Annotated in this window: 54 protein-coding genes, 2 pseudogenes and 1 riboswitch (1 of these 57 running past the window's edge); of the genes and pseudogenes, 24 read left to right on the top strand and 32 right to left on the bottom strand. The window is 72.8% G+C overall.

The window, feature by feature from the left end; all coding sequences use genetic code 11:
- Positions 1-590, bottom strand: partial view of a sensor histidine kinase gene (locus FGF04_RS03265; protein ID WP_149509674.1) — the 5' portion only. Its footprint begins 565 nt before the window's first position; only the first 590 of its 1,155 coding nucleotides appear in the window; the start codon lies at positions 588-590; its stop codon lies beyond the left edge, outside the window.
- A 108-nt stretch (positions 591-698) separates the two neighbouring features.
- Between FGF04_RS03265 and FGF04_RS03260 the strand changes: the two genes are divergently transcribed.
- The 3 genes from FGF04_RS03260 (at position 699) to FGF04_RS03250 (ending at position 2,917) form a co-directional block, all read left to right on the top strand.
- Positions 699-1,679: an ABC transporter ATP-binding protein gene (locus FGF04_RS03260; protein ID WP_149509673.1), complete on the top strand. Its 981-nt coding sequence runs from the start codon at positions 699-701 to the stop codon at positions 1,677-1,679.
- A gap of 2 nt (positions 1,680-1,681) precedes the next feature.
- The gene (locus tag FGF04_RS03255) at positions 1,682-2,407 is read left to right on the top strand and encodes an ABC transporter permease (protein ID WP_149509672.1); all 726 of its coding nucleotides are present in this window, start codon (positions 1,682-1,684) and stop codon (positions 2,405-2,407) included.
- A gap of 63 nt (positions 2,408-2,470) precedes the next feature.
- Positions 2,471-2,917 carry a hypothetical protein gene (locus FGF04_RS03250; RefSeq protein WP_149509671.1) on the top strand — a complete coding sequence of 149 codons (447 nt, stop codon included), beginning with the start codon at positions 2,471-2,473 and terminating at the stop codon, positions 2,915-2,917.
- 36 nt (positions 2,918-2,953) lie between these two features.
- On the opposite strand, the gene mug is transcribed toward FGF04_RS03250, so the two are convergent.
- The 9 genes from mug to FGF04_RS03205 all read right to left on the bottom strand — a co-directional run bounded on the left by mug (position 2,954) and on the right by FGF04_RS03205 (position 13,227).
- Positions 2,954-3,523: a G/U mismatch-specific DNA glycosylase gene (gene mug / locus FGF04_RS03245; RefSeq protein WP_149509710.1), complete on the bottom strand. Its 570-nt coding sequence runs from the start codon at positions 3,521-3,523 to the stop codon at positions 2,954-2,956.
- Entirely contained in the window at positions 3,520-4,959 is a 1,440-nt protein-coding gene (purB, locus tag FGF04_RS03240; protein WP_149509670.1) for an adenylosuccinate lyase, read from the bottom strand. The genes mug and purB overlap by 4 nt, the downstream gene beginning before the upstream one ends.
- Positions 4,960-5,051: 92 nt before the next feature.
- On the bottom strand, positions 5,052-5,843 hold the full coding sequence (locus FGF04_RS03235) for an SGNH/GDSL hydrolase family protein (RefSeq protein WP_149509669.1): 792 nt from the start codon (positions 5,841-5,843) through the stop codon (positions 5,052-5,054).
- A gap of 100 nt (positions 5,844-5,943) precedes the next feature.
- Positions 5,944-6,957, bottom strand: a complete 1,014-nt coding sequence (locus FGF04_RS03230) for a hemolysin family protein (RefSeq protein ID WP_149509668.1) — start codon at positions 6,955-6,957, stop codon at positions 5,944-5,946.
- Positions 6,954-8,312, bottom strand: a complete 1,359-nt coding sequence (locus FGF04_RS03225) for a hemolysin family protein (RefSeq protein ID WP_149509667.1) — start codon at positions 8,310-8,312, stop codon at positions 6,954-6,956. Before FGF04_RS03225 ends, FGF04_RS03230 begins: the two co-directional genes overlap by 4 nt.
- Positions 8,313-8,444: 132 nt before the next feature.
- Positions 8,445-8,876, bottom strand: coding sequence for a GNAT family N-acetyltransferase (locus FGF04_RS03220; RefSeq protein ID WP_149509666.1), 432 nt, complete (start codon positions 8,874-8,876; stop codon positions 8,445-8,447).
- Positions 8,877-8,988: 112 nt separating this feature from the next.
- On the bottom strand, positions 8,989-11,559 hold the full coding sequence (locus FGF04_RS03215; protein ID WP_149509665.1) for an ABC transporter permease: 2,571 nt from the start codon (positions 11,557-11,559) through the stop codon (positions 8,989-8,991).
- Positions 11,560-11,750: 191 nt separating this feature from the next.
- Positions 11,751-12,842, bottom strand: coding sequence for a Gfo/Idh/MocA family protein (locus FGF04_RS03210; RefSeq protein WP_149509664.1), 1,092 nt, complete (start codon positions 12,840-12,842; stop codon positions 11,751-11,753).
- A complete protein-coding gene (locus tag FGF04_RS03205) occupies positions 12,835-13,227 on the bottom strand; it encodes an ester cyclase (RefSeq protein WP_149509663.1) in 393 nt (130 codons plus the stop codon). The genes FGF04_RS03210 and FGF04_RS03205 overlap by 8 nt, the downstream gene beginning before the upstream one ends.
- A 261-nt stretch (positions 13,228-13,488) precedes the next feature.
- Here FGF04_RS03205 and FGF04_RS03200 point away from each other — a divergent pair, with 261 nt between their 5' ends.
- The gene (locus FGF04_RS03200; protein ID WP_149509662.1) at positions 13,489-14,460 is read left to right on the top strand and encodes an aldo/keto reductase; all 972 of its coding nucleotides are present in this window, start codon (positions 13,489-13,491) and stop codon (positions 14,458-14,460) included.
- A 135-nt stretch (positions 14,461-14,595) separates the two neighbouring features.
- Here FGF04_RS03200 and bioD read toward each other — a convergent pair whose 3' ends face one another.
- The 4 genes from bioD to FGF04_RS03180 form a co-directional block, all read right to left on the bottom strand.
- Positions 14,596-15,306 carry a dethiobiotin synthase gene (gene bioD / locus FGF04_RS03195; protein WP_149509661.1) on the bottom strand — a complete coding sequence of 237 codons (711 nt, stop codon included), beginning with the start codon at positions 15,304-15,306 and terminating at the stop codon, positions 14,596-14,598.
- A 1-nt stretch (position 15,307) separates the two neighbouring features.
- Entirely contained in the window at positions 15,308-16,618 is a 1,311-nt protein-coding gene (locus FGF04_RS03190) for an adenosylmethionine--8-amino-7-oxononanoate transaminase (RefSeq protein ID WP_149509660.1), read from the bottom strand.
- Entirely contained in the window at positions 16,611-17,843 is a 1,233-nt protein-coding gene (bioB, locus tag FGF04_RS03185; RefSeq protein WP_149509659.1) for a biotin synthase BioB, read from the bottom strand. Before bioB ends, FGF04_RS03190 begins: the two co-directional genes overlap by 8 nt.
- Before the next feature lie 468 nt (positions 17,844-18,311).
- The gene (locus FGF04_RS03180) at positions 18,312-19,025 is read right to left on the bottom strand and encodes a TetR/AcrR family transcriptional regulator (protein WP_235882160.1); all 714 of its coding nucleotides are present in this window, start codon (positions 19,023-19,025) and stop codon (positions 18,312-18,314) included.
- Positions 19,026-19,126: 101 nt separating this feature from the next.
- Between FGF04_RS03180 and FGF04_RS03175 the strand changes: the two genes are divergently transcribed.
- The gene (locus FGF04_RS03175) at positions 19,127-19,609 is read left to right on the top strand and encodes an SRPBCC family protein (protein WP_149509658.1); all 483 of its coding nucleotides are present in this window, start codon (positions 19,127-19,129) and stop codon (positions 19,607-19,609) included.
- Between the two features lie 141 nt (positions 19,610-19,750).
- Positions 19,751-20,884: an 8-amino-7-oxononanoate synthase gene (locus FGF04_RS03170; RefSeq protein WP_149509657.1), complete on the top strand. Its 1,134-nt coding sequence runs from the start codon at positions 19,751-19,753 to the stop codon at positions 20,882-20,884.
- On the opposite strand, the gene FGF04_RS03165 is transcribed toward FGF04_RS03170, so the two are convergent.
- Together FGF04_RS03165 and FGF04_RS03160 are read right to left on the bottom strand one after the other, a co-directional pair.
- Entirely contained in the window at positions 20,868-21,092 is a 225-nt protein-coding gene (locus FGF04_RS03165) for a DUF397 domain-containing protein (RefSeq protein ID WP_149509656.1), read from the bottom strand. The genes FGF04_RS03170 and FGF04_RS03165 overlap by 17 nt on opposite strands.
- Before the next feature lie 10 nt (positions 21,093-21,102).
- Positions 21,103-21,972 (bottom strand): helix-turn-helix domain-containing protein, encoded by an 870-nt coding sequence (locus FGF04_RS03160; protein WP_149509655.1) that lies wholly within the window; start codon positions 21,970-21,972, stop codon positions 21,103-21,105.
- Between the two features lie 259 nt (positions 21,973-22,231).
- On the opposite strand from FGF04_RS03160, the gene FGF04_RS03155 reads away from it, so the two are divergent.
- Positions 22,232-22,675 carry an ATP-binding protein gene (locus FGF04_RS03155; RefSeq protein WP_149509654.1) on the top strand — a complete coding sequence of 148 codons (444 nt, stop codon included), beginning with the start codon at positions 22,232-22,234 and terminating at the stop codon, positions 22,673-22,675.
- A 17-nt stretch (positions 22,676-22,692) separates the two neighbouring features.
- On the opposite strand, the gene FGF04_RS03150 is transcribed toward FGF04_RS03155, so the two are convergent.
- The 3 genes from FGF04_RS03150 to FGF04_RS03140 form a co-directional block, all read right to left on the bottom strand.
- The gene (locus FGF04_RS03150) at positions 22,693-23,304 is read right to left on the bottom strand and encodes a DUF6328 family protein (RefSeq protein ID WP_223146338.1); all 612 of its coding nucleotides are present in this window, start codon (positions 23,302-23,304) and stop codon (positions 22,693-22,695) included.
- 98 nt (positions 23,305-23,402) lie between these two features.
- A complete protein-coding gene (locus FGF04_RS03145) occupies positions 23,403-23,876 on the bottom strand; it encodes a C40 family peptidase (protein WP_149509653.1) in 474 nt (157 codons plus the stop codon).
- 3 nt (positions 23,877-23,879) lie between these two features.
- A riboswitch (cyclic di-AMP (ydaO/yuaA leader) is annotated at positions 23,880-24,035 on the bottom strand.
- Between the two features lie 502 nt (positions 24,036-24,537).
- Positions 24,538-25,548 (bottom strand): ABC transporter permease, encoded by a 1,011-nt coding sequence (locus FGF04_RS03140; protein WP_149509652.1) that lies wholly within the window; start codon positions 25,546-25,548, stop codon positions 24,538-24,540.
- Positions 25,549-25,682: 134 nt separating this feature from the next.
- On the opposite strand from FGF04_RS03140, the gene FGF04_RS03135 reads away from it, so the two are divergent.
- The 8 genes and pseudogenes from FGF04_RS03135 (at position 25,683) to FGF04_RS03100 (ending at position 32,698) form a co-directional block, all read left to right on the top strand.
- Positions 25,683-26,315 carry a TetR/AcrR family transcriptional regulator gene (locus FGF04_RS03135; protein ID WP_149509651.1) on the top strand — a complete coding sequence of 211 codons (633 nt, stop codon included), beginning with the start codon at positions 25,683-25,685 and terminating at the stop codon, positions 26,313-26,315.
- A gap of 271 nt (positions 26,316-26,586) precedes the next feature.
- Positions 26,587-26,889, top strand: coding sequence for an urease subunit gamma (locus tag FGF04_RS03130; RefSeq protein ID WP_149509650.1), 303 nt, complete (start codon positions 26,587-26,589; stop codon positions 26,887-26,889).
- Between the two features lie 17 nt (positions 26,890-26,906).
- Positions 26,907-27,218, top strand: coding sequence for an urease subunit beta (locus tag FGF04_RS03125; protein WP_149509649.1), 312 nt, complete (start codon positions 26,907-26,909; stop codon positions 27,216-27,218).
- Positions 27,211-28,932 carry an urease subunit alpha gene (locus FGF04_RS03120; protein WP_149509648.1) on the top strand — a complete coding sequence of 574 codons (1,722 nt, stop codon included), beginning with the start codon at positions 27,211-27,213 and terminating at the stop codon, positions 28,930-28,932. Before FGF04_RS03125 ends, FGF04_RS03120 begins: the two co-directional genes overlap by 8 nt.
- 72 nt (positions 28,933-29,004) lie before the next feature.
- Positions 29,005-29,463, top strand: a pseudogene (locus FGF04_RS03115) (urease accessory protein UreF); the annotation flags it as partial.
- Positions 29,464-29,568: 105 nt separating this feature from the next.
- Positions 29,569-30,171 (top strand): annotated as a pseudogene (gene ureG / locus FGF04_RS03110) (urease accessory protein UreG); the annotation flags it as partial.
- The gene (locus FGF04_RS03105) at positions 30,159-30,941 is read left to right on the top strand and encodes an urease accessory protein UreD (RefSeq protein WP_149509647.1); all 783 of its coding nucleotides are present in this window, start codon (positions 30,159-30,161) and stop codon (positions 30,939-30,941) included. The pseudogene ureG and the gene FGF04_RS03105, both read left to right, overlap by 13 nt.
- Positions 30,942-31,120: 179 nt before the next feature.
- Entirely contained in the window at positions 31,121-32,698 is a 1,578-nt protein-coding gene (locus FGF04_RS03100; protein ID WP_149509646.1) for an alpha/beta hydrolase, read from the top strand.
- A 76-nt stretch (positions 32,699-32,774) separates the two neighbouring features.
- On the opposite strand, the gene FGF04_RS03095 is transcribed toward FGF04_RS03100, so the two are convergent.
- From FGF04_RS03095 to FGF04_RS03085, 3 genes are all read right to left on the bottom strand, one after another.
- Complete coding sequence (locus FGF04_RS03095; RefSeq protein ID WP_188113946.1) at positions 32,775-33,797, bottom strand: NAD-dependent epimerase/dehydratase family protein; 1,023 nt, start codon at positions 33,795-33,797, stop codon at positions 32,775-32,777.
- A gap of 96 nt (positions 33,798-33,893) precedes the next feature.
- A complete protein-coding gene (locus tag FGF04_RS03090; RefSeq protein WP_149509644.1) occupies positions 33,894-34,625 on the bottom strand; it encodes a lysophospholipid acyltransferase family protein in 732 nt (243 codons plus the stop codon).
- 199 nt (positions 34,626-34,824) lie between these two features.
- Positions 34,825-35,946 carry an FUSC family protein gene (locus tag FGF04_RS03085; RefSeq protein WP_235882159.1) on the bottom strand — a complete coding sequence of 374 codons (1,122 nt, stop codon included), beginning with the start codon at positions 35,944-35,946 and terminating at the stop codon, positions 34,825-34,827.
- 175 nt (positions 35,947-36,121) lie between these two features.
- Between FGF04_RS03085 and FGF04_RS03080 the strand changes: the two genes are divergently transcribed.
- The 4 genes from FGF04_RS03080 to FGF04_RS03065 all read left to right on the top strand — a co-directional run bounded on the left by FGF04_RS03080 (position 36,122) and on the right by FGF04_RS03065 (position 40,235).
- On the top strand, positions 36,122-37,306 hold the full coding sequence (locus tag FGF04_RS03080) for an alcohol dehydrogenase catalytic domain-containing protein (RefSeq protein WP_149509643.1): 1,185 nt from the start codon (positions 36,122-36,124) through the stop codon (positions 37,304-37,306).
- 107 nt (positions 37,307-37,413) lie between these two features.
- Complete coding sequence (locus tag FGF04_RS03075) at positions 37,414-37,581, top strand: hypothetical protein (protein WP_188113944.1); 168 nt, start codon at positions 37,414-37,416, stop codon at positions 37,579-37,581.
- A gap of 37 nt (positions 37,582-37,618) precedes the next feature.
- Positions 37,619-37,810, top strand: a complete 192-nt coding sequence (locus FGF04_RS03070; RefSeq protein ID WP_149509641.1) for a hypothetical protein — start codon at positions 37,619-37,621, stop codon at positions 37,808-37,810.
- Between the two features lie 154 nt (positions 37,811-37,964).
- Complete coding sequence (locus FGF04_RS03065; RefSeq protein WP_149509640.1) at positions 37,965-40,235, top strand: catalase; 2,271 nt, start codon at positions 37,965-37,967, stop codon at positions 40,233-40,235.
- A gap of 110 nt (positions 40,236-40,345) precedes the next feature.
- Here the strand turns inward: FGF04_RS03065 and rocD are convergent, their stop codons facing one another.
- The 3 genes from rocD to FGF04_RS03050 all read right to left on the bottom strand — a co-directional run bounded on the left by rocD (position 40,346) and on the right by FGF04_RS03050 (position 43,053).
- Positions 40,346-41,581: an ornithine--oxo-acid transaminase gene (gene rocD / locus FGF04_RS03060; RefSeq protein WP_149509639.1), complete on the bottom strand. Its 1,236-nt coding sequence runs from the start codon at positions 41,579-41,581 to the stop codon at positions 40,346-40,348.
- On the bottom strand, positions 41,578-42,393 hold the full coding sequence (gene ddaH, locus FGF04_RS03055) for a dimethylargininase (protein ID WP_408055582.1): 816 nt from the start codon (positions 42,391-42,393) through the stop codon (positions 41,578-41,580). The genes rocD and ddaH overlap by 4 nt, the downstream gene beginning before the upstream one ends.
- 171 nt (positions 42,394-42,564) lie before the next feature.
- Positions 42,565-43,053, bottom strand: coding sequence for an Lrp/AsnC family transcriptional regulator (locus tag FGF04_RS03050; RefSeq protein WP_149509637.1), 489 nt, complete (start codon positions 43,051-43,053; stop codon positions 42,565-42,567).
- Positions 43,054-43,141: 88 nt separating this feature from the next.
- On the opposite strand from FGF04_RS03050, the gene FGF04_RS03045 reads away from it, so the two are divergent.
- From FGF04_RS03045 to FGF04_RS03030, 4 genes are read left to right on the top strand one after another with little or no spacing between them, the layout of a single operon-like run.
- Positions 43,142-43,897, top strand: coding sequence for a LytR/AlgR family response regulator transcription factor (locus tag FGF04_RS03045; RefSeq protein ID WP_149509636.1), 756 nt, complete (start codon positions 43,142-43,144; stop codon positions 43,895-43,897).
- Positions 43,898-43,908: 11 nt separating this feature from the next.
- Positions 43,909-44,283 carry a hypothetical protein gene (locus tag FGF04_RS03040; RefSeq protein ID WP_149509635.1) on the top strand — a complete coding sequence of 125 codons (375 nt, stop codon included), beginning with the start codon at positions 43,909-43,911 and terminating at the stop codon, positions 44,281-44,283.
- 4 nt (positions 44,284-44,287) lie between these two features.
- Complete coding sequence (locus FGF04_RS03035) at positions 44,288-46,015, top strand: sodium/solute symporter (protein ID WP_149509634.1); 1,728 nt, start codon at positions 44,288-44,290, stop codon at positions 46,013-46,015.
- Positions 46,012-47,247, top strand: coding sequence for a sensor histidine kinase (locus FGF04_RS03030; protein ID WP_149509633.1), 1,236 nt, complete (start codon positions 46,012-46,014; stop codon positions 47,245-47,247). The genes FGF04_RS03035 and FGF04_RS03030 overlap by 4 nt, the downstream gene beginning before the upstream one ends.
- Here FGF04_RS03030 and FGF04_RS03025 read toward each other — a convergent pair.
- The 7 genes from FGF04_RS03025 to FGF04_RS02995 form a co-directional block, all read right to left on the bottom strand.
- Positions 47,213-47,371 carry a hypothetical protein gene (locus FGF04_RS03025; RefSeq protein WP_107018800.1) on the bottom strand — a complete coding sequence of 53 codons (159 nt, stop codon included), beginning with the start codon at positions 47,369-47,371 and terminating at the stop codon, positions 47,213-47,215. The two genes, FGF04_RS03030 and FGF04_RS03025, sit on opposite strands and share 35 nt — an antisense overlap.
- Before the next feature lie 13 nt (positions 47,372-47,384).
- The gene (locus tag FGF04_RS03020; protein WP_149509632.1) at positions 47,385-49,346 is read right to left on the bottom strand and encodes a serine/threonine-protein kinase; all 1,962 of its coding nucleotides are present in this window, start codon (positions 49,344-49,346) and stop codon (positions 47,385-47,387) included.
- 33 nt (positions 49,347-49,379) lie between these two features.
- Positions 49,380-50,768 carry a PASTA domain-containing protein gene (locus FGF04_RS03015; RefSeq protein ID WP_235882158.1) on the bottom strand — a complete coding sequence of 463 codons (1,389 nt, stop codon included), beginning with the start codon at positions 50,766-50,768 and terminating at the stop codon, positions 49,380-49,382.
- A gap of 178 nt (positions 50,769-50,946) precedes the next feature.
- Positions 50,947-51,897 (bottom strand): cytochrome c oxidase assembly protein, encoded by a 951-nt coding sequence (locus FGF04_RS03010; RefSeq protein WP_149509630.1) that lies wholly within the window; start codon positions 51,895-51,897, stop codon positions 50,947-50,949.
- Between the two features lie 188 nt (positions 51,898-52,085).
- Complete coding sequence (locus FGF04_RS03005) at positions 52,086-53,111, bottom strand: 6-phosphofructokinase (RefSeq protein ID WP_149509629.1); 1,026 nt, start codon at positions 53,109-53,111, stop codon at positions 52,086-52,088.
- 166 nt (positions 53,112-53,277) lie between these two features.
- A complete protein-coding gene (locus FGF04_RS03000) occupies positions 53,278-54,006 on the bottom strand; it encodes a type 1 glutamine amidotransferase (RefSeq protein WP_149509628.1) in 729 nt (242 codons plus the stop codon).
- A gap of 19 nt (positions 54,007-54,025) precedes the next feature.
- The gene (locus tag FGF04_RS02995; RefSeq protein ID WP_149509627.1) at positions 54,026-55,264 is read right to left on the bottom strand and encodes a MurT ligase domain-containing protein; all 1,239 of its coding nucleotides are present in this window, start codon (positions 55,262-55,264) and stop codon (positions 54,026-54,028) included.
- 143 nt (positions 55,265-55,407) lie between these two features.
- Between FGF04_RS02995 and FGF04_RS02990 the strand changes: the two genes are divergently transcribed.
- A partial coding sequence (locus FGF04_RS02990; protein ID WP_188113943.1) for a peptide deformylase occupies positions 55,408-55,682 on the top strand: 275 nt, incomplete at its 3' end.

Genomic DNA, 55,682 nt, shown 5'->3' with positions numbered 1-55,682 from the left:
CGGGCGATGCGGGTGCGCTCCAGGAGCTGCTCGGTACGCTCCTCCAGCGCGGCGAGCCGCTCGGCCGCGGACGGCCCCAGCAGGCGCGGTGCGAGGGCCGTGACCAGCGCGCCGAGACCGACCACCGCCCCGTAGAAGGCGATCAGTGGCAGCGGCGCGAGCAGGGCGTACGCCCAGTGCGGGTGGGAGACCGGCAGGAACGGATTACCGTCCGGCACGTGACCGGTCGAGAGCCGGATCAGGTCCACGGTGGTCAGGGGGAGCCAGACGGTGACCGCGGAAGCCGCCCAGCCGAACACCATGCGCGCTTCCAGCCACAGCATGGTCCGCCAACGGTCCCGCCAGGTGGCCGACGGGGCGAGGGAGATCGCGGGGTCCTGTGCGTCCCGCGTCAGCATGAACCGGGCCTGCAGACCTTCGCCGCGCCGCACGGCAGGCACCAGCCCCAGAGGAAGCACCATCAGCGCGGTCGCCCACGGCATGGCGGGGACGACGAGGATCCACACGCTGGTGGCCAGCATGGGAACCCACAGGTGGACGAAGCGGGTGTACGTCGTCCCGCGGGTCAGCGGACGCAGCAGGCGGGCCATCGCGTCATCGTGCCAGCCCGCACCGGCGGCGGGCCTCCCCCGGGCGGGGGAGACGCCCTCCCCGGCCGGGGGAGGCGCGGGACCCCGTGGGACGGCGAGCCTTGGGCCATGACCAGCATCGATGTCCAGGACCTCACCAAGGAGTACGGCGCCACCCGCGCCGTGGACCGGCTGACCTTCCGTGTCGAGCCGGGCCGGGTCACCGGCTTCCTCGGCCCCAACGGCGCCGGCAAGTCCACCACCATGCGGCTCGTGCTCGGGCTGGACCGGCCCACGTCCGGCTCCGCCACCCTCGGCGGACGCGCCTACGTGACGCTGGAGGAGCCGCTGCGCCACGTGGGCGCCCTCCTCGACGCGGGGGCCGCCCACGGCTCGCGCACCGCGCGGGACCACCTCCGGGTGCTCGCGGCGAGCAACCGCCTCCCCGGACGCCGGGTGGACGAGGTCCTGGAGGAGGTGGGCCTCGCCCCGGTCGCCCGCCGCCGCGTGCGGACGTACTCCCTGGGGATGCGCCAGCGCCTGGGCATCGCGGCGGCGCTGCTGGGCGATCCCCGGGTGGTGCTGCTCGACGAGCCGTCCAACGGGCTCGACCCCGAAGGCATCGTCTGGATCAGGGAGTTGCTGCGCCGCCTCGCCCGCGAGGGCCGCACCGTGCTCGTCTCCAGCCATCTCATGAACGAGACCGCGTCGTTCGCCGACCACCTCGTCGTCCTCGGCCGCGGCCGGCTGCTCGCCGACATGCCGATGCGGGACTTCATCCACGCGCGCGTGGAGCCCTCGGTGCGGGTGCGCACCACCGACGGGGCCGTCCTGCGCGACCTGCTCGCCCGGCACGGGTACGACGCCGTCGAGCGCGAGGACCGGGACGACGGGGGCGGGGACGGGGACGGCAGTGGTGGGCGGTGGATCGTGCGCCACGCGCGCGTGGCGGACATCGGCCGCCTCGTCTCGGGCGCCGGCCTGCCCGTCCTCGAACTGGCGGCGCTGGACGGCACGCTGGAGCAGGCCTACCTCGATCTGACGGCCGCGGAGACCGAGTTCGCCGCCCGGCCCGCGTCCCCGTCCCCGATCCGGCCGCAGGAGGTCTGACCATGGCGTTCGCATCCGTACTCCACTCGGAATGGCTCAAGGTCCGTACCCTGCGCCCGCTCGTGGCGGGGCTCGTCCTCGTCGTCGTGGTCACCGCGGTCTTCTCGGCTCTGGCCGGGCTCGACGACTCCGGGGACGCGGACTTCGACCCGCTGTTCTCGGCCTTCTTCGGCGTCGCCTTCGGGCAGGTCGCGGCCGTCACCTTCGGCGCGCAGGCCGTGTCGGCCGAGTTCCGGGGCGGCGCCCTGCGCGCCTCGCTGGCCGCGGTGCCCCGCCGCGGCCGGTGGTTCGCGGCGAAGGCGGTGGCCGTCGGGGTGCCCGCCCTGGCCGTCGGCCTGCTCGCCGGCTGCGCGAGCCTGGCCGCGGGCACGGCCGCGCTCGGCGACCGGGCGGACGGGATCGGCCGGGCCGAAGGGCTGTGCGCGGTCGTGGCCTGCGGCGTCTACCTGGCCCTGATGGCGCTCCTCGCGGCCGGGCTGACCGCGCTGCTGCGCAGCGGCGTCGCCACGCTGGGCATCCTCGTGCCCTTCCTCCTGCTGGTCTCCTTCGTGGTCGGGGACATGTCCGGGAACGCCGCCGACCTCCTGCCGGACCGCGCCGGGCAGGTGGCGCTGCACGGGACGCGGGACGGCCTGCTCGGACCGTGGAGCGGGCTCGCGGTGACGGCCGCGTGGACGGCGGCCGCCCTCCTGGCCGGAACGTGGAGCATCCGCCGCCGCGACGCCTGAACCCGTCGCCGCGGTCGTCTGACGGGCCGCCAAATGTCGGCGCAGGCCGCTTTACTGGACGTCATGACCACTGAGCGACACCTCGCCACGATCGACGAGCTGTGCGTGCGCGACTTCCCCGCGGCGCACGGCTGGTCGGACGTCGGCGCGGGGGGACCCGGCTACCACCTGGTGGTGCTGGAGACGACGCGCGGGTTCGGCACGGGCGACCGGTCCGGCCGGGCGGAGATCGCCGACCGGTTCACGGCTTACCGGCAGGATGTCGCGCGGCGGCTGGACGAGCGGTGGGGCGAGGCGCAGCCGAAGAGCCTGGACGGCGTCTTCCTGCGCTCCGAGGACCCCGACGAGGGCATACCGAAGCCGTGGGCCTACCTCAGCGCCTACGTGCGGTACGTGGACCTGTGGGAGGCCGACGGCAGCGGACGCTGGGTCGCCGTGGGCGTCTCGGAACCGGGGGAGGGCCATGAGTTCCAGCTGTTCGCGCTGGTCACGGAGCTGGCCCCGCCGTGACGGACCGCTGCGAAGCGTTGGTCCGGGTCCGGCGGGTCAGTCCCGCGCGGACTCCGGCGGATCCGCCGACGCGGCCTCGCGCAGCCGCCCGAACTCCTCCGCCATCGTCGCCGCCGTCCAGTGCGCGTTCAGGCCGCTGGGGTTGGGCAGCACCCACACCCGCGTCGAGCCGAACGTCCGCTCCTGCGGGCCGATCACGGCCTTGCGGTCGTCGAAGGCCGCCCTGTAAGCGGTCACACCGACCACCGCGAGCCACCGCGGCCGCAGCCGCTCCACCTTGGCCGCCAGCAGCCGGCCGCCCTCCCGGTACTCCTCCGCGCTGATCTCGTCGGCCCGGGCGCTCGCCCGCGCCACCACGTTGGTGATGCCGAGCCCGTACGAGAGCAGCTCGCCCTGCTCCGAGGGCTTCAGCTGCCGCGGGGTGAAGCCGGACAGGTGCAGGACCGGCCAGAAGCGGTTGCCGGGCCGGGCGAAGTGGTGGCCCGTCGCGGCCGTCGTCAGGCCGGGGTTGATGCCGCAGAACAGCACCCGGAGACCGTCCGCGACCAGGTCCGGCACGAGCCGGTCGCGGGCGGCCTCCAGCTCGGCCTGCGTGAGCCGCGTCAGAGGATCGCCCCCGGCGTGTAGCCCGCGGCCTCGGGGTGCTGCTTCACGATCTCCTCGACGCGGGCGACCACCGCGGCCACCTGGTCGGCGGCGGCCCCGGTGAAGGACAGCTTGTCGGCCATCAGCGCGTCGAGCTGCGCGCGGTCGAGCGGGATGCGCTCGTCCGCGGCGAGCGTGTCCAGCAGCTCGTTGCGCTCGGTTCCCTGCTCGCGCATGGCGAGGGCGGCGGCGACGGCGTTCTCCTTGATCGCCTCGTGCGCGACCTCGCGGCCGACGCCCGCGCGCACCGCGCCCATCAGGACCTTCGTCGTCGCGAGGAACGGCAGGTAGCGGTCCAGCTCGCGGGCGACGACGGCCGGGAAGGCGCCGAACTCGTCGAGGACGGTGAGGAAGGTCTCCAGCAGGCCGTCGAGGGCGAAGAAGGCGTCCGGCAGCGCGACCCGGCGCACCACCGAGCAGGACACGTCGCCCTCGTTCCACTGGTCGCCCGCCAGCTCGCCCGTCATCGAGGCGTAGCCGCGCAGGATCACCATCAGGCCGTTGACGCGCTCGCAGGAGCGGGTGTTCATCTTGTGCGGCATCGCCGAGGAGCCGACCTGGCCCGGCTTGAAGCCCTCGGTCACCAGCTCGTGCCCGGCCATCAGCCGGATGGTCTTGGCGGTGGAGGAGGGGGCGGCGGCCAGCTGCACCAGTGCGGTGACGACCTCGTAGTCCAGCGAGCGCGGGTAGACCTGGCCCACCGAGGTGAACGCCTGCGAGAAGCCGAGGTGCCCGGCGATCCGCCGCTCCAGGTCGGCGAGCTTCGACGCGTCCCCGCCCAGCAGGTCGAGCATGTCCTGCGCGGTGCCCACCGGGCCCTTGATGCCGCGCAGCGGGTAGCGGCCGAGCAGCTCCTCGACCCGGCCGTACGCCACGAGCAGCTCGTCGGCGGCGGTCGCGAACCGCTTGCCGAGGGTGGTCGCCTGCGCCGCCACGTTGTGCGAGCGGCCCGCCATGACCAGCTCGCCGTACTCGCCCGCGAGCCTGCCCAGCCGCGCGAGGACGGCGACCGCGCGGTCGCGCACCAGCTCCAGGGAGAGCCGGATCTGCAACTGCTCCACGTTCTCGGTGAGGTCGCGGGAGGTCATGCCCTTGTGGACGTGCTCGTGCCCGGCGAGGTCGTTGAACTCCTCGATCCGCGCCTTCACGTCGTGCCGCGTGACCTTCTCGCGTTCCGCGATGGAGGCCAGGTCGACCTGGTCGAGGACCCGCTCGTAGTCGGCGAGGGCGGCGTCCGGCACCTCGATCCCGAGGTCCTTCTGGGCCCGCAGCACGGCGAGCCACAGCTGGCGCTCCAGCTTCACCTTCTGCTCGGGGGACCACAGGGTGGCGAGCTCGGCCGAGGCGTAGCGGCCGGCGAGGACGTTGGGGATACGGGGCTTTGCGGGCGCAGTCACGTGTACGGATTCTACTGGCGGTTCCTGCAGGCCCGCGCCACGGGCCCGTTCGTCGGAACCTACGAGCGGGCCGGGTGACCTAGCCCACGGAGCTATCCCACGGAGCCCCGGTACTCCTCGTACGGCAGCAGCTGGGGGCGCTTGGGCGGGCGGCCGTCGCCGGAGGAGCGGCCGGTCAGCCGGCGGCCGATCCACGGCAGCAGGTACTGGCGGGCGAAGCGCGCGTCCGCGGCCCGGCGGGCGACCCAGCGCGGCGGGGCGGACGGCGGCATCGGGGTGTGCCACTCGGCGTCCTCCGCCGCGTGCCCGAGGGTCTGCCAGACCGCCTCGGCGACCCGGCGGTGCCCCTCGGCCGTCAGGTGCAGCCGGTCCACGTCCCACATGCGGGGGTCGCTCAGGGACCGGGCCCCGTAGAGGTCGACCACGAGCGCGCCGTGCCGGGCCGCGAGGTCGTCGATGCAGGCGAACAGCTCCTCCATGCGCGGGCGGAAGCGCTCCAGGACCGGTCCCTGGCGGCCGGGGCTGCGCATCAGGACGAGCTGCTTGCAGGCCGGCGCCAGGCGCTCCACGGCCTCCTCCAGGAGCCCGCGCACGCGCACCATGTCGACCTTGGGCCGCAGGGTGTCGTTGAGCCCGCCGACCAGCGTGATCACGTCGGGCTGCATCGCCACCGCGACGTCCACCTGCTCGGCGACGATCTGCCCGATGAGCTTGCCGCGCACCGCGAGGTTGGCGTAGCGGAAGCCGGGGGTCTGCGCGGCCATCCGGGCCGCGAGGAGGTCCGCCCAGCCCCGGTACGTACCGTCGGGCAGGAGGTCCGACATGCCCTCGGTGAAGGAGTCGCCGACCGCGACAAGGCTGGTGAAGGTGGCATTCGTCTGCATGGCGTCAGAGATGATAGCGCGTGCACATACCCACCGGTCTGCCGCCCGTTCCGCCGCCCGGCCGGACCCGGCGGACCGCCGGGTCCGGCCGGGCACGGCCTCACGCGGGCTGGCCGAACAGCTCCCTCAGGACGTCCTCCATCGTCACCAGCCCGGCCAGCCGCCCGTCCGCGCCGAGCACCGCCGCCAGGTGCGTACGGCTGCGCCGCATGGCGGTCAGGACGTCGTCGAGCGGTGTGCTCTCCCGGATGCGGGCGATGGGCCGCATGTCCCGCACCTGGAACGGCAGGTCGCGCGGCGTCGCGTCCAGGGCGTCCTTGACGTGCAGGTAGCCGACGATGCGCAGGCCGTCGTCCACGACGGGGAAGCGGGAGAAGCCCGACTCGGCGGACAGCGCCTCCAGTTGCTCGGGGGTGACGCCCACGCGCGCGTACACGACGCGTTCCAGCGGCAGCACCACGTCCCGCACCGGGCGGCGGCCCAGTTCGAGTGCGTCGTGCAGCCGCTCCTGCGCGCGGTCGTCGATGAGCCCCGCCTCGCCGGAGTCCTTCACCAGCCGGGCCAGCTCCGTGTCGGAGAAGGCCGCGGACACCTCGTCCCGCGCCTCGACGCGCAGCAGCTTCAGCAGCCCGTTGGCGAACGCGTTGACGGTGAAGATCACCGGCCGCAGCGCACGCGACAGGGCGACCAGCGGCGGGCCGAGCAGCAGGGCCGTCCGCACGGGTTCCGCGAGCGCGATGTTCTTCGGCACCATCTCGCCGAGCAGCATGTGCAGGTACGTGGCCGCGCTGAGCGCGATCACGAACGAGATCGCGTGCCCGGTGCCGGACGACAGCCCCACCGCGTGGAACACCGGCTCCAGCAGGTGCGCGATCGCGGGTTCGGCGACCACGCCGAGGACCAGCGTGCACAGCGTGATGCCGAGCTGCGCGGCCGCCATCAGCGCCGACACGTGCTCCAGCCCCCACACCACACCGCGCGCCCGCCGGTCGCCCGCCTCCGCGTACGGCTCGATCTGGCTGCGGCGCACCGAGATCAGCGCGAACTCGGCCGCCACGAAGAACGCGTTCACGACCAGGGTCGCCAGCCCGATCAGCAGTTGCACGGCGGTCATCGCCCCCGCCCCCCTTCGGCTCCGGCCTCTTCCCCGGTGACGGCCTCCTCGGGGGCCGGCCGGTGCAGCAGCACCCGTGCGGCCCGCCGTCCCGAGGCGTCCAGCACGTCCAGCCGCCACCCGGCGACCTCGACCGTGTCCCCCTTCGCGGGGATCCGCCCGAGCTCCGTCGCGACGAGGCCCGCGAGCGTCTCGTACGGCCCGTCGGGCGCCCGCAGCCCGATGCGGGCCAGCCGGTCGATGCGGACGGAACCCTCGGCCGAGTACAGGGCGCGGCCCTCGGCGTCGGTGCCGGCCGGGGCCAGGTCGGGCGTCTCGTGCGGGTCGTGCTCGTCGCGCACCTCGCCGACGACCTCCTCGACGATGTCCTCCAGGGTGGCGACCCCGGCGGTGCCGCCGTACTCGTCGATCACGACGGCCATCGTCCGCCTGCTGGACAGCCGGTCCAGCAGCCGGTCGACGGTGAGCGTCTCCGGTACGAGCAGGGGTTCGCGCATCACCTGCGCCACGGCCGTACGGGCCCTGCGGTCGGCCGGCACCCTGATGACGTCCTTGATGTGCGCGATCCCGACGACCGAGTCGAGGGTGCCGCGGTGGACGGGGAACCGGGACAGGCCCGTCGCGCGCGTCGCGTTCGCCACGTCCTCGCAGGTCGCCTGGGTGTCCAGGGAGACGACCTGGACCCGGGGCGTCATCACGTTCTCCGCGGTGAGGTCGGCGAGGTTCAGGGTGCGCACGAACAGCTCGGCGGTGTCCGCCTCCAGGGCGCCCAGCTTCGCGGAGTGGCGGGCCAGCGCGACCAGTTCCTGCGGGCCGCGCGCGGAGGCCAGCTCCTCGGCGGGCTCGACGCCGAACCGGCGCACCACCCGGTTGGCGGTGTTGTTGAGGTGGGAGATGAACGGCCGGAACACCGCGCTGAACCAGCGCTGCGGTGTCGCCACCCGCTTCGCCACGGCGAGCGGCGAGGAGATCGCCCAGTTCTTGGGCACCAGCTCGCCGACCACCATCAGGAAGACCGTCGACAGGGCCGTACCGATCACCAGGGAGACCGACGAGGTCGCCGACTCCGGCAGGCCGGCCGCCTCCAGGGGGCCGGCGATGAGCGCGGCGACGGACGGTTCGGCGAGCATGCCGACCACCAGGTTGGTGACGGTGATGCCGAGCTGGGCGCCGGAGAGCTGGAAGGTGAGGTTGCGTACGGCTCTGAGGGCGCCCGCCGCGCCGACCTCGCCGCGCTCGACGGCCCGCTCCAGCTGGCTGCGCTCGACCGTGGTCAGCGAGAACTCGGCCGCGACGAAGGCGCCGCAGGCCAGCGAGAGCAGCACCGCCAGGGCGAGGAGGAGCACTTCGGTCATCGGGTCACCTCCGTTCCATGATCGGGCAGGTACGGGGGATGCGCGCGGTGGTCGCAGGACTCGTCCATGGGCGGGCGCTCACACCTCTCCCTTCTCCGCGGGGGCGGGTCGGCCGGTGACGCCCGGCCGAGGTCACCCGGTCAGCGGCTTGATCCAGCGCCGCCAGTCTTCCTGGGGCGCGTACCCCGCCGCGCGCCAGGCATGGTGGGCCGTTTCGTTGCGGCTCAGCACCATCGCGTCGACGCGGCGTCCGCCGAGCCGGACGAACCGGTCCTCCGCGGCGGCCAGGAGCGCCGTGCCGACGCCCTGTCTGCGGTGCGCCGGGTGCACCGCGAGCCGGTACAGGTGGCAGCGCCAGCCGTCGAAGCCGGCGACGACCGTGCCGACCAGTTCGCCGTCCCGCTCGGCGAGGAGCAGCGCCTCGGGGTCGCGCTCGACCAGCCGCTCCACACCGTCCCGGTCGTCGCTGATGCTGGTGCCCTCGGCGGCGGCCCGCCAGAAGGCGAGGACGGCGTCGAGGTCGCGGGGCAGAGCGGTCCGTATCCGAAGACGAAGATCAGTCATGCCGGGATCCCATCACGCCCCCTGCCCGGGGCCACCGAATTCCAGCATCCGGACACACCGGTCCGGTCCCCGGCGGCCCCGCGCGTTCGCGCTCGTGTCCCGGCCGGTGAGGTCACTCGTGTGCGATGGCCGCCAGCACGTTCATCCGTGACGCCCGCAGGGCCGGCAGGAGCGCCGCCACGATGCCCACGACCGCCGAACCCACGACGACCGCGACCAGGGTGGTCCACGGGACGGCGAACGCCTTCATGCCCTGCAGGGCCAGCACCTGCTGTACGCACACGCCCCACACCAGCCCCAGCACCAGCCCCAGGACCGCGCCGAACACGGCGATCACCACCGACTCCAGCCGGATCATCCGCCGCAGCTGCCGCCGCGCCAGCCCGATCGCGCGCAGCAGCCCGATCTCGCGGGTGCGCTCCACGACCGACAGGGCGAGCGTGTTGACCACGCCGAGGACCGCGATGACGATGGCGAGCCCCAGCAGGGCGTACACCAGGTAGAGCAGCACCGCGATCTGGTCGTGGATCAGCTTCTTGTAGTCGGCCAGGTCGCGCACCTGCACCTGCGGGTACGGATCGAGGGTCCTGTCGAGGTTCGAGCGCAGCGCGGCGTCGGACGTGCCGGGCGCCGCGTTCACGTACAGCGCGGAGTCCTGGCCGCCGGGCACGTACTTCGCCACCGTCTCGAAGCCGAGGAAGAGCCCGCCCTGCGTCCCGAAGCCCTCGGCGGCGTCCTGGTCGGTCAGCGCGGCCACCTTCAGCTCGGTCCTGCGCCCGGCGGGGAACTCGACGGGGACCGTACTGCCGAGGCGCACGCCGTGGTCCTCGGCGAAACCGGCGTCCATGCCGATGTTCCCGTCCGCGAGCGCGGCGTCCGTGTCCCCCTCGGCGTAGGTGATCCGGGCGACGTCGTCGAGGTCCGGGCCGTACCCCGCGGCGGTCGTCTCGACCCGGTCCCCGTCCGGCAGCCGTACGGCGACCGGCGCGAACCGCTGCCGCACCACGAGCCCCGCGCCGTCCGTGCCCTCCACCTTCTCGGTGATCTCCTGCGGGAACGGCATGAAGTTGGCGTTCTGCACCACGAAGTCGGCGCCCAGCGTCTTGTCGATCTGCTGGTCGAAGGACTTGGTCATGGACGCGCTCGCCACGGACATCCCGCCGACCAGGGCGAGCCCCACCATCAGGGCCGCCGCGGTGGCGCCCGTGCGGCGCGGGTTGCGCAGCGCGTTGCGCTGGCTCATCCGGCCGACCGACCCGAACACGGCGGGGAAGAACCCGCCGAGGACCCGGATCACCGGCCGCACCAGCAGCGGTCCCGCGATCACCGTCGCGAGGAGGGTCAGCACGACCCCGAGTGCCAGCAGGGACGCGGCGGACGAGGTCCGCGTCGCCGTCGCGCAGCCCACGAGCGCGGCCGCGCCCAGCGCCCCGACGACGGACCCCACGACGGCCCGGGTCCGCAACGGCCGCCCCACACCGGCGATCTCGGCGTCCGACAGCGCCGCCATCGGCGACACCGTGGCGGCGCGGCGGGCCGGCAGGTACGCCGCGACGAAGGTGACGCCGACCCCGACGACGTACGACGCCACGGGCGTCCCCCACCCGATGACCATCTCGGTGGTCTTCAGGTTCATGCCGAACACACCCATGAGCTCGATGAGCCCGATCGCGAGCCCCGTGCCCGCGGCCAGGCCGAGCGTCGAGCCCACCAGGCCCAGCAGGGTCGCCTCGGTGAGCACGGACCGGCGCACCTGCCTGCGGTCGGCGCCGAGCGCGCGCAGCAGCCCGAGCTCGCGCGTGCGCTGGGCGATCAGCATCGAGAAGGTGTTGACGATCAGGAAGACCCCGACGAGCACCGCGATCCCGGCGAAGCCCAGCATCACGTACTTGATCACGTCGAGGAACCCGCCGAGTTCGGACGAGGCCGTCTCGGCCTGCTCGCCGGCCGTCTCCAGCTCGTACCTGCCCGGGCCGACCTCGGCGGCGATGCGCTCCTTGAGCTGCTCGTCGCTCACCCCGCGGGCGGCGTCCATCTGGATGCTGGTGGCCACCCCCGGCCTGCCCAGCAGTTTCTCCGCCGCGACGGCCGGGTCGAGGAAGACGAGCGCGGCGCCCGGGTTGGTGGTCCTGAACGTCGCGATGCCGACGACCTCCACCCGGAACGACCCGGGCTGCGCGACGACGGTCAGCGGGTCGCCGATGTCCACGTGCTTCTTGTCGGCGGTGTCCGCGTCGATCAGCGCCTCGCCGGGCCCGCGCGGGGCGTGCCCGGAGGTCAGCCGCACGGGGCTGCGTTCGGTGACGAACCAGTCGCCCGCGATGGTGGGCGCGCCCGTGGTCGGGCCCACCGACTCGTTGTCGCGGTCGACGACGGTGACGTTCTCGACGGAGATGTCCGGCCGCGCCAGGGCGACCCCGTCGATCCCGGCGATGCGCCGCACGAGGCTCGTGGGCACCGTCTCGACGGCCCCGGAGGGGATCTGGTCCTCCAGGTCGTCCTTCTTCGGGCTCAGGGTCACGTCGGCCGACGTGGACGCGAAGAGCCGGTCGAAGGTACGGCTGACGGTGTCCGAGAAGATCAGGCTGCCCGCGACGAACGCCACGGACAGGACGACGGCCAGCGCCGAGAGCAGCAGCCGGCCCTTGTGGGCGAGGAAACTCCGGAGTGTCGCCTTCAGCACGACTGCCTGCCTCAGTMCCGGTGGACTGAGCGGGGCGGGGTCGTTCGCCGGCCGCGGGACGGTGGGGGCTGATCGCGGAGCTCCCCGCGGCCCTTGAGAACTCCGGCGCCGGGCCCGGCATCCTGGGCGAGAGTGGTATCCGGACCGGCTGCACGAGGTCCTGCCGGCCGAACCGCGTGGTGCGAACGCCTTCAGAGGGTTGTTCGTCGGCCGGTGGCGGCGGACCGTGCGATCGCGTCGAGGAGCCGGTGGCGCCTGACGGCGTGGGTGAAGTCCGGGGCGACGGCCGTTCCGTGGACGAGGTCGTCCCGGATCGCGGCGTAGGCGTGCGCCAGCGTGTGGATCAGTGTTCCGGCCAGGGCGGGGTAGTCGTCGTAGCCGCCGGGCGGCGTGATCTCCGTGGGCCGGCCGCCGCCGCGTGTGCCCCGCACCGTGACCGGACCGAGGTGCGGGAATTCGGCGCCGGTGACCTCAAGTCTTCCCTCCGTGCCGTCGACCAGCAGGGAGAATCCCGCTCCCGATGCCGCGCCTCCGCGGTGGTGGACGGACAGGACCGCCCCGCCCGCCAGGGTGCCCGAGATCGCGATCTGGTCCTCGGCCGTCATCGCAACGACCTGCCCGGTGCGCCCGAGGGGAACATGGCGGCGCCGGGTCGCGGTCGTGGCGACCACGTCCTGAAGCTCGCCGACGACCATCGACACCAGGTCGATCGCGTGCCCGAACGCGATGGTCAGCATCGTGGCCCCGAGCGTGCGGTCGAGCGTGTAGACCATGTCCGGGGAGACCGGAGTGCCCCATTCGGTCGAGGACGCCACGACGGTGGCGGAGAGCACCTCTCCCACGTATCCCCCGGACACGAGGTCGGTCAGCCATCGGAAAGTGGGCGAGGAGCGTCCCTGAAGGCCGACGAAGGTACGCGTCGTCCCGGCGGCCCGCTCCATCTCCTCGGCCTCGCGCAGGTCGACGGCGAGCGGCCACTCGGAGAGCACCGGCACGCCCGCCTTCAGGACAGGCACCACGAGTTCACGGTGCCGGGGCACTTTGACGGCGACGACGACAAGGTCGACGTCCTCGTCGGCGGCGAGCTGTTCGACCGACGTGTACGCGGGGACGCCGTACGCCGCCCCCGCGGCCCGGGCCGAGGCTTCGGAGCTCCCCGCCAGCGCGCGGAGCTCGATCCCGTCGACGGCGTCCAGTGCGGGCAGGTGCGCCCCGGCCGCCCAGCCTCCCGTGGCGCTCAGGCCGACGATGCCGACGCCGATCGGCTCACGGAGGTCAGGCACCGAGCTGCCGCCTCAGGGTCTCGGCGTCGTGCAGGGCCGTCATGTGCACGAACCGCCCGTCCCGCACCTGGTAGACGGCGTACTCGACGATCTCGAACGAGGCGCCGGTGGGAGCTACGCTGAGCCACTCCTTCGCCGGCGTGCCCGTGTTGGTCAGGCGGGCGGCCAGGCGGTCACCGTCGACCGCGATGTCCAGGGGCTCCCAGTGGAAGTCCGGGACCGCGTCGATGACGCCGTTCAGCACGGCGACGACCTGGTCCCGGGTGCCCGGCTCGCCGTTCAGGGTGGTCTCGTCGGCGATGAACTCGTCCATGCGGTGGATCTCGTGCGCGTTGAGCGCCGCGATGTAGCGCAGGTAGAACGCGCGCAGGTCGGTGGCGGACATGGTCTCCTTCTTCGGCCCCCGGAGCGGAGGGCACGCTCGGTGTGCGCGACAGCCCTGGACGGTTCGGTCGCGGTGAGCGCCGGCAGGGAGGGAACCCCCGATCGGCATTTCAGTACCGAACGGTACCGAATTTTTGCCGCACTGTCATGGCCCTCACGCGAGGAGGCGTCCCGGGCGAACGCAGTTCAGTACCGACCGGTCTTGATGTGTTAGCGTTCTGCACCGACCGGTACTTAATTATTGGGAAGGGAAGTCCGCGCCATGAGAACCGTCTCGCTCGGCAGCCTCAAGGTCTCGCGCATCGGCCTCGGAGCCATGGGGATGTCGGCGTTCTACACCGGCGCCGGCCAGTACGACGACGAGTCGATCCGCACCATCCACCGCGCTCTGGACCTCGGGGTCACCCATGTCGACACCGCCGAGGGGTACGGCCCCTTCGTCAACGAGGAGCTGGTCGGCCGGGCCCTGCGGGGGCGCCGCGACGAGGTCGTGCTGGCGACCAAGTTCGGGCTGATCTCCCACACCGGTGGCACGGCTCCGGACAGCACCCCGGCCAACGTCCGCCTGGCCGTGGAGGGATCACTGAAGCGCCTCGGTACCGACTACATCGACCTCTACTACCAGCACCGGGTGGACCCCGGCACGCCCATCGAGGAGACCGTCGGCACGCTCGCCGAACTGGTGGCCGAAGGCAAGATCCGCCACATCGGCCTGTCGGAGGCCGGCCCCGCCACGATCCGCCGCGCGCACGCCGTGCATCCGGTCGCCGCGGTCCAGTCCGAATACTCCCTGTGGACCCGCGACCCGGAGGCCGGGATCCTGCCCGTCCTGCGCGAACTGGGGATCGGCTTCGTGCCGTACTCCCCGCTCGGCCGCGGCTTCCTGACCGGCGACATCCGCTCGTTGGACGATCTCGGCACCGACGACTGGCGTCGCACCAACCACCGCTTCGCCGACGGCAACCTGGAACGCAACCTGCGCATCGTCGACGAGGTCCGGGCCGTAGCCGCCGAGATCGACGCCACGCCCGCACAGGTCGCCCTGGCCTGGCTGCTCGCTCAAGGTGACGACATCGCGCCCATCCCCGGCACCAAGCGGGTCGCCCGGCTGGAGGAGAACGCCGCCGCCGACGGCGTCGAACTCACCGCCGGCCACGTCGCCCGCCTGGACGACCTGCCCCCGGCCTCCGGCGAGCGCTACGACGCGGACAACATGGCCGCCATCGACCGCTGATCGAGAACGTATGAGGGCGCGGCGACCGAGCCGGCTTCGGACCAGGGCCCGGAGAACGGGCGCGGTGGCCGTGGCCGGCACGGCGGTCACCGGCGGATCCGTTCTCCGGGGCGCGGTTCCCGTGCGCCGGTCCCGTCACTGCCTGGCCGTGAATGCCTTCGCGTCCCAGGTCCCGCCCAGGGACGGCGCCAGCCAACCGGCCGCCGCGGTACGGAAGTCCGTCGGCCGCAGGCCGCCCGCGCCCGCGGGGAGTGCGCCCAGCAGCGGTGCCTGCGCCACCGCCGGGAGGTCCACCAGGTTGCAGCGGGAGGCCAGGTCCGGGGCGTCCGGCCAGCTGCCGACGACGACGCCGAGCAGGTCGAGCCGGCGCGAGCGCAGCTCACGGGCGGTGAGTTCCGTGGTGTTGAGGGTGCCCAGGCCCGCGGAGGCGACCAGGAGCACCGGCGCGTCCAGCAGGCGGGCCGCGTCCGCGAGGGTGTCGCCCTCGTCGGTGAGGCGCACGAGCAGGCCGCCCGCACCCTCCACCAGGACCAGGTCGTGGTCGACGGCCAGTTTGGCCGCCGCCTCCGCCACCTCCCTGGGCCGCACCGGCGCGAGGCCGGAGCGCCGGGCCGCCGTGGCGGGGGCCAACGGCTCCGGGTAGCGGGCGAGTTCGACGGCCGTGACCACCCCCGCGAGCCGTGCCGCCTCGTCGGCGTCCCCGCGCTCGCCGGGCACCAGGCCCGTCTGCGCGGGCTTGAGCACGGCCACCGACCGCCCGCCCGCGAGGGCCGCCGCGGCGACGGCGGCCGTGGTGACGGTCTTGCCCACCTCCGTGCCGGTCCCCGTGATCACCAGTACCGTCATCTCAGCCCTCCCGGGCGGCCGCGCACACGGCCGCCGTGATCCGCGCCAGGTCGGCGTCCCCGGTGACGTACGGCGGCATCGTGTACACGAGGTCCCGGAACGGCCGCAGCCACACGCCCTCGCGCACCGCCGCCCGGGTCGCCGCCGCCATGTCGATTCCGTAGTCCAGCTGCACCACCCCGACGGCCCCGAGCACGCGCACGTCCCGCACGCCCGGCAGGTCCGCGGCCGGCGCCAGTCCGTCCCGCAGGCCCTCCTCGATGCGCTTGACCTCCGTCCGCCAGTCCTGGTCCAGCAGGAGGTCGATCGAGGCGCAGGCCACGGCGGCGGCCAGTGGGTTGCCCATGAAGGTCGGGCCGTGGGCCAGGACCGGCACCTCGCCCTGCGAGATGCCCTCCGCGACCCGCGCGGTGCACAGCGTCGCGGCCATCGTCAGGTACCCGCCGGTCAGCGCCTTGCCCACGCACATCACGTCCGGTGTGACACCGGCGTGCTCCGCCGCGAACAGCGCCCCGGTCCGCCCGAAGCCCGTCGCGATCTCGTCGAACACGAGCAGCACGTCATGGGCGTCGCACGCCTCGCGCAGCACCCGCAGGTACGCGGGGGAGTGGAACCGCATCCCGCCCGCGCCCTGCACCACCGGCTCCACGATCACCGCGGCCAGCTCGTCCGCGTGCCGCTCCACCAGCGTCCGCAGGTGCTCCGCGTACGACTCCTCGTACGCGACGGGGGGCGCGTCGGCGAAGACCTGGCGCTGGAGCACGCCCTGCCACAGCTCGTGCATCCCGCCCTCGGGGTCGCACACCGACATCGGCTGCCAGGTGTCGCCGTGGTAGCCGCCGCGCCAGGTCAGCAGGCGCTGCTTGCCGGGACGGCCGAGCGAACGCCAGTGCTGGAGGCACATCTTGACCGCGACCTCGACGGACACCGACCCGGAGTCGGCGAGGAAGACGTGCTCAAGACCCTCGGGCGACATGTCGACAAGGCGCTTCGCCAGGCGTACAGCCGGCTCGTGCGTCAGTCCGCCGAACATCACGTGGCTCATCCGCCCGAGCTGGTCGCGGGCCGCCTCGTTGAGCACCGGGTGGTTGTAGCCGTGGATCGCCGACCACCAGGACGACATGCCGTCGATCAGCTCGCCGTCCCCGCCGGCCAGCCGCAGCCGCACCCCGCTCGCCGACTCCACGACCAGCGGCTCCTGGCGCCCCGGCATGGGGCCGTAGGGGTGCCAGACGTGCCGCCGGTCGAGGTCGAGCAGCTCGCGCACGGGATCGCCGGCCGCGGCGGGGCCGGGCGGGAGCAGGTCAGGCATTGGGCGCGAGGTCCGTTCCGGCGCCCCGGCGGCGTACCGCGACCAGGTCCGTGCGCGCCTCGGAGCCGCGCGAGGCCTCCCGCACCGGCTCCTGCGCAACCGCCTCCCCGGCGCCCTGGCCGCAGGGTCCGCAGCCGCCGCCCCCGTGGCCGCCGCAGCCGCTCCCGCCTCCGGCCTCCGTCCCGGTCTCCGCGTGCCCGTGGCAGCCGCCGTGCGCGGCCGCCCGGTGCTCCGGGAGCGTCACCTCGCCGGCGCCCTCCACCTCGAACCCGGCGTCCGCGATCATGTCCAGGTCCGCCTTGCCCGCTTGGCCCTCGCTGGTGAGGTAGTCGCCCAGGAAGATCGAGTTGGCGAGGTGCAGGGCGAGGGGCTGCATCGTCCGCAGGTGGACCTCGCGCCCGCCTGCGATCCGCACCTCGGCGTCCGGGCAGACGAACCGGACCATCGCGAGGATGCGCAGGCAGCGCTGCGGCGTCAGGTTCCACTCCTTGGCGAGCGGGGTGCCCTCGAACGGGATCAGGAAGTTGACCGGGACCGAGTCCGGGTCGAGCTCCCGCAGCGCGTACACGACGTCGACCAGGTCCTCGTCGCTCTCGCCCATGCCGGCGATCAGCCCGGAACAGGCGGACAGGCCCGCCGCGTGCGCCTTGCGCACCGTGTCCACCCGGTCGGCGTACGTGTGGGTGGTGGTGATGTCCCCGTAGGTCGCCTCGGACGTGTTGAGGTTGTGGTTGTAGGCGTCCGCGCCGGCCTCGCGCAGCCGCTCCGCCTGGCCGTCCGAGAGGAGCCCGAGGCAGGCGCACACCTCGACGCCCTCGTTCCCGTCCTTGATCGCCTTGATGGTGTCGGAGACCCGGTCCACGTCACGGTCGGTGGGCCCGCGCCCGCTCGCCACCAGGCAGACCCGCTTGGCGCCGCCCGCGAGCCCCGCCGCCGCGGCCTGCGAGGCCTGGTCGGGCTTCAGCCAGGTGTACTTGAGGATCCCGGCCTCCGAGCCGAGCCGCTGCGAGCAGTAGGAGCAGTCCTCGGGGCACAGGCCCGACTTCAGGTTGACGAGGTAGTTGAGCTTCACCCGTCGGCCGAACCACTGCCGCCGTACCCTGCCGGCCGCGGCCACCACATCGAGGAGCTCGTCGTCGGAGGTGGCCAGCACGGCCAGCGCCTCGTCACGGGTCGGCAGCTCGCGCCGGATTCCCTTGTCCACCAGTGTGTTCAGCAGGTCCATGAGGCCCGATCCTGACGCATCCGACCGCACCGGGCCAAGGAGGAACCGGACAAGGGAGGACGCCCGACGTGTGGGATATGCAACAGGCCCACCGTGGTTCGGACGATCCGCACGGGGCGGGGAAGTGCAGCTCAGAGGCGCAAAATCCGCGTCACACAGCCGATTTGGCGAGATGTGCGAGGGAGGGAAGCAGGCGGTTGATCTTGCTGGAGGATTCTTACAAAAGGCCTGCGACAGCCTGAGAACGGACGGGAACCGCGGCCCCAGGGGGTCGCCTCTCCGGCTGTCCGGGGCCCGTGCAGGAGCGCCCGGATGCACGACCTCGCCCTCGCCGGACAGGCCGGCGGACCGAACGGCTGTCGATTGAGGCACTCCCCGACAGAGCGTGACCGGTACGGTCGTCGTTGTTGTGAAGGCACACCGCGGGCACATCGCACACCGTGCGTCACCCGAGACCGGCTGACCGTTTCAGCTGCCGGGCCGGGCGGGGGTGAGCGAGGTCAGGCCCGTGTCGATCAGGTGGGCCGCGCGTCGGACGTCGGCGCTCACCACGTCGTGCAACTGCTCGGGGGTCCGGACGCGGTTCAGGTGCCTGCGTAGCGCCTGGAACTGGATGGGCCACAGGGCGAGCAGGGCGGTCGCGGCGATCTGCGGTTCGGGGTCGTCCGGGCTCATCCCGGTGCGCCGAGCCAGGACTTCGGCGGCTGCGGCGACCTGCTGATCGGCCATGTCGCGCTGATAGGCCCGCAGGGACGGGGTGGATCCGATCAGCATGCCGAAGCGCAGAAGCATGGTCTTCGCCTGGTCCAAGTCGTGCTGTCCGGCCAGCCAGGACGTGAGGTCCGCCAGCTCGCCGGACAAGATCTTCAGCGCGGCCTCGACCGGCGACAGATCCGGATCGGCCAGTGCGGTCCGCAGGGAGCCCAACGTGGTCTCGCCCAGGTCGAGGACGAGGGACTCCTTGGTGGGGAAGTGGTTGAACACGGTCTTCTCCGACACCCCGCAGGCTGCGGCGATCTCGGAGACGCGCACCGCGTCGAAGCCCCGTTTCATGAACATTTCCGTGGCCGTGTCCGACAGCTGCCGCCGCAACAGCCGCTTCTTGCGCTCCCGCAGTCCCTCGGCGGCGGGTTCCGCGTCGCGACGGCGCAAGGCCGTCCAGTCCACCGTGCGCATGCTCATCGGTGCAGCGTAGTCCAGCCTCCATGAAAGTTCTGTTGCTGTAAATTTTCATTGACTGTAAGTATATGCTGCGCTCGACACCCGTGCCCGAGGAGCCCGCCATGAGCACCATCCACATCGTCCGCGACTACCCCCACCCGCCGCAGAAGGTCTGGCGCGCCGTGACCGACCCGGAGCTGATCCCGCTCTGGACGGCCACCGGCGCCGGCGCACGCCCGGAGGGCTTCTCCACCACGCCCGGCACCACGTTCAGGTTCGTCGCGAAGCCGAAGCCGGGGTGGAGCGGCGTGGTGCTGTGCGAGGTGCTGGAGGCACGTGAGCCCTCGCTGCTGCGCTACTCCTGGCAGGACGAGGGCGGCGGCGAGGTCACGGAGGTCGCCTACCGACTCGCACCGCACGGCGACGGGACCCGTTTCACCTACCACCACACCGGCTTCACCGGCGCCGGAGGATTCTTCATGGCCAAGATCCTCGGCAGCGTCCGCACCAAGATGCTCACCAAGGGCCTGCCCGCCGTGCTGGACGACCTCGACGACGACGGCACCCTGCACCCGGACAGCACCTTGCGCCCCAAGCACTCCTAGCAGGGCTGCGCCTGGCAGTTCCGCGTGTGGGTATGGCCACACCTTGGGCGGCCGACGGTCCCGTTAGGGTCTGTGCGGTGCCTGCACAAGGCAGGCGCCCGCATCTCACGACCCCCTCACCCCCTGGCCCGGAGGACGCACATGCCCGGATCGCCGTTCGCCTGGATCGACGAGCAGGCGCGGGCGCGCCGCCGGGCCGGACTCGTCCGCACCCTGCGCCCCCGCCCCGCGGACTCCGCGCTCCTCGACCTCGCCGGGAACGACTACCTGGGCCTGGCCCGGCACCCCGAGGTCACCGCGGCCGCTGCGGACGCCGCCCGCACCTGGGGTGGCGGGGCCACCGGCTCCCGGCTGGTCAGCGGCTCCACGGAACTGCACGCGGACCTCGAACGCGAACTCGCCGCGTTCTGCAACTTCGAGTCCGCCCTCGTCTTCTCCTCGGGCTACGCGGCCAACCTGGCCGCCGTCACCGCGCTCGCGCCGCACGGCTCCCTCGTCGTGTCCGACGCGGGCAACCACGCCTCGCTCATCGACGGCTGCCGGCTGGCCCGCGGCACCACCCAGGTCGTCGCCCACGCCGACCCCGAGGCCGTCCGCAAGGCGCTGCAGACGCACACCGGGCCCGCGATCGCCGTCTCCGACACCGTGTTCTCCGTGGACGGCGACGCGGCCCCGCTGGCGGAACTCGCCGCCGCCTGCCGGGCGTCCGGCGCGGCCCTGCTCGTCGACGACGCGCACGGCCTGGGCGTCCTCGGCGACGGCGGGCGGGGCGCCGCGCGGGCGGCGGGGCTCGCGGGCGCGCCGGACGTCGTCGCCACCGTCACCCTGTCGAAGTCGCTCGGCAGCCAGGGCGGCGCCGTCCTGGGACCGGCCCACGTCGTCGACCACCTGGTCAACGCGGCCCGTACGTTCATCTTCGACACCGGTCTGGCCCCTGCGGCGGCGGGCGCGGCCCTGGCGGCCCTGCGCCTGCTGCGCCGCGAACCCGAACGCGCCGCACGCGCGCGTGCGGTGGCGACGGCCCTGTACGAGCGGCTGACGGCCGCGGGGCTCGAAGCCGTGCGCCCGGACGCCGCGGTCGTCTCCGTGCGCGCCCCCTCGCCGGAGGGGGCGCTGCGCTGGGCCGCGGACTGCCGGGCGGCGGGTCTGGCCGTCGGCTGCTTCCGTCCCCCGTCGGTGCCCGACGGCGTCTCGCGGCTGCGGCTCACGGCCCGCGCGGATCTCACCGAGGCGCAGATCGGGCGGGCCGTGGACGTGGTCACCGCAACGCGCTGAGGAAGCCCTCCCAGGCCGGGGTGCCGAAGAGCAGGGCGGGGCCCGAGGGGTCCTTGGAGTCGCGCACCGCGAGCAGTCCCGCATAGGGGCCGTCCTGCGGGCGGGCCGTCTCGACGCAGTTGTTCATTCCCGTGCTGCGGCTGCTTCGCTGCCACCGCACACCCTGCAGACGCGTGCTGGAACGTACGTACCGAGGCATGGCGGGCATGGTGCCTCCCTTATGCGCCGTCAGCTGCACCGGCGATGAAGTCCAATGTGTCCTCGGGCGAAAGGGCCTGGCCCTGGAGGGAGTCGAAGGCCTCCTCGTACGAGCGGAGGGCCTCCTTCTGTTCGAGATAGAGGCTACTCGTCAAGTGGTCTAGAACAACCACATCCAGATCAGATCTGTTCGGAAATGAAAAAATAACGAAAGACCCGGTGACTCCGATGTGGGCCCCGGCTCCGAAGGGAAGCACCTGAAGCCGCACGTGAGGGAGGTGCGCGGCCTCCCGCAGCCGCTCCAGCTGCCGCGCCATGACCTCCGGTCCGCCCACGGTCCGGCGTAGCACCGCCTCGTCCAGAACGGCACTCAGCCGCAGTGGTTTGTTCGAACGCAGTACGTCCTGGCGCGCGAGGCGTACCTTCACCAGTTCCTCCACCAGTGCGTCGGTCCCGCCGTCGGGCGCCGCGCCCACCGCGGCCCGGGTCACCGCGCGGGCGTACTCCCGGGTCTGCAGCAGCCCCGGCACCACGGAGTTCTCCAGCGTGCGCATCACGCCGGCCTGCGACTCCAGACTGATGAAGTCGCTGTAGGTGGACGGCAGGAGCCTGCGGTAGGCGTGCCACCAGCCCTGCCGGCCGTCGTCGTCCGAGCCCGCCAGCAGGACGAGCAGCTCGTGCAGCTCCGGGTCCCGGACGTCGTACGCGTCCAGGAGCAGCCGTACGTCCGCGGGCTTGACCCCGCTGCGGCCGGTCTCGATCCGGCTCACCTTCGACTGGTGCCAGCCGACGAGGCGGGCCGCCTGCCCGCTCGTGAGGCCCGCGAGGGTACGCAGGGCACGCAGTTCGGCGCCGAGCTTGCGCCGGCGCACCGCGGGGCCGTGCTGCATGGCCGTCTCCTTCCGACCGTCGCGCCGGACCTGCGGCGCCCGGCTTCAGGGCGACGGTAGGGACAATCCGGCCGCCCGGGCAAATACGGTCGAGCGTCGCAGAGTTCACCGCTTCGAGCGACAGATATATGCATATCTTGGTGGATCGCCACCATGAACGCCGAGGCAGTGGCACTCTGGCGCAAGCACCAGTCCGGGACCGCAGGCGAAGTCGTGCACTTCGGACGGCCTCCGGTCCCGTGGGAAAGGATGACGTCGCATGGCAGACCACCAGGAAGCCTCCGTCACTCTGCCGAGCGATCCGGCCTCGGTCTCCGCCGCCCGCAGGTACGTCGTCGACGTCCTGGCCGAGTGGGGACTGCCCGCCGATTCGGAGGCCGCCGAGACGATTCGCCTGATGGTCTCCGAACTCGCCACGAACGCGGTACAGCACACCTTCGGGCTGTCACCCACCTTCACGGTGGACATCGCACTGGACCGCGACGAACAGCTGAGCATCGGGGTGACCGACAGCCACCCCCGGTTTCCGAAGCGCCTGCCCGCCGCCGTCCAGCAGGACAACGGCCGCGGCCTGGTGATCATCCGCTGGCTGACCGCGGAGTGGGGCGGCAAGCTCGCCGTCCGGCCCACCGGGGAGGGCGGGAAGACCGTGTCGGTCACGCTGCCGTGGACGACCGCGGTGAAGCCGGTGGCCGCCGACTGAGGCCCGCGGCCCGGGCCCTAGACCGGGTCCTTCCCCGAKCCGCCGTCCGCGCCCGCCGTGCCGTCCGCATCGGCCCCGTCGTCCTCTTCGCTTCCGCCGTCCCTGCCGTTCGTGTCGTCGCTGTCGTCCCCGTCGCTGCTCGAACTCCTGTCCGCCGCCCGCTTCACCAGGTACGGCATGACCTCCCACAGCCCCGTGCACACCACCAGGGTGACCGCCCCCGCCGCGATGCCCTCGGCCCGGTCCACCGCCACGTCCACGACCAGCAGCATGGAACCCGACAGGGCCAGCGCGAGCACGGCCAGACCGATCTGCGCGACCCGGGACGAGGCCTCCACGACCTGGGGCTTGGCGCCCCGCCGGAACAGCCGGCGGTGCAGGGCCGCGGGGGCCGTGAAGAGCGCCGCCGCCAGGACGGCGAGCAGCAGGGTGACCACGTACGTCGTGCGCTGCACCGCGTCGAGCGACGGGAAGCGGGGGGTGAACGCGAGGGTCAGCAGGAAGGCGAAGAGGATCTGGACGCCGGTCTGGGTGACCCGCAACTCCTGGAGGAGCTCGCTGAAGTTCCGGTCGGCGCGCTCCAGCCGGGTCTCGTTGCGCTCCTCGTGGTGGTGGCGTTCGGCGGCCATGGGCGGACGAGTAACCAATCGGCCGCCGAACACACGTACAAGCCCCTCACCGGGCGGCCACGGACGTCCCGCGGCCGCCTCGCGACGGGCTCAGTGGATCACCTGACGCGGCCGTACCAGACGCTCTTCGTCCAGATCTTCTGGAGCTTCACCACGTCCCCGGTCTTCGGGGAGTGCCAGATCCGTCCCTTCCCGGCGTAGATGCCGACGTGGTAGACGTTCCGGCCCGAGTGGAAGAAGACCAGGTCCCCCTGCTTGCGGCTGGAGGAGGAGATGTGCTTCGTCTTGTTGTACTGGGCCGCGGCGGTGCGCGGCAGGCTCTTGCCCGCCTTCTTGAACGAGTAGAGCGTGAGGCCCGAGCAGTCGAAGCGCTTGGGTCCCGCGGCGCCGTACTTGTACGGGGAGCCCTTCTTGGAGGCCGCCACCTGGAGTGCCTTCGTCGCGTGGGTGGCCGCTTCCGCGTCGGACGCGAAGCCCGGGGCCACTATGCCGCCCCCGACGGCGGCGATCGTGAGGGCCGAGGCGGTGCCGGCCCTGCTGAACAGCGACGGAACACGATTGAGCGCAGTCATGCGCAACCCTTCGTCAGCCGCCTGTGAAGGATGACCTGTCGGATTCGGGCTGGCGAAGTTGCCCGGCCGCTGTCGCGGCTTCACCCCAAGGGCCACTCGGATCTCTCCGGCGGCCCGTCGTGCCTGGGTCCTCCACTCCTGCCGATGCACTTCTGTCGACCGGTCATCCGGGCAGCGGCAGGACTCGGCGTCCGCCCGGACCGCCCCGCCGCCTGTGGCGGGGGCTTGTCGTCGGAAGGGATCTTGACGCACTGATGTCCCAGAAGCCGAGCGGAATCGGCGTTTTGTGGGCTTACTCACCACTCACCCGTTCGGGTGGACAGCCCTTTCTGCGGGGGACGTCGAGGGCCCGGGGGACCCCCGCACCAGCACCGGAACACTCCATTCCGGCTTGGAGGCAGACGTGTTGCGCAAGTTCGGGGGGCCGGAAAAAACAGCGGCGCGTACGCCGTCCGGGGGTACTCCGTACGGTCCGTTTCGGCGCCGTCCCGGACGCTCCGTCACCCGCCCGCATGACACGGGCGCGTCGGCCGTACGTCAGGTGCGGGAGCCGGGCGGATGCGCGGGCGGCGGTGCTCCGCGCGTGCGGCGGGCGAGGACGCGGAAGGACCGTGCGCCCCCGGCCGCTGCGGGGGGCACGGTCCGTTCCTGCGGGCCGGGGTCACCCGGCGAGGGCGGTCTCCCGCTCGGCGGGGGCGGGGACGGGGGCGTCGGCCGTCGCGCGGTGCTTGAGGGCGCCGCCCAGCAGGACCGCGCCGAGGCCCAGGGCCGCCCACCAGGTCAGGGTGAGGGCCGGACCGGACGCGGCGGCCCCGTCGAAGAAGGAGACCGAGCGCAGGAGCGAGGCACCCGCTCCCGGCGGCAGCCACTGGCCGATCGCGCCGGCCGGCGCGGGCAGCATCTCGGGGGCGGAACTCGCGCCCGAGAACGGGTTGCCGAGCAGCATCATGGTGAACGCGCCGAGTCCGATGCCCGGTGTGCCCAGCAGGGCCGCGAGACCGGCGACGGCGGCACTCACCGCGAGCGTCGACAGGGCCAGTACCGCCGCCACGGGCCACCAGCTGCCCGGGAAGGCCCCCAGCCAGCTGCCGGCGACGAGGGCGCCGACCGTGCCGACGGCCGCGGCGGCGGCGATCAGCGTGGCCACCGCCCGGGCGCCGCGCAGCCCCAGCAGCGTCACCACGGCCCCCGCGGCGATGCCCGCGAGCGTCATCGGCAGCACGCTCGACGTCAGGACCGCACCGCGCGGGTCGTCCGCGGCGGCGGGGACGACGTCGACGGTCTCCAACGGGGTGCCACCGGCCTGTCGGGCCACGGCCTGCTGCAGCGACTGCGCCACGAGCGGGCTCGCGGCCGAGGCGGTGAGCAGCTTGGGCCCCCGCTCGGTGACCACGACCGCTCCGTATACGGTCCGGTCCTCGACGGCGTCCCTGGCGGCCGCCTCGTCCGCGTAGCGGTGGATCTCGAAGGCCCCCTCGTGCGCTTCGAGTTGCCGCTGCACCGGGGCGGTCGCGGTCGCCGGACCCGCCACGCCGAGCGGCAGGTCGTGCGGAGCGGTGCGGGCGGCGGGCCAGGCGAAGGCCCACAGGGCGAGGGCCGTCAGGACCGGGACCAGCAGGACGACGGCTGCGATGCGGCTGCGGTGCGAGCGGGGTGCGGAGGTGGCGGACATGCTTCTTCCCTCGATGCGGGACGGGTGGTGGGCGCTCGGACTCAAAAAGAAGGATCGTTCGTTTTTGCTCTGCGGCCACTGTCCCGCCAGTGTCCGGACTTGTCAAGAAGGAATGTTCGTTTTAGTTTTCGGGCATGGCCCGCGTATCCCAGGAACACCTAGACGCCCGTCGCCGCCAGATCCTCGACGGCGCGGCCCGCTGCTTCGCCCGCAACGGGTTCCACGCCACGTCGATGCAGGACGTGCTGAAGGAGGTGAACCTCTCCGCGGGGGCCGTCTACCGCTACTTCAGCGGCAAGGACGAACTGATCGCCGCCATCGTCAACGAGGTCCTCGCGGAGATCCGCGGGGCCTTCGAGGACGCCGCCCGGCACACTCCGCCGCCGCTGCCCGACGTGCTCCTCGGCCTGGTCATGACCGAGGTGCTGGGGCTGGGGGGCACGGCCAGGCACGGACTGACCTGGGACGGCGAGGCCTCCTTCCCGCGGCTCATGGTCCAGGTCTGGACGGAGACCCTGCGCGACAGCGAACTGGCGGGGGTGCTGCGCGAGGGGTTCGGCGCCGTGCGGCAGGCGTGGGTGAAGGTCGTCGAGGGCTACCAGGAGGCCGGACTGATGCGGGCGGACGTCCCCGCCGAGCACGTCGCCAGGACCCTGATCGCCGCGGCGCAGGGGTTCGCCGCCCAGCAGGCGCTCTTCGGCGCCGCACCGGTGGAGGTCCTCCAGGACGGTCTGCGCGCCCTGATGAGCATGCAGGCCCCGCGCTGATCCCCGGCCGGGCTGGGACGGCGGGTGCGCTGATCCCTGGTGGGGCCGAGACGGCCGGCGCGTTGATCCCCGGTGGGGCCGGGACGGCCGGCGCGTTGATCCCCGGCGGGGCCGGGGCGACCGGTGGAACTGCGGGATTCACCCGTGGCGGTTAACGTCCCTGAAAKCCCGCGCAACTAGCGTGCAGCACCATGTCACCAGCGGTTCCGGGCGGTGGCTGCGGCAGCCGGACCCCGCACGGTCCGGAGCGAGGACTGCGAGGTGGGAAGCCGTGCAACTGACACCGCACGAGCAGGAGAGGCTGCTGATCCATGTGGCCGCCGACGTGGCCGAGAAGCGCCGGGCCAGGGGGGTGCGGCTCAACCACCCCGAGTCCGTCGCCCTGATCACCTCGCACATCCTCGAAGGGGCCAGGGACGGCCGCACGGTGGCCGAACTCATGGCCTCCGGACGCCGGGTCCTCACCCGCGAGGACGTCATGGAAGGCATCCCCGAGATGATCCACGACGTGCAGGTCGAGGCCACCTTCCCCGACGGCACCAAGCTCGTCACCGTCCACGACCCGATCGTCTGACGGGGGGAGCGGCCACCATGATCCCCGGAGAGATCCTGTTCGCCGACGGGACCGTCGCCTTCAACGAGGGCCTCGACGTCACCCGGCTCACCGTCCTCAACGCCGCCGACCGGCCCGTCCAGGTCGGCTCCCACTACCACTTCGCCGAGGCCAACCCCGGCCTGGACTTCGACCGCGGCGCCGCCCGCGGCAAGCGGCTCAACGTCGCCGCCGGCACCGCCGTGCGCTTCGAGCCCGGCATCCCCGTCGACGTCGAACTCGTCCCGATCGGCGGCGCCCGCGTCGTGCCCGGTCTGCGCGGCGAGACCGGAGGAGCCCTCGATGCCTGAGATCTCGCGGGCCGCGTACGCCGACCTGTTCGGGCCCACCACCGGCGACCGCATCCGGCTCGCCGACACCGACCTCCTGATCGAGATCGAGGAGGACCGCTCCGGCGGCCCCGGACACGCCGGCGACGAGGCCGTGTTCGGCGGCGGGAAGGTCATCCGCGAGTCCATGGGCCAGTCGCGCGCCACGCGCGCCGACGGCACCCCGGACACCGTCGTCACGGGCGCGGTGATCGTCGACCACTGGGGGGTCGTCAAAGCCGACGTGGGCATCCGCGACGGCCGGATCACCGGTATCGGCAAGGCCGGCAACCCCGACACCATGGACGGCGTGCACCCGGACCTGGTGATCGGCCCGGAGACGGAGATCATCGCGGGCAACGGGCGCATCCTGACGGCCGGCGCCATCGACGCCCATGTGCACTTCATCTGCCCGCAGATCGCCGACGAGGCGCTGGCCTCCGGGATCACGACCCTCGTCGGCGGCGGCACCGGACCCGCCGAGGGGTCCAAGGCCACCACCGTCACCCCCGGCCCCTGGCACCTCGCCCGGATGCTGGAGGCGATGGAGGGCTACCCGCTCAACTTCGGGCTGCTCGGCAAGGGCAACACCGTCTCCGAGGAGGCGATGCTCTCGCAGCTGCGCGGCGGCGCGCTCGGTCTCAAGCTGCACGAGGACTGGGGCTCCACGCCCGCCGTCATCGACGCCGCGCTCACCGTCGCGGACCGCACCGGCGCGCAGATCGCCATCCACACGGACACCCTCAACGAGGCCGGGTTCGTCGCCGACACGCTCGCCGCGATCAAGGGGCGCACGATCCACGCGTTCCACACGGAAGGTGCGGGAGGCGGGCACGCGCCGGACATCATGACCGTGGTCTCCGAGGCGAACGTGCTGCCCAGCTCGACCAACCCGACCCGGCCCTACACCGTCAACACCGCCGAGGAACACCTCGACATGCTGATGGTCTGCCACCACCTGAACGCCGCCGTGCCCGAGGACCTCGCCTTCGCGGAGTCCCGCATCAGGCCCTCCACCATCGGGGCCGAGGACGTCCTGCACGACCTCGGCGCCATCTCGATCATCTCCTCCGACTCCCAGGCCATGGGCCGCGTCGGCGAGGTGATCATGCGGACCTGGCAGACCGCGCACGTCATGAAGCGGCGCCGCGGAGCGCTGCCGGGGGACGGCCGCGCGGACAACCACCGGGTGCGCCGCTACGTCGCCAAGTACACGATCAACCCCGCCGTCGCCCAGGGCCTCGCCCGGGAGATCGGCTCCGTCGAGACGGGCAAGCTCGCCGACCTGGTGCTGTGGGAGCCCGCCTTCTTCGGGGTCAAGCCGCACCTCGTCGTCAAGGGCGGGCAGATCGCGTACGCGCAGATGGGCGACGCCAACGCCTCCATCCCCACGCCGCAGCCGATCCTGCCGCGGCCGATGTTCGGGGCGATCGGCCGGGCGCCCGCCGCCAACTCGTTCAACTTCGTGGCGCCGGTCGCCGTCGAGGACGGCCTGCCGGAACGGCTCGGTCTCGGGAAGCGGTTCGTCGCGATCGAGTCGACGCGCGGGGTGACCAAGGCCGACATGCGGGAGAACGACGCCCGGCCGGACGTACGGGTCGATCCCGACAGCTTCGCCGTCACCATCGACGGGGAGCTGGTGGAGGCCGTGCCCGCGGCCGAACTGCCCATGGCTCAGCGGTACTTCCTGTTCTGAGGCCTGCCCTGTGCAGACCCCCGTTCCGTGTACACCCCGTTCCGTGTACACCCTGATCCGTGAGGTGCAGAGATGTCGCGTGCCGCGTTGCTCGTCCTCGCCGACGGGCGGTTCCCCGCCGGGGGACACGCCCACTCCGGTGGGGCCGAGGAGGCGGTCAAGGCCGGCCGGATCACCGGGGCGGCGGACCTGGAGGAGTTCTGCCGGGGGCGGCTGCACACGGCCGCACTCGTGTCGGCCTCGCTCGCCGCGGCCGCCGCGCTCGGGGTGGATCCGGTGGAGCTGGACCGGGCCGCGGACGCCCGTACGCCGTCCCCGGCGCTGCGCGTCGCCGCGCGGAAGCTGGGGCGGCAGCTGATGCGGGCCGCGCGGGCGACCTGGCCGTCGGCCGAACTCGATTCCCTGGCCGCGGAGTTCCCCAAGGGGGCCCATCAGCCGGTCGTGCTGGGGCTGACGGCCCGGGCGGCGGGGCTCGGGGCGCGGGACGCGGCGTACTGCGCCGCGTACGAGGGTGTCAGTGGGCCGGCGACCGCCGTGGTGCGGTTGCTGAGCCTCGATCCCTTCGACGCGAGTGGGGTGCTGGCGCGGTTGGGGCCCGAGGTGGACCGGGTGGAGAGGGACCGGGCCGCGGTGAGCGCGCTGCGGGTCGGGCTCGGGGGGCCCGTCGGGTCCGGGAAGACCGCCACCGTGGCCGCGCTGTGCCGGGCCCTGCGCGACGAGTGGTCGCTGGCCGTCGTCACCAACGACATCTACACGCGCGAGGACGCCGAGTTCCTGCTGCGTGAGGCCGTGCTTCCGCCCGAGCGGATCACCGCCGTCGAGACCGGGGCCTGTCCGCACACGGCGATCCGTGACGACATCTCCGCGAACCTCGAAGCGGTCGAGGACCTGGAGGACGAGGTGGGACCGCTGGACCTGATCCTCGTCGAGTCAGGGGGCGACAACCTGACGGCGACCTTCTCCAAGGGGCTCGTCGACGCGCAGATCTTCGTGATCGACGTCGCGGGCGGGGACGACATCCCCCGCAAGGGCGGCCCCGGGGTCACCACCGCCGACCTGCTCGTGGTCAACAAGACGGACCTGGCGCCGTACGTCGGCTCGGACCTCGCGCGGATGGCCGCCGACGCGAAGGCGCAGCGGGCCGGACTGCCCGTCGTCTTCCAGTCGCTGCGGGGCGGGGACGGGGTCGCGGACGTCGCCGGCTGGGRGCGGGAGCGGCTCGCCGCATGGGCAGCGTAACCGGCGGAGCCGCCGGAGCCGCCGGGGTCCGGGCCGTCGCGCGGATCCTCGCCCGGCCGGACGGGCGGGGCGGTACCGCGCTGCCCGTCCTGGAGGGCGAGGGCCCGCTCGCCCTGCGGCGGACGCGGGCCGGCGGCTCCGAGGCCAAGGTGATGCTGGTCGGCGCGATGAGCGGACCGCTGGGCGGTGACCGCTTCACCGTGTCGGCCGAGGTGGCCGAAGGGGCGCGCCTGCACGTCGGGTCGGCCGCGGCCACCCTCGCGCTGCCCGGGCAGGCCAAGGGGGAGGCGCGCTACGACGTACGCCTCACGGTCGGGGCCGGCGCCGAACTGCGCTGGCTGCCCGAGCAGTTGATCTCCGTCCGCGGCAGCGAGCTGCGGATGGCGACGGAGGTCGAGCTCGCGGACGGTGCCCGGCTCACGCTGCGCGAGGAGCAGGTCCTCGGACGGGCCGGCGAGGAGCCGGGGCGGCTCACCAGCCGGCTCACCGTCCTGGTCGCAGGGCGGCCCCTGCTCGACCAGGAGCTCTCCTGCGGACCCGGGGCACCCGGCGGATGGGACGGGCCCGCTGTGCTCGGCGGGCGTCGCGCGCTCGGCCAGCTCCTCGTCGTACGTCCGCAGTACGCGACGCGGCCGGTCGAGCCGCGGCTGCTGGGGGAGTACGCCGCGCTCACCCCGCTCGCCGGGCCCGGCGCCCTGGTGACCGCCCTCGCGCCCGACGCCCTGCACCTGCGCCGGATCCTCGACGAAGCCCTGCGTTCACTCGGCTGACCTCCCGCCGGCGTACCGCGGAAACGAACATCACCGCTGAACGGTCAGAGATGTTCCGGTTATCGGATTGGCAAAGAAGGCACATCGCCTCTGTTCCCAGGGACCTCACAGCCGAAAGGATCCCCCGGTACCGACCACGACGACAGCAGACGACAACAGGGGGGACCCTCTTGAGAGGCATGAGAAGGGTGACGGCGCTCGGTTCGGCCGGAGCGCTCGTCACGGCGACCCTGATAGCCGGCGCCGTCGCGGCCCCGACGGCCAGCGCGGAAGCCCGCCACGGCAAGGACAGCCAGACGCGCGGCGCCGAGATCGCCGCCGCCCGCGCGGCCAAGGCCGGCATCGACTGGCAGGACTGTCCGGCCGACTGGGGGCTCGCCAAGCCCATCCAGTGCGGCTGGGTCACGGTGCCGCTCGACTACGCGAAGCCCGACGGCAAGAAGATCAAGCTCGCCGTGGACCGCATCGGCAACACCGGCACGAAGGCGGAGCGCCAGGGCGCCCTCGTCTACAACCCCGGCGGCCCCGGCGGCTCCGGCATGCGCTTCCCGACCCGGGTCACCAACAAGAACCCGCTGTGGGTGAACACCTCCAAGGCGTACGACTTCGTGGGCTTCGACCCCCGCGGCGTCGGCCACTCGGCGCCCATCTCCTGCATCGACCCGCAGGAGTTCGTCAAGGCGCCCAAGGCGGACCCGGTACCGGACTCCGAGGCCGACAAGCGCGCCCAGCGCAAGCTCGCCGCCGAGTACGCGGACGGCTGCGCCGAGCGCAGCGGCGCGATGCTGCCGCACATGACGACCCCGAACACCGTCCGCGACCTGGACGTCATCCGGGCCGCGCTCGGCGAGAAGAAGCTCAACTTCCTCGGCGTCTCGTACGGCACGTACATCGCCGCCGTCTACGGCACGCTCTACCCGGACCACGTGCGCCGCATGATCGCGGACAGCGTCGTCAACCCCTCGCGCGAGAAGATCTGGTACGAGGCCAACCTCGACCAGGACGTCGCCTTCGAGATGCGCTGGAAGGACTGGCAGGACTGGGTCGCCGAGAACGACGCGTCCTTCCACCTCGGCGACACCCGCGCGAAGGTCCAGGCCCAGTGGCTGAAGCTGCGCGCCACCGCCAAGAAGAACCCCATCGGCGGCCTGGTCGGGCCGGCCGAGCTCATCGGCTTCTTCCAGAGCGCCCCGTACTACGACTCGTCGTGGGTGCCGGTCGCGACCGTCTTCAGCAAGTACGTCGCCGGTGACACCCAGGCGCTCGTCGACGCGGCGGCCCCGGACCTGTCCGACACCGCGGGCAACATCTCCTCGGAGAACGGCAACGCCGTCTACACGGCCGTCGAGTGCACCGACGCCAAGTGGCCCACCAGCTGGAAGAAGMGGGACCGCGACAACACGAGGCTGCACAAGGACTACCCGTTCATGACGTGGGCCAACGCCTGGCTGAACCTGCCGTGCGCGACCTGGCCCGCCAAGCAGCAGACCCCGGTGCACGTGAAGACCGGCAAGGGCCTGCCGCCCGTCCTGATCGTGCAGTCCACGCGGGACGCGGCGACGCCGTACGAGGGCGCCGTCGAACTGCACAAGCGGTTCAAGGGCTCCCGCCTGATCACCGAGAAGGACGCCGGTTCGCACGGCGTGACCGGGCTGGTCAACCCGTGCATCAACGAGAAGGTGGACACCTACCTGCTCACCGGCAAGGTCGGCCCGGCCGACGTGACGTGCACGCCGCACGCCACGCCCAAGCCGTAGCAGCAGCCGCCGCCACGGCGACGACCGACGAGGGGACGGCCGTTCCACGGCCGTCCCCTCCGCCGTGCCCCGGTCCTCAGGCCCGCCGCCCCGCGAGCCAGGCGTCCTCGGCCGCGTAGTCGAACAGGTCGCCGTAGGACGCGACCATCTTGGGGTAGGCCGCACGCCAGTCCCCCTCGGCCAGCCGGCGCTCGATCCAGGCGACCGTCTCCGGCAGCCGGTCGGCGTACCGCGTCACCGCCCGGTACCCCAGCTCCCGCCCGGCCGCCGTCATGTCGCAGACCACCGGGTGCGGCACCGACCACGGGGTGTCGCCCACGCCCGGCGCGGGAGGCGGCCCGTCCACCAGGACGGTCTCGTTGCCGGCCCCCATCACGGCGTCGACGGCCGCCGCGATCTCCGCGACCGTGGGCGCGTCCGGGTCCACCGCGTTGAGCACGCGGGTGCCCGGCCGGGCGGCGGCCAGCCGGACCAGCTCCGCGATGTTGTGGACKCCCGCCGGATGGAAACGGCTCTCCCCGCCGTACGCCAGGACGCGCCGCCCGCGGCCGTCCAGGTTGCGCTTGACGAAGTACAGCTCGCGGGGGGTGCGGCAGTGCGGCCCGTGGACGGCGCCGGCCCGCAGCAGCGTGGTCGGCAACGCGTCCGAGGCGGCGAGCAGTTCGCGCTCCAGCGCCGCCTTGCGGGTGCTGTACGAGGTGTCCCCGGGCGCGATCGTGCGCTGATCCTCCGCCAGCGGCACCGGATAGGCGGGGAAGCCGTCCGGCTCCTCCTGCGTATCGAAGGTGCGGCCCTCGTCGTCCTCGTACACCGACACGGTGGAGAGCACCACGGCCGAGCCGACCCGGCCGGCCAGTGCGGTCAACTGCCGTGCGTGCTCCGGCCCGAACGCCACCACGTCCACCAGGACGTCGCAGCCGTCGCCGACCGCGGCGGCCAGGGCGGCGTCGTCCGCGCGGTCCACCCGCGCGGTGCGCACCTCCCCGGGCCAGTCCCCGTCCCGTCCGCCGCCCCGCGAGAGGGCGGTCACCTCCCAGCCGTCCCGGGCCAGCACGTCCACGGCCACCCGCCCGATCTGCCCCGTCGCCCCGATCACCACAGCTCGTCCCATGGAGCGACCGTAGGACGTCCGCGGGCCGTAACCCAGCCGATTAGCTGCGGGCAGAGCGGCCCGCCGGGGGAGCCGGGGCGGCCGTCAGCGCTGCGGCAGACGCGGGAACTTGCGGGACCTCGCCTGCGCCGCCTTCTCGGCGGCCTCCTCGGCCTTCACGTCCGACGCGTACCGGTCCACGTACTCCTGCTCGGAGAGGCTGAGGATCGCGTACATGATCTCGTCGGTGATGGCGCGCAGGATCGCCTTCTCGCCCTCCATGCCGGCGTAGCGGGAGAAGTCGAGGGGCTTGCCGAAGCGGATCGCCACGGGGTGGATCTTCGGGATCTTGCGGCCGGGCGGCTGCGCCTCGAAGGTGCCGATCATCGCGCACGGGACGACGGGCACCCCGGCCCGGAGCGCCATCACCGCGACACCGACCTTGCCCTTGTAGAGGCGCCCGTCGTGCGAGCGGGTGCCCTCCGGGTAGATGCCCAGCAGCTCGTCCTTGCCCAGCACGCCGAGGCCCTCGCGGATCGCCGCCTGGCCCGCCTCCTTGCCGGAGCGGTCCACCGGGATCTGCCCGACGGCGTGGAAGAAGGCCGCCGTCAGTCTGCCCTTGATCCCGGGCCCGGTGAAGTACTCGGCCTTGGCGAGGAACGTGATGCGCCGCTTGAGGATCGCCGGCATCAGGAAGTGGTCCGAGAACGACAGGTGGTTGCCCGCGACGATGGCCGCACCCGTCGCCGGTACGTGCTCCAGGCCCTCGATGCGGGGCCGGAAGGTCAGCCGCAACAGCGGCCCCAAAATCACGTACTTGAGGACGTAATAGAACAACGGGTCGCTCCTCGCTTCGCCGGATCGGCTCAAACGCCGCGTTCTAGCTGGTCAATAGGTGTGCTGCGGGACGCCAGTGTATGTGAGGCACCGTCCCGTGCAACCGCCTGCGACGGGACTCATGCTGGCCCGGCGCCGCCGTGCGGCACCACCCGCCGCCGCGCCGGTTGGCTCGTTCCCGACGACCCGCGGCCCGCCCTCAGCCGTGGCGCGCGGCCCGTTCCCGCGCCACGGCGTCGCCGTTCCACGCGTCGACCACCCCGGCCAGGTCGTCCAGCAGCCGCCGCGTGTCCGCCGTCATGGCGCCCAGCGCGGGCGTGGCCTCGTTCCCGCTGTCGGCGAGTGCCGAGGCCAGCCGGTGGTGCGCCGCCTCCGCGGTGTCCAGCGCACGGCGGCGCTCCTCGACCGCGTCCTGCCGCGAGGCCAGGACGTCACCGGCCGCCCGCAGCTGCGGAGCCAGGACGTCCGGTACGGAGTCAGCGAGCCAGCCGGCCTCCGACAGCGAGCGCGTGATCGCCCTGATGTGCTCGGTGATCCGGTCCCAGGTGAAGTCCCAGTCCTCGGGCGGCGGCGGGACCGCCGAACGGCGCAGCCGGTGTCCCGGGTTGAACCGGTAGCTCTCGTGCGACGACCGGCGCGCGGTCCGCAGCTCCGTCACCACGTCCGCCAGCCGCACCGCGCGGTCGTACCAGCCGTGGGCCCGCTCCTGGTCGTACGGTTCCTCGATGCCGTCGGCGACGGTGTGCAGCAGGTCGGCGCAGTCCCGCGGCAGCTTCTCGCGCAGCCGGTGGACGCCCCGGGAGTGGACCGGCGGCAGGACGGCGGCGTTCACGGCGATCCCGATGGCCGCGCCGAGCAGGGTCTCCAGCAGCCGGTGCAGGATGTCGGGGCCGCTGGACGAGCCGTAGGCGAGGACGAACAGCGCGGCCGTCGGCGCGTACAGGCCCTGGCCGCCGAGCCGCGCGTAGTTCCCGAGCAGCACGGCGGCGGGCAGGGCCAGCGCCATCGCGGCCATCGTGTGGTGGGTCAGCCCGAGGGCGCCGGCCGCGAGCAGGGTGCCGCAGCACACCACCACGACCTGCTGCAGGGCGGACAGGAGCGAGCGGTAGACGGTGCCCTGCACCAGGAACAGCGCGGTCCACGGCGCCAGCAGCGCCATCGGCGCGTGCCACCACCAGCCGGCGATCGCCCAGGCCAGCAGTGCGGCGCCGGCCGCCTTCAGGGACTGGACCGCCGTCTCGCGCTCGGGCCCGGCCTCCATGACGCACCTGCGCACCGCACGCCCGACGGCGGCGGCCTCATGGGTGAGGGCGTGCCACACGTGCTGCTTCCTTCCGATCGGTCCTCGCGGGCGCCCTCGTCGGCGCCTGCGGGCGCCGGGTACCCGGCGCCCGGTGACCGGAACGGATGCTTTCCCCGTGCGCAGGGTGTCGGAAGGCGCAGGAAGGGGACTCGGGCGACGGAAGTGGAACACGATCGGCTGGAGGATTCCCACCATGCGCGCACTGACCTGGCAGGGAAGGCGTGATGTCCGCGTGGAGACCGTGCCCGACCCGCGGATCGAGAAGCCCGACGACATCGTCGTCAGGATCACGACGACCGGTCTGTGCGGGTCCGACCTCCACCTGTACGAACTCTTCGGCCCCTTCATCGACCCGGGCGACATCCTCGGCCACGAGCCGATGGGCATCGTGGAGGAGGTGGGCCCCGAGGTCACCGCACTGGCCCCCGGCGACCGGGTGGTCATCCCCTTCAACGTCTCCTGCCGCGACTGCCACATGTGCAACCAGGGGCTGCATTCGCAGTGCGAGACGACCCAGGTCCGCGAGTACGACAGCGGCGCCAGCCTCTTCGGGTACACCAAGCTGTACGGGCAGGTGCCGGGCGGGCAGGCGGAGTTCCTGCGGGTGCCGTTCGGCAACCGGCTGCCCATCAAGGTGCCCGAGGGCCCGGCCGACGACCGCTACGTCTACCTCTCCGACGTCCTGCCCACCGCGTGGCAGGCCGTGGAGTACGCGGCGATCCCGCCGGGCGGCAGCGTCACCGTGCTGGGCCTCGGCCCCATCGGGGACATGGCCACCCGCATCGCCCGGCACCGGGGCGCCGGCCTGGTCATCGGGGTGGACCTCGTCAAGGAGCGCCTCACCCGGGCCAGCGCCCACGGGGTGACGTGCTTCGACGCCCGGATGGACGGCAAGGACCTGCTGGCCGCCGTCCGGGACCTCACCGACGGGCGCGGCACCGACGCGGTCATCGACGCCGTCGGCATGGAGGCGCACGGCGCGCCGTTCGCCAAGGCGGCCCAGTGGGTCACGAGTCTGCTGCCCGACGCGGTGGCGCAGCCGATGATGGAGAAGGCGGGGATCGACCGGCTGGCGGCCCTGTACACCGGTATCGAGCTCGTCCGCCGCGGCGGCACGCTCTCCGTCTCGGGCGTCTACGGCGGAGCGCTCAGCCCGATGCCGCTCCTGACGATGTTCGACAAGCAGATCCAGATGCGCATGGGCCAGGCCAACGTGTGGCGCTGGGTGGACGACATCCTGCCGCTGCTCACGGACGAGGACCCGCTGGGCGTGGACACGTTCAAGACGCACTCCATGCCGCTGGAGGACGCGCCGAAGGCGTACGCGATGTTCCAGGCCAAGGAGGACGGAATGGTCAAGACCCTCCTGAAGCCGTGACGCACCCCGCCACGACGACCAGTGCGACGACCAGCGCAATGACCGACACGACCGGCACCACGACCGGTACGACGACGACCGCCGCGACAGCGACGGGAGGAGCAGCGATGACACAGGAACCCACCCCGTCCCAGGCCGAGGGGGACCGGGGCGACGACGCCGCGAGCTCGTCCGAGGACGAGCGCGACGGACAGCGACCGGTGCGGCAGACCACGCCCTCCCAGGCCGAGGGGGACCGGGACGACGCCGGGGAGCAGGACGACGACCAGGCCTGACGGACCGACGACCGACGACCGACGGAGGTGCTCGAACATGTCCAATCCGCAGCAGCCCGAGCAGCGGCGCAGCGACAAGGGCGGGGCCACGCCCCAGGACAGCGCGGAGCTCAAGGCCCGCCAGGCCGGCGGCCCGGGCGGCACGCAGGCCCACGGGACGGACAAGGGGAACAAGGGTGGCGGCGAGGGCGGCGGAACCCCGCCCGACCAGCAGCCGGAACACCCCTGACGGACCGGCCGCGGATCCGGTGGGACCCGGATCCGCGGCCTCCTCGTGTCCGGCTGCGCCGGATGGCGGAAAATAGCTGAAAACTGCTGGTGAGCAATGGTTTGTGCCAGGTGTCAGGGGTACTCAGCCGGTCCCCCCGACGCTTGGAGACGCGATGACCGAGAAGAACCCGCTCAAGGCCGTGGCGGCGAAGGCCGCCGAAGCGCTGCACGGGGACGGCCCGGCGGACGGCGTGCCCGGCAAGCCCGGAGTGAAGACCCCTCCGGTGGAAGAGCCGACCACGCCCCAGGAGCCGCTGCCGCCCAAGCCCGACCAGGGTGCGCCCGAGTACGTCAGCCCCACCGGGCGGCCGACGGGCGCGGACCGGTACCTGCGGGCCCAGGGAGACGCCTACCTGACCACGGCCCAGGGCGCCCGGCTCCCCGACACGGACCACTCCCTGAAGGCCGGCGCCCGCGGGCCCGTCCTCCTGCAGGACCACCACCTGCGGGAGAAGATCACCCACTTCGACCACGAGCGCATCCCGGAGCGGGTCGTGCACGCCCGCGGCGCCGCCGCGCACGGCGTCTTCCAGGGCTACGGCACCGCCGCGCGGATCACCAAGGCCGCCTTCCTCGCCGAGGGCGTCGAGACCCCGGTGTTCGTGCGGTTCTCCACGGTCCTCGGCTCACGCGGCTCGGCGGACACGGTCCGCGACACCCGGGGCTTCGCGACGAAGTTCTACACCAGCGAGGGCACCTTCGACCTGGTCGGCAACAACATCCCGGTCTTCTTCATCCAGGACGCCATCAAGTTCCCGGACGTCATCCACGCCGGGAAGCCGCACCCCGACCGCGAGATCCCGCAGGCGCAGAGCGCCCACGACACCTTCTGGGACTTCGTCACCCTGCACACCGAGGCCACCCACCACACGCTGTGGAACATGTCCGACCGGGGCATCCCGCGCTCCTACCGGACGATGGAGGGCTTCGGCGTCCACACCTTCCGGCTGGTGGACGCCGAGGGCGGCACCACGCTGGTGAAGTTCCACTGGAAGCCCAAGCTCGGCGTGCACTCCCAGACGTGGGAGGAGGCGCAGATCACCGCCGGCGTCGACCCCGACTTCCACCGCCGGGACCTGTACGACGCCATCGAGGCCGGCGCGTACCCGCAGTGGGAGCTCGGCGTCCAGGTCTTCCCGGACAACCCCGAGCAGACCTTCGAGGGCATCGACCTGCTGGACTCGACGAAGATCGTCCCGGAGGAGCTGGCCCCCGTCCAGCCGATCGGCCTGCTCACGCTGAACGCCAACCCCACCAACTTCTTCGCCGAGACCGAGCAGGTCGCCTTCCACGTCGGCCACCTGGTCCCCGGCATCGACGTCACCGACGACCCGCTGCTGGCCGGCCGGCTCTTCTCCTACCTGGACACGCAGATCAGCCGGCTGGGCGGGCCGAACTTCGCGCAGCTGCCGATCAACCGCCCGCACGCCCCGGTCAACGACATGCTGCGGGACGGCATGCACCAGACGGCCGTGCACACCGGCACGGCGCCCTACAAGCCCAACTCGCTCGACGGCGGCTGCCCGTTCCTGGCGGGGGCGGACACCGGCGCGTTCATCGAGACGCCGGTCGAGGTCACGCAGGGCCGCAAGGTCCGCGAGGCGCCCGCGTCCTACTCCGACCACTTCAGCCAGCCCCGGCTGTTCTGGCTCAGCATGACGCCGGTGGAGCGCGAGCACATCGTGAACGCGTACACCTTCGAGCTGAACAAGTGCTACGAGCAGCCGATCAAGGAGCGGGCGCTGCAGGTCCTCGCCAACATCGACACCGAGCTGTGCGAGCAGGTGGCCGCCGGGCTCGGGCTGCCCGCGCCGCAGGCGACCGTGCCGCTCGCGGAGCCCGCGCCCAGCCCGGCCCTCTCCCAGGTCGGGGCCACCTGGCCGCTGGACGGGCGGATCATCGGCATCGTCACCGACGCGCAGGGCGACCTCGACGGGGTCCGCGCCGTGCGGGAGGCGGTCCTGGACGCCGGGATGGTCCCGCTCGTGATCGCGCCCACCGGCGGGGTGCTCGACGCCGGGGCCGAGCCGCTGCAGGCGCAGCGCACCTTCGCGACCGCCCGGTCGGTGGAGTTCGACGCCGTCCTGGTGGCGGGCGTGCCCGGGCCCGGCAAGGACGCGCTCGGGGCCAGGGACTCCAAGGCCGGGGACGCGGGGCTCGACGTGGTCGCCGACCCGCGGGTCACGCTGCTGCTGACCGAGGCGTTCCGGCACGGCAAGGCCGTCGGCGGCTGGGCCGGGGCCGACGCGGTGCTGTCGGCCGCCGGGATCCCGGCGGGGGCCGCCGGTGTCGTGACGGCGGACAGCGGGCCGGGTGCGCTGGAGCGGGTCACTGCGTTGCTGGGGGCGCACCGGGTGTGGGAGCGGTTCGGCACGGCGCTGTAGCCTGCCGGCCCGCCTGCCGACCGGCCCGGGTCCGGAGACGTCTGTGCGTCGTCGGGCTCGGGCCGGTGGGGGCTGGGCGCGCAGTTCCCCGCGCCCCTAACGGGGCCCTCCTATCGGGGACCTTCCCGCAACACCTTCTCCAGGGCGGCCAGGGCCGTGCGGAGGTCCTCCTCCGTGATCGTCAGGGGTGGGGCCAGGCGGATGGTGGAGCCGTGGGTGTCCTTGACCAGGACGCCCTCGCGCATCAGGGACTCGCTGATCGCGCGGCCCGTGCCGATCGCGGGGTCGATGTCGACGCCCGCCCACAGACCGCGGGCCCGGAAGCCCCGTACGCCCTTGCCGAGCAGCGCCGTCAGGCCCTCCCGCAGCAGGACGCCCGACTCCTCGGCCCGGCGCTGGAACTCGCCGGTCGCCAGCAGTTCCACCACCGCCGACCCGACCGCCGCGGCCAGCGGGTTGCCGCCGAACGTCGAACCGTGCTCGCCCGGCCCCAGCACCCCCAGCACCTCGCGCCGCGCGACCACCGCGGAGACCGGCACGATGCCGCCGCCGAGCGCCTTGCCGAGCAGCAGCACGTCCGGCACGACCCCCTCGTGCTCCACGGCCAGCGTGCGGCCCGTGCGCCCGAGTCCCGACTGGATCTCGTCGGCCATGAACAGGCAGCCGGCCCGCCGGGTCAGCTCGCGCACGCCCCGCAGGTAGCCGTCGTCGGGGATCACCACCCCCGCCTCGCCCTGGATCGGCTCGATCAGCACGGCCGCCGTCGTCTCGTCGACCGCCGCTTCGAGCGCCGCGAGGTCGTTGTACGGGACCACGCGGAACCCGGGGGTGAAGGGGCCGAACCCCGCCCGGGCCGTCTCGTCGGTGGAGAAGCTCACGATCGTCGTCGTCCGACCGTGGAAGTTGTCCGCGGCCACCACGATCGTCGCCCGGTCCGGCGCGACGCCCTTCACGTCGTACGCCCACTTGCGGGCCACCTTGATGCCGCTCTCCACCGCCTCGGCGCCGGTGTTCATCGGCAGTACCATGTCCAGGCCGGTCAGCGCGGCCAGCGACTCGGCGAAGTGGGCCAGCCGGTCGTTGTGGAAGGCCCGCGAGGTCAGCGTCAGCTCGTCGAGCTGGCGGTGCGCGGCCGCGACCAGGGCCGGGTGGCGGTGCCCGAAGTTGAGCGCCGAGTAACCGGCCAGCATGTCGAGGTAGCGGCGGCCCTCGACGTCCTGGACCCAGGCGCCCTCGGCGCGGGAGACCACCACGGGCAGCGGGTGGTAGTTGTGCGCGAGGACGGGCTCCTCGGCGCGGATCAGCTCGGCGGACGAGCGCAGGGAACGGCCGGTCGCGACGGTCATGGGCGGATCTCCTGGGTGCAGCACTTGATGCCCCCGCCGGCCTTCTGGAACTCCGACAGGTCGACGGGGACGGGGACGTAGCCGTGGCGTTCGAGTTCCCCCGCGAGGGCCTCGGCGCGCGGCGCGATGAAGACGTGGCGGCCGTCCGAGACGGAGTTGAGACCGAACACCATCGCGTCCTCGCGGGTGGCGACCACCGCGTCCGGGAAGAGCAGGCGCAGCACCTCGCGGCTGCCCGCGGAGAACGCCTCCGGGTAGTACGCGATGTTCGCCTCGGGGCCGTCGTCGAGCACGAACAGCGCGGTGTCGAGGTGATAGAAGCGAGGGTCCACCAGTGTGAGGCTGACCGTGGGGACGCCGAAGTACTCCTGCGCCTCGTGGTGGGCGGCCCGTGCCGTACGGAATCCGGTGCCGGCCAGCAGGTGGCGGCCGGCGAACACCAGGTCGCCCTCGCCCTCGCACACCGACTCGGGGTGGTGGACGTCGAAGCCCGCGCTCTTGAACCACGTCTCGTACGCGGTCGACTCCGGGCGGCGCTGCGGGGCGTGGAAGAGCGAGCCGAACACCCGCCCGGCCACGACCAGCGCCGAGTTCGCGGCGAAGACCATGTCCGGCAGGCCGGCGACCGGCTCCACGCTGTCGACGGTGTGGCCGTGGGCGCGGTAGGCGCGGACCAGCTCCGCCCACTGGCCGCGGGCCAGATCGACGTCGACCTGTACGTCCTCGTGCATCCAGGGGTTGATGGCGTACTGCACGGCGAAGTGTCTGGGTTCGCAGACCAGGAATCGTCTGGGGCGCGGCACACGGCTCATGGGCACAGAGGTTTTCCTCCGCTTTCCTGCGTGTCGGGTGGGATGTCTCCACGGTAGGAAGCGGGGGAGCGGCGCGACAAGAATCAAGAGATGCGCATCACCGCAGGAACGCTGCGTGTTCCGGCACCCCGGCGCACGTTCGCTGCGTGATCTGCTCCGAAAGAGTGAAACCTACTCCTCCGGGGCCGCCTGGTTCGCCCCCGCCTCCGGGCTCTCCGGCAGCAGGTGCGACAACACCATGAAGCTGACCGTCTTGCGGATGAACGGCTCCACCCGGATCCGCTCCAGCACCTCCTCGAAGTGCTCCACGTCCCGCGCCCGCACGTGCAGCAGCGCGTCCGCGCCGCCGGTCACCGTCATCGCGGCCGTGATCTCCGGATGGTTGCGCACCACCTCCGCGAGCCGCCGCGGGGGCGCCGCGCCCTCGCAGTACACCTCCACGTACGCCTCCGTGCGCCAGCCCAGCGCGGCCGGTCGCACCGTCGCCGTGAACCCGGTGATCACACCCGTCTCGCGCAGCCGGTCGGCCCGGCGCTTGACCGCGGTGGCGGACAGCCCGATCGCCGCCCCGATCTCGGCGAAGCTCGTACGGGCGTTCGCCACCAGGGCCGTCACGATCTTGCGGTCGAGATCGTCGAAGGGAGCGGGCGTGGATCGCATGCGGGCACTGTATCCAGCGGCGATCCCGCCGCGGCGACCCTGTCCGCCGCATGTGCAGACGTACGGATTGCTCCTAGACTCCGGGGTCATGCTGCGCGCCCTCGCCGTCGACGACGAACCGCCCTCCCTCGAAGAGCTGCTCTACCTGCTGGACGCCGATCCGCGGGTGAGCAGCGTCGAGGGCGCGAGCGACGCCACGGCGGCGCTGCGCCGGATCAACCGCGCGCTGGAGAGCGGTCCCGGCGGCGACGAGGGCATCGACGTCGTCTTCCTCGACATCCACATGCCCGGCCTCGACGGACTCGACATGGCACGGCTGCTCGCCGGGTTCGCCAAGCCGCCGCTCGTCGTCTTCGTCACCGCCCACGAGGGGTTCGCCGTCCAGGCCTTCGACCTCAAGGCCGTCGACTACGTCCTGAAGCCGGTCCGCCGCGAGCGGCTGGCCGAGGCCGTGCGCCGGGCCGCCGAGCAGCTGGACGCGGCGGCGCCGATACCCGTGCACGAACCCGACCCCGACCACATATCCGTCGAGCTCGGCGGGGTCACCCGGTTCGTCGCCGTCGAGGACATCACCCACGCCGAGGCGCACGGCGACTACGCGCGGCTGCACACCGCCCAGGGCAGCCACCTCGTCCGCATCCCGCTCTCCACCCTCGAAGAACGCTGGCGCCCGCGCGGGTTCGTCCGCATCCACCGCCGCCACCTCGTCGCCCTCGGCCACATCAGCGAACTGCGCCTGGACGCCGGTACCGTGAGCGTCCTGGTCGACTCGGTCGAACTCCAGGTCAGCCGCCGGCACGCACGAGAGCTGCGGGACCTGCTGATGCGCCGGACCGCGAGTTGAGGAGGCCGGAGTTGCCGCACGACCCCGCCGACCGCCGTACCGCCGCCGACCGGCGCGTCGTCGTCACCGGGCCGCCGCGCCGCACGCGCCCGCTGAGCCGCTACCGGCCGCGCACCGAGATCGACGAGCAGACCACCCTCGGGCACACCTACGTCCGATCCCTGATGCGCAGCCAGCTGCGGGCCGCGCTCACCGTCTTCGCCGTGCTCGTCCTGCTGGTGGGCCCGCTGCCGCTGGTCTTCACCGCGATGCGCGACAGCGCGGGCGTCGAGTGGACCGTCCTCGGCTTCTGCGTCTACCCGCCGCTGGTGCTGCTCGCCCGCTGGTACGTACGCCGCGCCGACCGCAACGAGAAGGACTTCGTCCGCCTCGTGGAGGACCGCTGAGCCCGTGAACGAGAACTACGCCGTCCCGGCGGTCGCGCTCGTCGTCGTCGCAACCGTCTTCGTCGGGGCCTTCGGCCTGCGCATCTCGCGCACCACCTCGGACTTCTACGTGGCCTCGCGCACGGTCGGCCCCCGCCTGAACGCGGCCGCCATCAGCGGCGAGTACCTCTCCGCCGCCTCCTTCCTCGGCATCGCAGGACTCGTCCTCGTCCAGGGCCCCGACATGCTCTGGTACCCGGTCGGCTACACCGCCGGCTACCTCGTCCTGCTGATCTTCGTCGCGGCCCCGCTGCGCCGCTCCGGCGCGTACACCCTGCCCGACTTCGCCGAGGCACGGCTCGCCTCCCAGGGCATGCGGCGGCTGGCCGGAGCCTTCGTCGTCGGCGTCGGCTGGCTGTACCTGCTGCCGCAGCTGCAGGGCGCGGGCCTGACCCTGAACGTGCTCACCGGGGCCTCCAAGTCCCTCGGCGGCGTCATCGTCGCGGTCGTCGTGGTGGCGACCGTCGCCGCGGGCGGCATGCGCAGCATCACCTTCGTGCAGGCCTTCCAGTACTGGCTCAAGCTCACCGCCCTGCTCGTCCCCGCGCTCTTCCTCGTGCTGGCCTGGCGGGAGGACGGCGCACCGCGCGCCGCCTTCGACGAACCGGCCACGTTCCGCGAGCAGCGGGTCGTACGCGTCGACGCCCGCCTCGACCTCAGGCTCGACCGGCCGCTCACCGTCACCGCGGACGGCACGGTCGACGGCGTCCGCCACGAGGACCGGCGCGTCCGGCTGCCCGCGGGCGTCCACCGCATCGAGAAGGGCACCCGGCTCTCCTTCACCGAGGGCGACCCGGTGCCGGTCGCCGACCGCGGCAGCAACGGCGGCATGTCCACCTCGCTCGCCGCGGGCCGGGAGGAACGTCCGCTGTACGCCACGTACGGGCTGATCCTCGCCACCTTCCTCGGCACCATGGGACTGCCGCACGTCGTGGTGCGCTTCTACACCAGCCCGCACGGCGTGGCCGCCCGCCGCACCACCGTCGCCGTGCTCGTCCTGATCGGCGCCTTCTACCTGCTGCCGCCCGTCTACGGGGCACTGGGCCGCCTGTACGCCCCCGAGCTCACCCTGACCGGGGACGCCGACGCCGCCGTCCTGCTGCTGCCCGACCGGGTGGTCGGCGGCCTCGGCGGGGACCTGCTCGGGGCGCTGGTGGCCGGCGGGGCCTTCGCCGCGTTCCTGTCCACGGCCTCGGGGCTGACCATGGCGGTGGCGGGCGTGCTCACCCAGGACGTGCTGCCCTCCCGGGGCGTGCGGCACTTCCGGCTCGGCACGGGCCTCGCCATGATCGTGCCGCTCGCGGCGAGCATGCTCGTGGGCGGCCTGCCGGTCGCCGACGCCGTCGGGCTCGCCTTCGCCGTGTCCGCCTCCTCCTTCTGCCCGCTGCTCGTCCTCGGGATCTGGTGGCACCGGCTCACCCCGCCGGGCGCCGCCGCCGGGATGCTCGTCGGCGGCGGCTCGGCGCTCCTCGCGGTCGCCGCCACCATGGCCGGGCTCCCCAGGACGGGCGCGCTGCACGCCCTGCTCGCCTGGCCCGCGCTGTGGTCGGTGCCGCTGGGCTTCCTCACCATGGTCCTGGTGTCGCTGGCCACGCCCCGGCGGGTGCCGGCCGGGACGGCGGCGATCCTCGCCCGTTTCCACCTGCCCGAGGAACTCGCCGGGGGACAGGTACGCACGGAGGTCAAGGCATGAGCGGTTTCCTGGCGGGGCTCTGCGTGGCCGCGCTGCCCCTGCTGGCGGCCGGCTTCTGGTTCGGCCGGCGCACCGCGCGCTCACCCAGCCCCGGCGGCCTCGGCACCCCCGTCGAGCACGCCACCTTCGAGACCCTGCACACCGCCTCGCTCGCCGCGCCCCCGCTGCGGGCCGGGCTCACCGGCGAGACGGCCCGCAGGTCCGCGCGGCGGCTGCGCACCCTGCTCGGCACCGACGCGCTCTGCCTCACCGACCAGGAGACCGTGCTGGCCTGGGAGGGCGCGGGCGAGCACCACCGGGACCAGATCATGGAGCGGATCGGCGGCCCGCTGGAGACCGGCCGCGGCGAGGCCTTCCGGCTGGTCTGCGACGAGCCCTACTGCCCGCTGCGCTGGGCCGTCGTCGCGCCGCTCACCGTCGACGACCGGGTGCACGGCGCGCTCGTCGCCTGCGCGCCCCGGGAGTCGGCCGTCCTCGTGCGGGCCACCGGCGAGGTGGCCCGCTGGGTCTCCGTCCAGCTGGAACTCGCCGATCTCGACCAGTCCCGCACCCGGCTGATCGAGGCCGAGATCAAGGCGCTGCGGGCCCAGATCTCCCCGCACTTCATCTTCAACTCGCTCGCGGTGATCGCCTCGTTCGTGCGCACCGACCCCGAGCGGGCCCGCGAACTCCTCCTGGAGTTCGCCGACTTCACCCGCTACTCGTTCCGCAGGCACGGCGACTTCACCACCCTCGCCGACGAACTGCACGCCATCGACCACTACCTGGCGCTGGTCCGGGCCCGCTTCGGCGACCGCCTCGCGGTCACCCTGCAGATCGCGCCCGAGGTACTGCCGGTGACCCTGCCCTTCCTCTGCCTCCAGCCGCTGGTCGAGAACGCCGTCAAGCACGGCCTGGAAGGCGGTTCGAGCAAGATCGACAAGCGCCGCATCGGCATCACCGCGCAGGACGCCGGCGCCGAGGCGCTCGTCGTCATCGAGGACGACGGCCCCGGCATGGACCCGGGCCGGCTGCGCCGCATCCTGGCGGGGGAGGCCGACCCCTCGGACGGCATCGGCCTGTCGAACGTCGACGACCGCCTGCGGCAGGMGTACGGCGACGACTACGGACTCGTCATCGAGACCGCGCCGGGCGCGGGGATGAAGATCACCGCCCGGCTGCCGAAGTACCAGCCGGGCGTGCACTCCGCGGGACGTGTCAGGTGGGACGCGACGCCACCATCGCCAGGGTGATGAGGCCGAGCACCACCCAGCCGAACCACAGCCAGCCGCTGCTGCCGAGGGCCACCGTGTAGGCGGTGACCATCACCAGACCGCCTACGGTGAGCACTCCCATGGTCTTCGTGGAACCGGGCATCGCGGCACCCTCCTCATGGCTCGCCTCCCTCCATGGTGCCCCCGTCCTGCCGGATTGCGGTGCAGACGACGTAATGAGTTCCGGAGTTCCAGGCGCTCTTGCCCACCCAGGAGGACGATTCGTAGGTGTTCGGGTCGTGGCCGTAGTCGTTGGGCGGCCTGTTCGCCTGACAGGCCGCGGTCGCCCGCTCCTCCGCCTCCCGCAGGCTGGTGTCCTGGCTCAGTTGCAGGAAGTCGAGGACCTTCTGCTGATGCGGCCCCTTGCACGAGACCAGTTTCGCGCTGTTGTCGCTGATCTTGTCGAGACAGTCGCGCTTCTGCATGGTCGCCGTGTCGGTGAACGCGGTCCCCGGTGCGCGGTGGCTGCCGAGCGGGCCGAAGAGCGCGTGCCCGGTCGAGTCCAGCAGGAGGCAGGCGACGCGACGGCCGGCCGCGTCGAAGCCGTCCTCGGTCGGCAGGACGGCGTAGGACCTCACGGCCGCGAGGCTCTCACGGGTCCTTTCGGTGCGCCGCTCGCAGCGGGCGGGCCCTTCGGAGCGGGCCTCGCGCGCCGACGCGACCTCGAAGACCGCCATCACCTGGCCCTCGGTGCCGTTGTCGAGGCACTCCGGCACGACGTCGAGCCCCGGCCGGCCGGTGAAGGGGGCGGCGCCCCGCCAGTCGGCCGCGACGCAGTCCCCGTCCTTGAGCGGCTCGGAGAGCCCGATGGCGCTGCCGTAGGGCGACGCGTCCCGGCTCTTGCCGCCGCCGCCCGGCGGGTTGCCGACGGCGTACCAGGTGCCGGCGCCCGCCAGGGCCAGCCCGAGCGCGGCCCCCAGCACGGCCGGCAGGACGCGCCTGCGGCGGTGGCGGCGGCCGGGCGGTGCCGGGGGAGGGCCGTAGCCCGGTCCGCCGGCGGGCCAGGCGGCCGGGGCCTCCCGGCGGGCGGCGGCCGAGGACGGCTGCTGCCCGGCGGCCGCCGCCGCGTACCACTGCGAGCCGTCCCCCGAACCCTGCGGAGCCTGCGGGACCTGCGGAGCCGGTGGCGTGCGCGGGGCGGCCGTGGCGGTGGCGGCGTCCGCCCACGGCGGCTCCGAACCCTGGTCGAGCCGGGTCCGCGGATGCGCCTGGGGCGTCAGGATCGCCGACAGCGCCGCCGCGGTCTCCTCGGCCGTGATCCGGTGCACCGGATCCTTGGTGAGCATGGCCGACAGGAGCGGTTCCAGGGCGCCCGCGCGGAGCATGGGCCGCGGCTCCTCCAGGACCACGGCGGTCAGCGCCGCGAGCCCCGACTCGCGGTCGAAGGGGCCGTACCCCTCGACGGCGTAGTAGAGCGTGCAGCCCAGCGAGAACAGGTCGGCGGCCGCGGTGGGCGGCCCGCCCTGGGCCCGCTCGGGCGCCAGGTAGGCCGCGGTGCCCACCAGGGCCGAGGTCAGCGTGTACCGCGTCTCGTCGCCGTCGGGCTGCACCGAGATGCCGTAGTCGGTGAGCAGGACCCGGGCGTACGGCGATCCCGTGCGGTCCGGGGCCAGCAGGATGTTGGCGGGCTTCACGTCCCGGTGCATGACCCCGCGCTCGTGCCCGGCGGTCAGCGCGTCCAGCACGGCGAGCCCGATGCGGGCGCACTCGGCGGGGGCCAGGGCGCCGCGCAGGGCGACCAGGGCGCTGAGGTCCAGCGCCCCGGCCACGTACTCCATCACGATCCAGGGCAGGCCGTCGTGCTCCAGGACGTCGTGCACGGTCACCACGTGCGGATGGCCGCGCAGACCCGCGGCGTGCCGGGCCTCGGCGCGGGCCCGGGCGACCCGCGCCGAGCGGTCCTGGTCCGCCTCGGCCGGGTCGCGGAACACGATCTCCTTCAGCGCGACCTCGCAGGCCAGCCGCTGGTCGTACGCGCGCCAGACGTGGCCCATGCCGCCACTGCCCAGCCGGTTCAGCAGGAGGTACCGGCCGGCGATGACCCGGCCGACTCCCGACTGCGGTGTTCCTGATGCCATCCGGTCACTCCCGGGGTTCTGCTGCGTGGGTGCCTAGGCCGGGGCCCGGGCCGCCGTGCCGGTGCCCGTGCCCGGTCCGGTCGGCTGAGCGGGGTCGCTCGACACCGGTCCGCCGGACGCCGATCCGGTGACGGTGGGACCGGGACCGGCGGACGTCGGATCGGCCGTGGGCGGTGTGCCGGACACGGTCGAGGGCGGCGGGCCGGCCGTCGTGGGTTCCGTGGGCTGCTCCTCGGGCGGCGGCTTCGGGGTGCCGCCGCCCGACGTCGGGTCGTCCGGTGCGGACGAGCTCGGCGTGCCCGGGGTGGACGAGCCCGGGGTGGACGAGCCCATGCTCGGTGTGTCCGGGGACGCGGGGGTGCCCGGTCCGTCCGTCGCGGTCCCGGACGACGACTCCTCACCCGGCGTCTCCTCCGGGGGTGACGCCGGGTCGTCGGGCGTACCCGGCGTACTCGACTCCCCACTCCCGTCCCCGTCCCCGTCCTCGTCGCCGGTGCCGTCCCCGTCCCCGGTRGTGCCCAGCGCCACCGTCGCCCCGAACTCCAGCGGTGTCCCCGCCTCGGGATCGGAGGACGTCACCACGGCGTCGGCCGGCGGGAGCTCCTCCGGGTACGCCACCGCCAGCCCGCGCGCGGACAGCTCCATGCTCGCCTCGGCGAAGGTCCTGCCCACCACGGTCGGCACGGCCTGTTCCTCCGTCGTGTCGAACGTGGCGTCGGCGTCGCCCGTGCTGCCGACCGGACGGCTGATGCCGGTGCCGGGGTCGTCCACGTCCAGGAGCGCGATCTGCTTCAGCGGCCGCGGCGAGGGCCGTACGGTCACCACGCCGGACTTGTCGTAGCCGTCCCACCGGTCGTTGCCGTCCTCGAACTCGACCGAGATCTTCTGCGGATCCTTGTCGAAGCTCTTCAGTGGATTTCCGCAGGAGCACTTCACGGCGGGAAGTCCCTGGTCGTCCACCAATKCCGCGACACCCGCCTCCAGCAGCGAGTCGTAGGGGACGGCCCTGCCCTTCTTGTAGTCGTGGTTCTTCACGAGGGTGTCGTGACGCAGCAGGACCGGTGTGAGGCCGTCCAGGTACTCCCCGATCCGGTCAGGGGAAATGCCGACGACGCGCGCCCATTCCCTGGCCTTTTTCCGGTTCCGGGGATCGGTGAGGAAATCCTTCAGCCGTTCGACGTCGCAGACCTGCTGTTTGCGCGTCCCCCCGTACAGACCTGGGGTGTTGCCCTGTTGCAGGCCGCTCTGCGGCCGCTCGGACTTTACTTCCCCGCGGTCCTTGCCCAGCGAGCCGTCTTCCTCGAAAAAGGGTGCGAGTGACGGTATTCCGGCCGCGACGGCCTTCACCGCGAACAGGCGCTGTTCACTGCACCCACTGAGGATCAGTACGGCGGTCAGCAGGACGGCAATCCTCCGGACCACGGCTTTTCCGGTCCTGAGTGAGCATGCGTGAATGGTCATACCGCTCCCCCCGGCGGCGGTTCCCCCGAACCCTGCAGAACGGAAGCAGGGCGTCACGCATCATGCTACTGAATGGAAAAGCCTTTCGGTCAAGCGGAATTGTCAAAGGGTGGGGAGTGACCGGGAGGGGAAAAGGGACTCAGCGACCGCGTGCGTCGAGTGTGGCCAGATAGGCGTTGTACGCCTCCAGCTCCTTGTCGCCGTCCCGGTCGGCCGCCCGGTCCGAACGCCGTGCCTGCCGCTCCTCGGAGCGGTGCCACTGGAAGAGCAGCGCCAGCAGCACGAGCACGGACGGGATCTCGCTGAACGCCCACGCGATACCGCCTGCGGCGGTCTGGTCGGAGAGGGCGTCGATGCCCAGAGAGGCGGGCGGGTTCTCGTACGTGGAGACCATCGGCCCGGACGCCATCATCAGCGCGATGCCGAAGAACGCGTGGAACGGCATGCCGGCGAACAGCTCCAGCATCCGCATCAGGTGACCGGGGCGGTGCGGACCGGGGTCGACGCCCATGATCGGCCAGAAGAAGACCAGGCCGACGGCGAGGAAGTGGCACATCATCGCGATGTGCCCGGCCCGCGACCCCATCAGGGAGTCGAAGATCGGGGAGAAGTACAGCGCGTACAGGCTGGCGATGAAGAGCGGGATGGTGAAGGCGGGGTGCGTGACGACCTTCATGTACCTGCTGTGCAGGAACATCAGCAGCAGCTCGCGCGGCCCCTTGCGGTCGCGCCCGGCGGTCGGCAGCGCGCGCAGCGCGAGGGTGATCGGGGCGCCGAGCAGGATCAGGATCGGCGACAGCATGCTGATCACCATGTGCTGCACCATGTGCACGCTGAACATGACCATGCCGTAGTCGTTCAGTCCGGTGCAGAGCACCAGCATGACGGTCAGGACACCGACGACGAACGCCGCGGTCCGCCCGACCGGCCAGGCGTCACCGCGGCGCACCAGCCGCAGCACACCCCACCCGTACAGCCCGAGCCCCACGAGGCAGGCGACGAGGAAGAACGGGTCCGGGGACCACTCCAGTCCCCGCCCCAGCGTGAACGGCGGCAGATCCATGGAAGTGCCGTGCCCGCTGTGATCCATCCGCCGGCTCCTGATTCGTACGGTTTGAGCGCTGTCTGTCCGCACCCAGACTAGAACCGCCCCCGGCCGGAGCCACTACCGGGGGGCGTCCCGTCAGGAGCGCCCCGAAGGGGCGCGGGACCGTGTCGATGTGCGGCTCCGCCGCGTGGGCGCGCTCGGCCACGATGCACCCGCAGCCGGGTACGTGTCTAAAGCACGCACTCCGCTTCCGCGTACCGCTCCTCCGGAACGGTCTTCAGCGTCTCCACCGCCTCCGCGAGCGACACCATCACGATGTCCGTCCCCCGCAGCGCGGTCATGTGGCCGAACTCACCGCGGTGCACCGCCTCCACCGCGTGCCACCCGAACCGCGTGGCGAGCACCCTGTCGTACGCGGTCGGCGTCCCCCCGCGCTGCACGTGCCCGAGGATCACCGGCCGGGCCTCCTTGCCGAGCCGCTCCTCCAGCTCGATGGAGAGCTGCCGGGCGATGCCCGTGAACCGCTCGTGCCCGTAGACGTCCTTGCGGCCCTCGTCGTAGCTCATCGTGCCCTCGCGGGGCTTGGCGCCCTCCGCGGCGACGACGATGGCGAACTTCTTGCCCGCCGAGAAGCGCTCGCCGACCTTGGCGGCCAGCTCCGCGATGTCGAAGGGCCGCTCCGGCACGACGATCGCGTGGGCGCCCGCGGCCATGCCGGAGTGCAGCGCGATCCAGCCGGTGTGGCGGCCCATGACCTCGACGATCAGGACGCGCTGGTGGGACTCGGCGGTGGTCTTCAGCCGGTCGAGGGCCTCGGTGGCCACACCGACGGCCGTGTCGAAGCCGAAGGTGACGTCCGTGACGGCGATGTCGTTGTCGATGGTCTTCGGCACCCCGACGATCGGCAGACCGCTGTCGGACAGCAGACGGGCCGCCTTGAGCGTGCCCTCGCCGCCGATCGGGATGATCGCGTCGAGTCCGAGGTCCTGGAGGTGGCCCCGGGCCCGCTCCACCCCGTCCCGCAGGTGCGCGGGCTGGACCCGGGAGGAGCCGAGCATCGTGCCGCCGCGAGCCAGGATGCCGCTCACCGCGTCGAGGTCGAGCTTGAGCCAGTCGCCCTCCAGCAGGCCCTTCCAGCCGTCCCGGAAACCGATGACCTCGTCGCCGTGGTCGACGACGGCGCGGTGCACGACGGACCGGATGACGGCGTTCAGGCCGGGGCAGTCGCCGCCGGACGTGAGGACACCAATACGCATAGTCCGGAATACCTTCTCAACGTGGACCGGGAACCGGACCGCGCTGTCCGGCAGGACGCCGCCACCCTACCGGCGGCAGGGGGCGGATCCGCAGGGTGCGTCCGCCTGCTGGACGTGCCCGCTCACCTGTGCGGGCACGTCGCCGGATGGGCCGTGGAACCCGGGGTCAGGCGGGCTGCTGGGCGGCCGCGATGCGCTCGGTGCGCAGCGCCTCGTACCACCGGTCGTCGATCGGCGGCAGCGCGTTGACGTCGAGCGCCAGCTTGAGCAGCAGATCGGCGATCAGCGGGTTCCTGGCGAGCACGGGCCCGTGCATGTACGTACCGAAGACCGTGTCGTTGTACGCGCCCTCCGTGCCGTCGCCCGTCCCGTTGCCCTTGCCCAGGCGCACGTTCGCGAAGGGGCGGGCGGTGGGGCCGAGGTGGGTGACGCCCTGGTGGTTCTCGAAGCCGGTCAGCGGCGGCAGGCCCAGGCGCGCGTCGATGTCGCCGAACACGTCGCCGACGCACCGCTCGCCCTCGCCGCGCGTGGAGTGCACGTCGAGCAGGCCCAGGCCCGGCTCGCGCTGTCCGAGGTCGTTGATGAACTCGTGGCCGAGGATCTGGTAGCCGGCGCACACCGAGAAGACGATCGCGCCGTTGCCGACCGCACGCTCCAGGCCGCCGTCGCGGCGCAGCCGCTCCGCCGCGAGCCGCTGCGGCCGGTCCTCGCCGCCGCCGATGAGGTAGATGTCGCCGGAGGTGGGGATCGGCTGGTCGCTGCGCACGTCGAGGCGGGCCACGTCCAGACCGCGCTGGCGGGCGCGGCGCTCGACGACCAGCGCGTTGCCCTGGTCGCCGTACGTGCTCAGCAGGTCCGGGTAGATCCACACGAGCCGAAGGCTGTTGTCGCTCATTCTCTTCGTCCTCCGGGGTTCAGTTGCCGACACGACGCCTCAAGTCCTGGAAAGCGGTGTAGTTCGCGATGACCTCGATCCGGCCGGGCGGCGCGAGCTGCACCGCCTGGTCGAGGGTGTCGCACACCTGGAACGACTGGTTCGCGACCTCCAGGCGCACGGCGAGGTCCAGCTTGCGGTCGCCGAGCACGAAGATCGGGTGGCCGGTGAGCCGGGTGTAGTCGACGTCCCACAGCCAGGAGGTGTCGGTGCCGTCGGCGCCGCGCGCGTTCACCGAAAGGATCACCGGGGTCGGCGGCGGGTCGATCAGGGAAAACGTTTCGAGCCAGCCCGCCGGGTTCTTGGCGAGCAGCAGCCGCAGGTCGCGCTGCATGAACTGCACGACGTCGTAGCGGCCGGCCACGGCCTGCACCTGGTACATGCGTTCCAGGGCGACCTGCGGCGGTACGCCGAAGACGGCGGCGACGGCGGCCGACGAGGCGGCGTTCGCCTTGTTGGCGCGGCCCGGCAGCTGGAGGTGGATCGGCCAGGCCGAACCGTGCGGGTCGAGGACGTGGTCCCCGGAGAGCGCCCAGGTGGGCGTCGGGCGGCGGAAACCGCACTCGCCGCAGAACCAGTCCTCGCCGGGGCGCTGCATCACACCGCCGCAGGACGGGCACGACCAGGCGTCGTCCTTCCACATCTGCCCCGCGGCCACCCACACCACGTTCGGGGAGGAGGACGCGGCCCAGACGACCAGCGGGTCGTCGGCGTTGGCGACCACGACGGCCTTGGACCCGGCCAGGCCCTCGCGCCAGTGCTCGGCCATCATGCGGGTCTCGGCGGCGCGGTCGAGCTGGTCGCGCGAGAGGTTGAGCAGGGCGATGCACTTGGGATCGGTGTCCCGCGCCACCCCGGACAGGTACTTCTCGTCGACCTCGATCACCGCGAACCGCGATTCGGAGCCGCCGGCCAGCGCCGAGGTGATGCCGGCGGGCATGTTCGCGCCCAGCGCGTTCGAGACGACGGGCCCCGCGGCCCGCAGCGCCTCGGCGATCAGCCGGGTCGTGGTGGTCTTGCCGTTCGTGGCCGACACCAGGATGACGTCCAGGTGCTGGGCGAGCCTGGCCAGCAGGTCGGGGTCGAGTTTGAGTGCCACCCGGCCGCCGATCACCGATCCGCTGCCGCGGCCCGCGGCACGTGATGCCGCCGCGACCGCCTTGCCCGCTGTCACGGCGAGCTTGGCCCGCGGTGACAGCGGGTCCGAGTTGCCTGCCATCAGTTCTCGATCCTCCTTGCGTACGGCGCCGCGCCCTGCCCCCGGCAACGTGTGGCCCTCAGCCTATCGAGATCCACTCGCAGGCCCGAACCGCGGCACCACTCCGGCGGGCCCGGGACAGTGAGGACCGTACCCTTGCGGCCATGCGACACGGCTCGATCCCCGGCGCCCGAGGGCGCGTTCTCCCCCTGACCCTGCTCGGCGACCCCGTGTTGCGAACACCGTGTGAAGAAATCACGGAGTTCGGTCCCCAACTGGCCCGTCTGGTCGAGGACATGTTCTCGACGATGTACGCGGCGCGGGGGGTCGGACTGGCCGCGAACCAGGTCGGGAAGTCGCTGCGGGTGTTCGTATACGACTGTCCGGACGACGACGAGCGGCGGCATGTGGGGCACGTGGTGAACCCGCGGCTCGTCGA

Source organism: Streptomyces apricus (assembly GCF_008369065.1).
In the GTDB taxonomy this organism is placed as follows: Bacteria; Actinomycetota; Actinomycetes; order Streptomycetales; family Streptomycetaceae; genus Streptomyces; species Streptomyces apricus.
The sequence above is the reverse complement of the archived record's forward strand: the minus strand, read 5'-3'. Positions and strand labels throughout refer to the sequence as shown.

Excerpts from the sequence above, each read along its gene's own strand:
- FGF04_RS03260 (WP_149509673.1), top strand. The coding sequence starts at position 699 with ATGACCAGCATCGATGTCCAGGACCTCACCAAGGAGTACGGCGCCACC.
- FGF04_RS03255 (WP_149509672.1), top strand. The coding sequence starts at position 1,682 with ATGGCGTTCGCATCCGTACTCCACTCGGAATGGCTCAAGGTCCGTACC.
- FGF04_RS03250 (WP_149509671.1), top strand. The coding sequence starts at position 2,471 with ATGACCACTGAGCGACACCTCGCCACGATCGACGAGCTGTGCGTGCGC.
- FGF04_RS03235 (WP_149509669.1), bottom strand. The coding sequence starts at position 5,843 with ATGCAGACGAATGCCACCTTCACCAGCCTTGTCGCGGTCGGCGACTCC.
- FGF04_RS03230 (WP_149509668.1), bottom strand. The coding sequence starts at position 6,957 with ATGACCGCCGTGCAACTGCTGATCGGGCTGGCGACCCTGGTCGTGAAC.
- FGF04_RS03225 (WP_149509667.1), bottom strand. The coding sequence starts at position 8,312 with ATGACCGAAGTGCTCCTCCTCGCCCTGGCGGTGCTGCTCTCGCTGGCC.
- FGF04_RS03220 (WP_149509666.1), bottom strand. The coding sequence starts at position 8,876 with ATGACTGATCTTCGTCTTCGGATACGGACCGCTCTGCCCCGCGACCTC.
- FGF04_RS03205 (WP_149509663.1), bottom strand. The coding sequence starts at position 13,227 with ATGTCCGCCACCGACCTGCGCGCGTTCTACCTGCGCTACATCGCGGCG.
- FGF04_RS03200 (WP_149509662.1), top strand. The coding sequence starts at position 13,489 with ATGAGAACCGTCTCGCTCGGCAGCCTCAAGGTCTCGCGCATCGGCCTC.
- bioD (WP_149509661.1), bottom strand. The coding sequence starts at position 15,306 with ATGACGGTACTGGTGATCACGGGGACCGGCACGGAGGTGGGCAAGACC.
- FGF04_RS03190 (WP_149509660.1), bottom strand. The coding sequence starts at position 16,618 with ATGCCTGACCTGCTCCCGCCCGGCCCCGCCGCGGCCGGCGATCCCGTG.
- bioB (WP_149509659.1), bottom strand. The coding sequence starts at position 17,843 with ATGGACCTGCTGAACACACTGGTGGACAAGGGAATCCGGCGCGAGCTG.
- FGF04_RS03180 (WP_235882160.1), bottom strand. The coding sequence starts at position 19,025 with ATGAGCATGCGCACGGTGGACTGGACGGCCTTGCGCCGTCGCGACGCG.
- FGF04_RS03175 (WP_149509658.1), top strand. The coding sequence starts at position 19,127 with ATGAGCACCATCCACATCGTCCGCGACTACCCCCACCCGCCGCAGAAG.
- FGF04_RS03170 (WP_149509657.1), top strand. The coding sequence starts at position 19,751 with ATGCCCGGATCGCCGTTCGCCTGGATCGACGAGCAGGCGCGGGCGCGC.
- FGF04_RS03165 (WP_149509656.1), bottom strand. The coding sequence starts at position 21,092 with ATGCCCGCCATGCCTCGGTACGTACGTTCCAGCACGCGTCTGCAGGGT.
- FGF04_RS03160 (WP_149509655.1), bottom strand. The coding sequence starts at position 21,972 with ATGCAGCACGGCCCCGCGGTGCGCCGGCGCAAGCTCGGCGCCGAACTG.
- FGF04_RS03155 (WP_149509654.1), top strand. The coding sequence starts at position 22,232 with ATGGCAGACCACCAGGAAGCCTCCGTCACTCTGCCGAGCGATCCGGCC.
- FGF04_RS03145 (WP_149509653.1), bottom strand. The coding sequence starts at position 23,876 with ATGACTGCGCTCAATCGTGTTCCGTCGCTGTTCAGCAGGGCCGGCACC.
- FGF04_RS03140 (WP_149509652.1), bottom strand. The coding sequence starts at position 25,548 with ATGTCCGCCACCTCCGCACCCCGCTCGCACCGCAGCCGCATCGCAGCC.
- FGF04_RS03135 (WP_149509651.1), top strand. The coding sequence starts at position 25,683 with ATGGCCCGCGTATCCCAGGAACACCTAGACGCCCGTCGCCGCCAGATC.
- FGF04_RS03125 (WP_149509649.1), top strand. The coding sequence starts at position 26,907 with ATGATCCCCGGAGAGATCCTGTTCGCCGACGGGACCGTCGCCTTCAAC.
- FGF04_RS03120 (WP_149509648.1), top strand. The coding sequence starts at position 27,211 with ATGCCTGAGATCTCGCGGGCCGCGTACGCCGACCTGTTCGGGCCCACC.
- FGF04_RS03105 (WP_149509647.1), top strand. The coding sequence starts at position 30,159 with ATGGGCAGCGTAACCGGCGGAGCCGCCGGAGCCGCCGGGGTCCGGGCC.
- FGF04_RS03080 (WP_149509643.1), top strand. The coding sequence starts at position 36,122 with ATGCGCGCACTGACCTGGCAGGGAAGGCGTGATGTCCGCGTGGAGACC.
- FGF04_RS03075 (WP_188113944.1), top strand. The coding sequence starts at position 37,414 with ATGACACAGGAACCCACCCCGTCCCAGGCCGAGGGGGACCGGGGCGAC.
- FGF04_RS03070 (WP_149509641.1), top strand. The coding sequence starts at position 37,619 with ATGTCCAATCCGCAGCAGCCCGAGCAGCGGCGCAGCGACAAGGGCGGG.
- FGF04_RS03065 (WP_149509640.1), top strand. The coding sequence starts at position 37,965 with ATGACCGAGAAGAACCCGCTCAAGGCCGTGGCGGCGAAGGCCGCCGAA.
- rocD (WP_149509639.1), bottom strand. The coding sequence starts at position 41,581 with ATGACCGTCGCGACCGGCCGTTCCCTGCGCTCGTCCGCCGAGCTGATC.
- ddaH (WP_408055582.1), bottom strand. The coding sequence starts at position 42,393 with ATGAGCCGTGTGCCGCGCCCCAGACGATTCCTGGTCTGCGAACCCAGA.
- FGF04_RS03050 (WP_149509637.1), bottom strand. The coding sequence starts at position 43,053 with ATGCGATCCACGCCCGCTCCCTTCGACGATCTCGACCGCAAGATCGTG.
- FGF04_RS03045 (WP_149509636.1), top strand. The coding sequence starts at position 43,142 with ATGCTGCGCGCCCTCGCCGTCGACGACGAACCGCCCTCCCTCGAAGAG.
- FGF04_RS03025 (WP_107018800.1), bottom strand. The coding sequence starts at position 47,371 with ATGCCCGGTTCCACGAAGACCATGGGAGTGCTCACCGTAGGCGGTCTG.
- FGF04_RS03020 (WP_149509632.1), bottom strand. The coding sequence starts at position 49,346 with ATGGCATCAGGAACACCGCAGTCGGGAGTCGGCCGGGTCATCGCCGGC.
- FGF04_RS03010 (WP_149509630.1), bottom strand. The coding sequence starts at position 51,897 with ATGGATCACAGCGGGCACGGCACTTCCATGGATCTGCCGCCGTTCACG.
- FGF04_RS03005 (WP_149509629.1), bottom strand. The coding sequence starts at position 53,111 with ATGCGTATTGGTGTCCTCACGTCCGGCGGCGACTGCCCCGGCCTGAAC.
- FGF04_RS03000 (WP_149509628.1), bottom strand. The coding sequence starts at position 54,006 with ATGAGCGACAACAGCCTTCGGCTCGTGTGGATCTACCCGGACCTGCTG.
- FGF04_RS02995 (WP_149509627.1), bottom strand. The coding sequence starts at position 55,264 with ATGGCAGGCAACTCGGACCCGCTGTCACCGCGGGCCAAGCTCGCCGTG.